Here is a 55,165-nt window from a genome sequence, read left to right as displayed (position 1 = left end):
GGTGGGGGGGGGGGCGCCCCCCGCGGGTCTTTTTTTCTGCCGCGGGCCGCGGGGGGGGGGGGGCCTCGGCCCCCCCCCCCCCCCCCCCCCGGGCGGGGGGGCCCCCCCCCGGGGCCCCCCCCCCACCACGGCGACCGCGCCGTCCAGCACGCGCAGGGACCGCTCGACCTCGTCGGCGAAGTCGACGTGGCCGGGGGTGTCGATCAGGTTGATCCGGTGGCCGTCCCAGGCGCAGCTGACGGCGGCGGCGAAGATGGTGATGCCGCGGTCGCGCTCCTGGGCGTCGCAGTCGGTGACGGTGGTGCCGTCGTGGACCTCGCCGCGCTTGTGGACGGCGCCGGCGGCGAACAGGATGCGCTCGGTCACCGTCGTCTTGCCGGCGTCGACGTGGGCGAGGATGCCGAGGTTGCGGACGGTGGTGAGGGCAGGGGCAGAGGTGGTGGTGGTCGTGGAGTGCCGGCTGGTGCGCATGGCCCGGGCCTTTCGGTGGTGAAGAGCGAGCGAGGAAAGGGCTGCGCGATTGCCGGACGCACGGAGGGAGCCACAGGTCTCCCGCAGCACGGCGCGCTCCGGACTCCCCGGTCGGGCCGTCTCCGGGCACGGCCGTGCACGCCGCGGCGCGGCCGCGGCGGCAAGGGCGGTCAGGAGGACGGGAGTCGGCCGGGACGGAGCAGGGCACGGATACCGGGAACTCCGGCCGGCCGGAGCTCAGGAGCTCAGGAGGCCGAGAAGCGCGCGGGCTCGCGAACCCGGAAGATTCGAGAGCCTCGGGAACCCGGAAGACCCCGGAACACATGAGCCCGGCAGCCCGGGGATCCGGCCGTCGAGGCCGACCCGGCGGGTGGCTCGGCGGACTCCGCCGGGTTCAGTGGACCCGGCGGATCCGCGCGTGCGTCACGGTCAGACGGTGCGGTGCCGGCCGCGCAGCGGGCACCGCACGACACGGGACACCGGGATCACGTCGTACCGGGAACGGGGAACGAAGGCGATGACGGTGCGCTGACGGCACATGACCTGTTCCCCTCTCTCTTCGCTGCTCGACGTCTGCCGCGCGGTGGTGGGCCGCACGGGAGCCGGCCGCCAACTCGATGGCGTGCGCGCCGCGTTGCCGGCCGTTCCGCGTTGCGGTGGTGGCGCGCGTTGCGAGTGTAGAGAACGCTGCGGGCACGGGTCACGCCATTTACGCGCGCGACGGGCTGCCCCCTGCACGCCCCGCGACTCCGGGCGACGCTCAGACGTCGATGGTGCGCATGAACTCCGGGGCGTAGCGGTCACCCGAGGCGACTCCGCGGGGTGCGACGGCCTCGATCGCGGCGAGGTCCTCGTCCGTGATCACGATGTCCGTGGCCGCGATGTTCTCCTCCAGGTAGCTGCGCCGCTTCGTGCCGGGGATCGGTACCGCGCCCTGCCGGAGCACCCACGCCAGGGCGAGCTGCGAGGGCGTGGCGGACTTGGTTTCGGCCAGGCGTCGCACGGCGTCGACGACGGCGAGGTTGCGGGCGAAGTTCTCGCCCTGGAAGCGCGGGTCGGTCCGGCGGAAGTCGTCCTGCGCGAAGTCCTCCGGGCTCTTGATCGCGCCCGACAGGAACCCGCGGCCCAGCGGGGAGTACGCGACCAGGCCGATGCCCAGCTCGTCGAGGGTGTCCCGCACGCCGTTGGCCTCCAGGCCGCGCTCGAAGAGCGAGTACTCGGTCTGGACGGCGGTGAGGGGGTGCACGGCGTGCGCGCGCCGGATCGTGGCCGCCGAGGCCTCGCTGACGCCGAGGTAGCGGACCTTGCCGGCGGTGACCAGCTCCGCCATGGCGCCGATGCTCTCCTCGATGGGCACGTTCGGGTCGACGCGGTGCAGGTAGTACAGGTCGATGTGGTCCGTGCCGAGGTGGCGCAGCGAGCGGTCGGCAGCGCGGTGGATGTAGTCGCGGTGCCCGTTGGGGCCGAACCGGTTGCCGTCGTCGTCGAACTCGATGCCGGTCTTGGTCGCGATGACGACCCGGTCCCGCCGGCGGCCCGACAGCGCCTTGGCGATCAGTTGCTCGTTGCGGAAGGGGCCGTAGCCCTCGGCGGTGTCGAGCATGGTGACCCCGAGCTCCAGGGCCCGGTGGATGGTGGCCAGCGATTCGACCTCGTCCGTGGCGCCGTAGAAGGCGCTCATGCCCATGCAGCCGAGGCCTTCGGCGCCGACCTGCAGGCCCTGGGAGCCGAGTGCGCGGGTTTCCATGGTGGTTCTCCGTTCTCGAAGCAGGTAACTAACCAGTTATCTACACCGTGCACGAGCCCGCCCCGTCTTGTCAATAACCAGATAGTTACTTGCTAGCCTGGGCCGCATGGCACGTGATTCCAGCGCAACGAAGGCCCGCATCCTCGCAGCGGCCTTCGACGAGTTCGCCGAGTACGGTATCGCCGGCGCCCGGGTCGACCGGATCGCCGACACGGCCGGGGCGAACAAGCGGATGATCTACGTCTACTACGGCAACAAGGAGCAGCTGTTCGACCAGGTCCTCCAGCAGGCCCTGGAGCAGGGCGCGGAGTCCGTCCCCTTCGACGCCGAGAACCTGCCCGGCTACGCAGGGGCGATCTTCGACCACCTCACCGCGGATCCGCGGCTCGTGCGGCTGATGATGTGGAAGCGGCTGGAGCGCCCGGAGGCCACGGCCGTAGAGTCCGAGTCGTACGCGCGCAAGCACGCCGCGCTCGCCGCGGCGCAGCAGGGGGGCCGCGTCGACCCGGTCCACGACCCGGCCGACGTCCTCACCCTGGTCCTGGCGCTGGCCCAGGCCTGGTTCACCACGGCCGACGGCTCCGCAGCCGCCGGGGAGCGCCGGACCGCCCACCGCGCGGCGGTGGTCGACGCCGTCTCCCGCCTGGTCGCGGTCCGCAGCCCCGGCCCCCCGGACCAGCGCGCATAGCCGAACGGGTGCGGTCCACGAGCCTCGACTGCCCCGGCCCGGGGTTCGGCGCCGGCACATGGACTCGGGCTGGGCCCCCGCCCGCCGAAGTCGGCGCGCGGGGCGCGTCAGCCGTGGGGCGGTCCGGGTTCCGGTGGGTGGTGGGCGGCCCGGCGGGCCGGGACCCAGCGCCACAGGGCCCAGCCGGCGGTGGCCACCAGGAGCGCGTTCAGCAGCACCGGGGCCCAGCCCCAGTACAGGGCGGGCCAGATGACGGAAGCCGCCACGGAGGACACCGCGAGGTTGGCCCCGGCGAACACCAGCCAGGCCCCGAGGGGCCCCCGCCGCGGTGCCAGGGCCCCGTTCACGGCGGCCAGTACCGAAGCCGTGACGAGGACGGGACCCACCGCCCAGTGGCCGCGCCAGCCGAGGAGGGCGTACCCCAGGTACGCATTGGCCCAGACCAGCACGGAGCAGGCCGCGCCGCGGAGTGGCCGCCACCGGCCGCGCCGGAGCGGACCGCGCCGCGGTCCCCCCGGCCCCTGCCGCCCCTGCCGCCCCTGCCGCCCCTGCCGCCCCTGCGGCCCCTGCGGCCCCTGCGGCCCCTGCGGCCCCTGCGGCCCCTGCGGCATCCTCGCCCCCGGCCACCGCCTCCAGCGCCTCCAGCGCCTGCTCCGCGGTGCTCCGCCGGTCCGGATCCTTCGTCAGCAGGCCCGTCAGTACGGGCGCCAGCGCGCCGGCCCGCTCCGACATCGGCGGCTCCTGCGTGACGATCGCGACGCACAGCGCGGAGAAGGCGTCCGCGGAGAACGGCGGCCGGCCCTCCACCGCGCCGTACAGCGTGGCACCCAGGGACCACAGGTCGGTGGCGGGCGTCGGGGCCTCGCCCTCCAGCTGTTCGGGGGCCATGTAGACGGGCGTCCCGATGACGGTGCCGGTGCCGGTGCGGGTAAGCGTCGTCGTGGCGTCGGAGACGTGGGCGATGCCGAAGTCCTTGATGACGACCCGGTCGTCCGTCAGCAGGACGTTGTCCGGCTTGAGATCGCGGTGGATGGTGCCGACGGCGTGCGCCCGTGCGAGCGCCCTCAGCATCAGGCCGCCGATCTCCGCGACCCGGCGCACCGGCAGCCCGCCCGCCCGCGCCACCGCGGCGGCGAGGGACGTCCCGGTGACGTATTCCATGACGATGGCGGGCGCCCCTTCGTCGACCGGATGATCTCCGCGGAGGAGGTCCCCCGGACCGGGAAGAGGCTCTGCGGACCGCCCCTGCGTCAGGGCTGTTGCCCGGTCCGCACCGGGTCGGTGCCTCCCGACCGCGGCGCTGCGAGGTGGTACACGGCGAAGGCGCGGCCGATGACCGGCATGGCCACGTTGCGGACCAGGACCCCGCCCTCCGTCATCCCGTGCTCCGTGCCGTGGTGGGCGTGCCCGTGCACGGCCAGGTCCGCGCCCGCCGCGTCGATCGCCTCGGCCAGCAGGTAGCTGCCGAGGAACGGGTAGATCTCCAGCGGCTCCCCGGCCAGCGTGTCCGGGACGGGGGCGAAGTGGGTGAGGGCGATCCGCACGGCGCAGCCCCCGTCCGCCAGGCCGTCGAGGGCGCGCCGCAGACCCTCCGCGGACTCCCGGGAGGCCCGGACGAGGGCCTTCATCTCGGGTTCGCCGAAGTCACCGGCACATCGCCCGGCGAAGCCCCCGCAGAAGCCCTTGCTGCCGGCGACGCCGACCGCGGTGCCGTCGCCGTCCGCGTCGAGGCGCACGGAGGTGCCTTCCAGGACCGACACCCCGGCTTCGCGGAGCACGTCCGCGACCTCGTCCTGGCGGTCGCTCTGGTAGTCGTGGTTGCCGAGCACGGCCACCACGGGCACGGGCAGCCCCCGCACCTCCCCGGCCACCACCGCGGCCTCCTCGGGGGTGCCGTGCCGGGTGAGGTCGCCCGCGAGGAGCAGCACGTCGGCGCAGCCCACGAGGGTGTCGAAGGCGGGCCGCAGCAGGCCCTCGCTCCCCGGAGCCAGGTGGATGTCCCCGACGGCGGCCACGCGGGTCATGACAGGTCCTCCTCCTGCTCCTGCGCCGGCGGCTGTGCGCTGACGAGACGAACGTCGTGCCGCCAGGGCAGCCCGGCCAGCTCCTCGGCGGCGATGCGCAGGACCGTCGCACGGCATGCCGGGGTGGTGACGGTGCCCGACAGGACGGGAACCCCTCCGTGCAGGTCGATCTGCACGCCGAGTTCGGCGACGTCGTCGTGGGCGAGGCGCTCGCGCAGGCGCTCGATGCGGTAGGTGACGGCGCCGGCCGCCGGCGCGGCCGCGGGGCGGTGGCCGGGGCCGGAAGGGGGAGCGGTCATCACTACGGCTCCTTCCCCGGCGCCGGCGTGCCGGGCAGGCCGTGTTCGCGCGGGCCGATGATGTCCAGCCGTTCGAGGAGGTACAGGAACGCGTCGGGAAGGGGGTCGGCCCGGTGGGCTCGGTCGAGCCGGTCCCAGTCGATCCGCTCGCGCAGCACCCGGGCCGTGGGCAGCAGGCCGCCGAAGTCGCAGTAGTGCTCGGTCAGAGCGGCGAGCAGGCCGTCCATGAGGTCGGTGGGGGCGAGGACCGGCATGTACACCGAGTCAACGGAGCGGACCTCGGCCCGGGCCAGCAGGTCGTTGCTGACCGGCCGGCGGGCAAGCTCGAAGATCAGGTCGATCTCCTCGCCCTCGGAGCGCCCCTTGACCAGCCAGTCCTCGGAGGACTCGCGGAGCCGGACGCCGCCCTCAGCGAGGGCGGCCATGACCTCCGGGGCGTCCTCGCGGCGCAGACAGAAGTCGGTGTCGTGCTGGAAGCGGGCCGGAACCCCGTGGGCGAACGCGGCCACGCTGCCGGCGAGGGCGAAGGGCCTGCCCGCGGCCTTGAGCAGGGCGGCGACGCGTTTGGTCGTCTCCAGGATGGCCTGTGTGTGGTCCTGCGGCAGGCCGGGGCCGGTGTCCGTGCCGGTGTCAGCGCCGTTGGGGACACCAGCGGCCCCCGGGTAGGGCATCGGGGCGTGGCTCATGGGTACGGCCTCCTGGTCGGCCGGTGGTCGCCAGCGCCTGCCCGGCCGGGAGCGGGTCAAACGGGGTCGTACCGGCCGTCCGGTCCCGGGCTCGCCGACCGCGGCGGGGGCCGTGCCGTTTCGTCACCGCAGCCGTGCCGTTTCGTCACGACACCGCCGTCGCCGCCGAGCATGCATCTCAACATTCAACACGTCCTGTCTCACATCCCGGCACGCTCATAGAGTGCCGGGGTGAACACGGAGCGAATACCGCGCAGTTGGCTGATGCTCGCCCTCGGCACCGGCGGCCAGACCGCCAGTACGACCGCGCTCTACGGCCTCGCCTACCTGATCCCCGCGTTCCGCACGGACTTCGGGGTGTCGCTGGCCGGGGCGGGGGCGCTCGTCTCGTGTCCGATCGTCGGGATCCTGCTCGGGCTGGTCGGGTGGGGTGTGGTCGCCGACCGGTACGGGGAGCGGCTGGCGCTGGGGGCCGGGCTGCTGGCCGCCGCCGCGGCGATGGCCGGCGCGGCCTTCGCGGACGGGATCCGGACACTGGGCGTCCTGCTGGTCCTGGCCGGGGCCTTCGGGTCCTCCGTCAACTCGGCCTCCGGTCGGCTGGTCATCGGCTGGTTCCCGCCGGACCGCCGGGGCGTCGCGATGGGGGTGCGGCAGGCCTCGCAGCCGCTGGGCACCGCCCTGGCGGCCGCCGCCCTGCCCCCGCTCGCCCAGCACGGCGGCCCGGCCGCCGCCTTCGGCCTGTGTGCCGTGCTGTGCGGCGTGACGGGGGCGGCGACGGCCCTGTTCGCGGTCGACCCGCCGCGCCCCGACCAGCCCGCGGGCGCCCGGTCCCCCGCCCCCTACCGGGACGGCGCCCACCTGTGGCGGCTGCACGGCGCAGCGGCCGCGCTGTGCGTGCCGCAGTTCGTGGTGACGGGCTTCGCGCTGCTGTTCCTGACCGGGTCGCGCGGCTGGTCCGCGGCGGCCGCCGGGGCCGTCCTGGCCGCCGTCAACCTGGCCGGTGCCGTCGTACGCCTCCTGGCCGGCTGGTGGTCGGACGCCGTGGGCAGCCGGATCCGGCCGATGCGGTGGCTGGCCGCGGCCACCGCCCTGGACCTGGTGCTGCTGGCCGCCGGGGCGGCCCGGGACTCCCCCGCCGGCACCGCCGCCCTGCTGCTGGCCTCGGCGCTGACCGTCAGCACCAACGGGCTGCACAACACCGCGGTCGCCGAGTACGCCGGCCCCGACTGGGCGGGCCGCGCCCTGGGCGTGCACGGGACGGGGCAGCACATCGCGATCGTCCTCGTCCCGCCGCTGACCGGTGCGCTCATCGCCGACCGGGGCTACCCGCCGGCCTTCGTGGTGGCGGCGGTGTGCGCGGTGCTGGCGGTGGCGCTGCTGCCCTCCGCCGACCGGGCCTCCCGTACGGCGTGGACCGGTCCGACCGCCGTCAGCCGCGCTTCGCGCGCAGGAAGCTCTGCAGACGCGCCCACGGCCAGGCGTTGACGACGTCGTCCTTCGTGAGCCAGCCGCGCTGGGCCGTGCCCACCCCGTACCGCAGGTAGGGCAGGTGCACGGTGGCGTGCGCGTCCGAGTCCACGGCGAACTTCACGCCGTGGCTCCTCGCCCGCAGGATGTCCTCGTCGCCCAGGTCGAGCCGCTCCGGATGGGCGTTGATCTCCAGTGCGGTGCCGGTGCGCGCGCAGGCTTCGAAGACCGCGTCGAAATCGGCGTCCACCCCGGGCCGCTTGCCGATCCGGCGGGTGGTGGGGTGCCCGATGACGGCGACGTACGGGTTCTCGCAGGCGCGGATCAGACGCCGGGTCATGGCCTGCCGGCTCTGCCCGAAGTGGGAGTGGACGGAGGCCACGCACAGGTCGAAGCCGGCGAGGAACTCGTCGGGCCAGTCCAGACTGCCGTCCGGGCCGATGTTGAGCTCCGTTCCGTGCAGCAGCCGCATCCTGCGCACGGTGCGGTCCAGGGCCCGGACCCGTGCACGCTGCTCGAGGATCTTCTCCTTCGTCATCCGCTGCATGGCGAGGTCCGGGGCGTGGTCGGTGACGGCGTAGTACGCGTACCCGCGCGCGGCGCCGGCGGCGACCATGTCCTCGAGGGAGGCGAGCCCGTCGGTGAGGTCGGTGTGGGTGTGCAGGTCGCCCTTGATGTCGGCCTCGGTCACCAGCTCGGGAAGGTCCCCGGCCAGCCCTGCCGCGATCTCCCCGCGGTCCTCGCGGAGCGTCGGCGGGATCCAGGGCAGGCCGAGCCGGGCGTAGATGTCCTCCTCCGTCTCGGAGGCGAGGTTCTCGCCGCTCTCGGCGTCGAAGAGCCCGTACTCGGACAGCTTGAGCCCGTGGCGTACGGCGAGTTCGCGCGTGCGGATGTTGTGCGCCTTGGAGCCGGTGAAGTACTGCAGCCCCGCCCCCCACGAGGCGGGCGGGAGGACGCGGAGGTCGACCTGGAGGCCGGCGGCCGTCCGGACGGAGGTCTTCTTCGCGCCGTGCGCGACGACCTCGGCCGTGACGGGAAGGCCGACGAGGGCGGTCATGAACGGCTCGGACCGGTCCGCCGCGACCAGGACGTCGAGGTCGCCGACCGTCTCCCGCATCCGCCGCAGCGAGCCGGCGTAGGTGCACCGCACGCAGCCGGGGATGCGGGTCAGCTGCGCGACGATCTCCTCGGCGATCTCCGTCGCCGCGTCCAGCAGGATGCGGTCGCCGGCCTGCCGGAGCAGGGAGATGCCGTGGAGGATGCTCTGCTCGGTCCGCTCGCCGAAGCCCTTCAGGTCGCGCAGCCGCTCCTCGTGCAGGGCGGCCTCCAACTCCGCCACCGACGAGATCCCGAGCTCCTGGTGGAGCACCAGGGCCTTGCGGGGGCCGAGCCCGGGGATGCGGGTCAGTTCGCGCACGCCGGGCGGGATGGCGGCCCGGGATGCGTCGACCTCGGGGATGCGACCGGTGCGCAGGTAGGCCTCGACCTTCTCGGCGATGGACCTGCCGACGTTGGGGATCTCCATGAGGCCCTTGGTGTCGAGCCCGGTGATGTCGGCCGGGTGGCCGCCGATGGCGCGGGCGGCCTTCTCGTACGCGCGCGCCTTGAAGGCGTCCGCCCCACTGATCGCGATCAGGTCGGCGTACTCCCGGAGCAGTGCCTCCACCTCTTCGTTGGCCCGGCCCATACCTCCAGGGTGCCCCCGCGGCGGCGCCGGGGCACGGCCGTACCGGCGTCGGGGCACAACCGTACCGCCGGCAGGCCCGGCCCGGCCGGCCCGCGGGGCCGGCACGCGCCTGCCGGCCGGGGCGCACGGGGCGTCAGCTCCCGGTGCCCTCCGCCGCCTTGGCCCGGAAGGTCTGGCGGTACGCAAGCGGCGCCACCCCGGTCGTCAGGGCCATGTGCCTGCGCAGGGACGCGCCGGTGCCCAGGCCCGCCTCCTCGGCGATCCGGTCCACCGGCAGGTCCGTGGCCTCCAGCAGGCGCCGGGCGTGTTCGATGCGCTGCCGGGTCAACCACTGGCCCGGAGTCATCCCGACCTCGTCGCGGAAGCGCCGCGAGAAGGTTCGCACGCTCATCCCCGCGTGCCGGGCCAGCTCCGCGAGTGCGAGGGGGCGGCCGAGCCGGCCCATGGCCCACTCGCGGGTGTCCGAGGTGCTCGTCCGCGCCGCTTCCGGCACGGGCCGCTCGATGAACTGGGCCTGGCCGCCCTCCCGCCACGGCGGGACGACGCACAGCCGGGCGACCCGGTTGGCGACGACGCTGCCGTGGTCGCGGCGCAGCAGGTGCAGGCACAGGTCCACGCCCGCGGCGACGCCGGCGGCGGTGAGGACCCGGCCCCCGTCCACGAACAGCACGTCCGCGTCCACCTCCACCCGGGGGAAGGCGCGCTGGAAGTGCTCGGCCTCGTTCCAGTGGGTGGTGGCGCGGCGGCCGTCGAGCAGGCCCGCGGTGGCCAGCACGTACGAGGCGGTGCACATCGAGACGATCCGCGCGCCGGCGGGCAGCCGGCCGAGGGCGGCGCCGAGTTCGGGGGGCAGCCAGTCGCGTTCCGCGGGGTCGCTGCCGTCGGCGCCGGGGCCGCAGACGAAGGGCGGGATGACGAGGGTGTCGGCGGTGGCGACCGCCTCGGCACCGTGTTCCACGGTGATGGCGAAGTCGGCGCTGGTGCGGACCGGACGGCCGTCGAGGCTGCAGGTCAGGACCTCGTACAAGGGCGTGCCGTCCGGGCTTTCGGCCGTCCCGAAGATCCGTACCGGGATGGTCATCTCGAACGGGTAGACCCCGTCGAGGGCCAGGACGACGACGCGGTGCATGCGCTCAGCAGTCATGGCCAGATGTTTGCAGATCATGGCAGTCCGGCCACTCGTTCCGCCGGATCCCGCCCGGCAACCTTGATCGCATGACGACGACGCCGAACACCGCGACCGCGACCCCGACCCCGATCTCGGCCCCGCAGATGCAGGCCGTGACCCAGGCCAGGTTCGGCGGCCCCGAAGTCCTCCGCCTGACCACGACCGACCGGCCCGTGCCCGGGCCCGCCGAGGTGCTCGTACGGATCCACGCCACGGCGGTCAATCCCACCGACGTGTGGCACCGCGCGACCGGCGGCCTCGCCGGCACCGGTGTGCCGCCCGTCCCGCTCGGCTGGGACCTGTCGGGCACCGTCGAGGCCGTCGGGATCGGCGTCACGCTCTTCCGGCCCGGCGACGAGGTGTTCGGCATGCCCCGACACCCCGCCCCCGCGGGCACGTACGCCGAGTACGCCACCTCCCCCGCCCGGCACCTCGTCCACAAGCCGGCCGCCCTCGACCACGTGGCCGCCGCCGCCCTCCCGCTGGCGGGACTGACCGCATGGCAGGCCCTCGTGGACACCGCCGACGTGCAGCCGGGACAGCGGGTCCTCGTCCACGCGGCGGCCGGCGGGGTCGGACACCTCGCCGTGCAGATCGCCAAGGCGCGCGGGGCGCACGTGATCGGCACCGCGAGCGCCGCCAAGCACGGCTTCGTCCGCTCCCTCGGCGCCGACGAGGCCGTGGACTACCGCACGACGGACTTCGCCGAGGCCGTCTCGGACGTGGACGTCGTCGTGGACACCATCGGCGGCGCGTACGGCCCGCGCTCGCTGCGCACCCTGCGCCCCGGCGGCCTCGTGGTCTCCCTCGCCTCCCCGGCCGAGGCGGCCCTGGCCGACGAGGCGCGCCGGCTCGGCGTCCGGGCCGTGTTCATGGCGGTGGAGGCCGACCGGGCGGGGATGCAGGCACTCGTGGACCTCGTCGAGCGGGGCGAACTCCGCCCGCATGTGGCGGAGGTGCTGCCGCTCGCGCAGGCGGCCGAGGCGCACGGGCGCTCCCAGTCCGGCCGCACCCAGGGCAAGATCGTCCTGACCACGGCGGCCTACACCCCCGCCGACGCCTGACCAGAGCCCCCTTCTCCCGTCCCTCCGTCCCCCCGACCTTCCGGAGTCCGTGATGACGACGTACGTACTCGTCCCCGGCGCCTGGCACGGCGCCTGGACCTTCGAACCCCTCGCCCGCGAGCTGCGCCGCGCCGGGCACGAGGCCTACCCGCTGACCCTGACCGGCCTCGGCAGCCGGAAACACCTGCTGACCGCCTCGGTCAACCTGGACACCCACATCGACGACGTGGTGAACCTGCTGGCCGACGAGAACGTGACCGACGCCGTCCTGGTCGGGCACAGCTACGGGGGAATGGTCGTCACCGGCGCCGCGGACCGGATGCCGGACCGCGTGAAGGGCCTGGTGTACGTGGACGCGATGGTGCCCGAGGACGGCCAGTCCACCTGGTCGCTGGTCTCGGAAAACGAACGCGCCTGGTATCTGGGCGGCACCGGCGAGAACGGCTACACCAGCGCCCCGCTGCCGTTCTTCGATCCGCGCACCACCCCGCACCCGCTGGCCTCGCTGCTCCAGGCGATACGGCTGGAGGGCGACCCGGGCCGCTTCGCCGCGAAGTCGTACGTCTACGCCACGCAGTGGCCGACGCCGTCGCCCTTCACGGACCTGTACGAGCGGCTCAGCAGGCTGCCGGAGTGGCGGACGCACGCCGTGGACAGCGGCCACAACGTGATGCGCGACGCGCCCGAGGAGCTGCTGAAGGTGCTCCTGGAGCACGGCTGACCCGGCCGGGGTCCGCGGCGGCCCGACGGCGCCCCGGCCGGGGGACACGTGCCGGCCCGGGGATACGCCCTAGCCTGGGGATGTGGGTGCCGACGCGGTCACGGTGTTCCTGTGCGGCGACGTCATGCTCGGTCGCGGCGTCGACCAGATCCTGCCCTGTCCCGGTGATCCGGAGCTGCGGGAGGGGTACGTCCGGGACGCCCGCGACTACGTGGGGCTGGCGGAGACCGTGAACGGGCCGCTGCCCGACCTGCCCGTCGGCTTCGACTGGCCGTGGGGGGACGCCCTCGGGGTGCTCGATGCGGCCGCGCCGGCCGCCCGCGTGATCAACCTGGAAACCTCCGTCACGCGCAGCGACGACTTCGCCCCCGGCAAGGCGGTCCACTACCGGATGCACCCGGACAACCTGCCCTGCCTGGCGGCCGCCCGCCCCGACGTGTGCGTGCTGGCCAACAACCACGTGCTGGACTTCGGCCGCCGCGGCCTGAGCGAGACGCTCCGTACGCTGTCCCGGGCCGGGCTGCGGACGGCCGGGGCGGGCGGCGACGCCACCGAGGCGGCCGCACCGGCCGCGGTCCCGCTCGGCGGCGGCCGCCGCCTGCTGGTGTTCTCGTTCGGGCTGCCCTCCAGCGGCATCCCGGCCGACTGGGCCGCGACCGAGAGCCGGTCCGGTGTGGCGTACGTCGCCGGGCCCGGCGCGGCGGCGGCGCGCGAACTCACCCGGCGGATACGGCAGGAGAAACGGCCGGGGGACCTCGCGGTGGCCTCGGTCCACTGGGGGTCCAACTGGGGTTACACGGTCCCCCGCGACCACACCGCCTTCGCCCGGGCGCTCGTCGACGGCGGCGCGGACCTCGTGCACGGCCACTCCTCGCACCACCCCCGCCCGCTGGAGCTGTACCGGGGCCGGCTGATCCTGCACGGCTGCGGCGACTTCATCGACGACTACGAGGGCATCAGCGGCTACGCGCAGTACCGCGACGACCTGCGCCTGCTCTACCTCGCCTCGCTGGACCCGGACACCGGCCGGCTCACCGGCCTCGGCATCACCGCCTTCCAGGCCCGCGCGCTGCGCCTGTGCCTCGCCACGGCGGAGGACTCCCGGTGGCTGCGGCAGCTCCTGGACCGGATCGGCACGGGCCTGCGCAGCCGGGACGACGCCTCCGGAGCACCGCACACCTGGACGCTCGTCCCGTCCTGAAGCGGCACACCGACCACCGTGCCGAAGTGACCGGCAGCCCGGTTGACGTGACGCGGCGGCAGGCACCGGCACCGCCCGGGCCTGCTGGTCCCGTCCGCACCGCGCGGGCACACTGATCACGCCGGGATCAGCGATCCGAGGAGACTCGATGCCCGAACCGTCCGCGCCGTCAGAGCCGTCCGCGCCGTCCGAGCCGCCCGAGCCGTCCGAGCCGCCCGCGTCTGCCGCGCCGTCCGCGTCTGCCGCACGTCCTGTACCGATCATCATCGACTGCGACCCCGGGCACGACGACGCCCTCGCGATCATGCTGGCGGCGGGCGACCCGGCCGTGGAGCTGCTCGCCATCACCACCGTCGCGGGCAACCAGACGCTCGCCAAGACCACCCTGAACGCGCGGCGGGTCTGCACGGTGGCCGGCATCACCGGGGTGCCCATCGCGGCGGGCTGTGACCGGCCGCTCGTCCAGCCGTTGGCGGTGGCCGACGACGTGCACGGCGCGTCCGGCATGGACGGTCCCGAGTTCCCGGAGCCGGCGGTGGACGTGGTGCCGGAGCACGCCGTGGACCTGATGCACCGGATCCTCAACGACCATCCGGAGCCGGTGACCCTCGTCCCGACCGCCCCGCTGACCAACATCGCCCTGCTGCTGACCCGTTACCCGCAGGACGCCGCCCGGATCCGCGAGATCGTCCTCATGGGCGGCTCGACGGAGCGCGGCAACCGGACCCCGGCCGCCGAGTTCAACGTCCAGACCGATCCGGAGGCCGCCGACATCGTCTTCCGCAGCGGCGTCCCCCTCACCGTGTGCGGCCTCAACGTCACCCACCAGGCGCTCGCCACCCCCGAGGTGGTGGCCCGGTTCGAGGCGCTGGGCACCGAGCTGGGCGGGATCTGCGCCGGACTGCTGACCTTCTTCGCGTCCGCCTACCGCGAGCTGTACGGGTTCCCGGACCCGCCGCTGCACGATCCGGTGGCAGTGGCCCGGGTGATCGACCCGGGGCTCGTGCACTGCGTGGACGCCAACGTCGTGGTGGAGCTCGCCGGCCGGTACACGCGGGGTGCGACCGTCGTCGACCTGCACGGCCGCACGGACCGGCCGGTGAACGCGCGGGTGGCGACGGCCCTGGAGGCGGACCGCTTCTGGGACCGGGTGCTCGCCGCGGTCTCCGTGCTCGGTTCCCCCGCCCCCTGACGGCCGCCGCGGGGCGGGAGGGGGTGGCGGCGGTACGGTCCCGGCCGCCGCCACCCCGCGGCCGTCACGCCCGGGCGCGGCCGCAGAACCCGCCTCCGTCAGGCGAGGGTGATGCTGTCGCCGGCCACGGTGATGCGGGCGGGCGCGAGCGGGCTGGTCGCGGGGCCGCCGGCCACCGAGCCGTCGGACACCTTGAACAGGCTCTGGTGGCAGGGGCAGACGATCTTCCCGTCCTTCACCGAGGCGACCGAGCAGCCCGCGTGCGTGCAGGTCGCCGAGAAGGCCTTGAACTGGCCCGCGGTCGGCTGGGTCACCACGACCTTCTGGTCCTTGAACACCTTGCCGCCGCCGACCGGTATGTCCGCGGTGCGCGCCAGGGCCTTCCCGCCGCCCGCGGGAGCCGGGGCCGCGGCCGAGCCGGCCGGCTGCGGGGCGCCCGCTTCGGAGCCGGCCGGTGCCGGGGCGTCCTGCGCGCCGGAGGCGTCGGAGCCGCCGTCGGCGCCGCAGCCGCTCAGGGCCGCTCCCGCCAGGGAGGCGGCGCCCGCCGCGAGGACCGTGCGCCGGCCTGTGGTGTTGCCCATACCGTGTCTCCTTCTTCGTCCCGGAAACGAACCGGGGCATCGTATGTCTCCCCGGCCTCAACAGGAACACGCCAATCCGCCGTGGCCGGTTCAACGCTCCCGCACATCGCATGCGTTCGAACCGCGCCGGGCCCCGCGCCGTGTGCAGCGTATGAACACCTCGACGAACGTCTCGACGAACACCTCGGCGAACACGTCGGCGAACACCGCGGCGCCCACGTTCACTTCCGCCGTGCGCGGGCACGCGGCCCGCCACGCCCTCCTGCCGCTGCGGCTCTTCCTCGGCCTCACCTTCGTCTACGCCGGCCTCGACAAGCTGACCGATCCGGTCTTCCTGTCCGCCGCCGGCGACGGCTCGATCGGGCAGCAGATGCAGTCCGTATGGGACGCGGCGGCCGTGCCCGGCTTGGTCGACCTGGCGCTGGGCGACCCGGTCGGCTTCGGCTTCGCCATGGCCATCGGGGAACTGGCCGTCGGGCTGGCGGTGCTCGCCGGCCTGCTGACCCGGGTCGCGGCGCTCGGCGGCGGCCTGATCTCGCTGAGCCTGTGGCTGACCGTCAGCTGGGCGGCGACCCCGTACTACTACGGCAACGACCTGGCCTACCTGATGGCGTGGACCCCGCTGGTGCTCGTCGGCGCACCCGCCCTGTCCCTGGACGCGGTCCTGCTGCGGCGCCGCCGACGGCTCGCCCCGGCGGCCGGGCCGGACGTGCAGAGCGGGCCCCGCATCTGGCGCCTCCCGGAGCAATCCGGGAGGCGGGACGTGTCGACCGCGGCGCGGGACCTGTCCGCCGCGGGGCGGAACCTGTCCGCCCGGGTGTGAAGCGGGGCACCGCCGGCCGTGCGCTCGCCCGTACGCGGCCCCGCTCCCGCGCCGTACGCGCGCCGCGTTGCACGGGTGTGCCCCAGGGGGCAGGGTCGAGGAGGCGGTCGCCGGCCGACAGGGAGGGCCGGGGCCGACGGCGACACGGACGAGGAGCCAGGATGCCGATTGCCACGGTCAACCCCGCGACGGGGGAGACGGTCCGCACCTTCGACACGCTGGGGCCCGACGGCATCGAGCGGTGCCTCGCCGATGCCGCGCGCGCCTTCGACGCGTACCGCAGGACGGGCTTCGCCGAGCGGGCGACGCTGCTCCAGCGCGCCGCCGACCTGGTGGAGGGGGACAACGAGGACATCGCGCGGACCATGACCACCGAGATGGGCAAGCCGCTGGCGGCGGCCCGCGCCGAGGCCGCGAAGTGCGTGAAGGCCATGCGGTGGTACGCGGAGCGCGCCGAAGGCCTGCTCGCCGACGAGGTGCCCGCGGACTCCGACGTCCGCGACAGCGGGGCCGCGGCCGTGCGCGCCCACTACCGGCCGCTCGGCGTGGTCCTCGCCGTCATGCCGTGGAACTTCCCCCTCTGGCAGGTCGTACGGTTCGCCGCCCCCGCCCTGATGGCGGGCAACGTCGGCCTGCTCAAGCACGCCTCGAACGTTCCCCAGACGGCCATCTACCTCGGCGACCTCTTCGAACGGGCCGGCTACCCGCACGGCTGCTTCCAGACCCTGCTGATCGGGTCCGACGCCGTCGAGGGAGTCCTGCGCGACCGCCGGGTCGCCGCGGCCACCCTGACCGGCAGCGAGCCGGCCGGCCGCGCGGTCGCCTCGGCGGCGGGCGACGAGGTCAAGAAGACGGTCCTGGAGCTGGGCGGCAGCGACCCGTACGTGGTGATGCCGTCGGCGGACATCGCGCGGGCCGTCCGGACGGCGATCACCGCGCGGGTGCAGAACAACGGGCAGTCGTGCATCGCCGCCAAGCGGTTCATCGTGCACGCCGACGTGTACGACGAGTTCGCGGAGCGCTTCACCGCCGGCATGGCGGCGCTGCGCGTCGGCGACCCGATGCTGGAGAGCACCGACGTCGGCCCGCTCGCCACCGAGAAGGGCCGCGCCGATCTCGAGGAGCTCGTCGACGACGCGGTGCGCGGCGGTGCGGAGATCCTGTGCGGCGGGCGCCGGCCGCCGGCGCTGGAGCAGGGCTGGTACTACGAGCCCACCGTGCTCGCCGGCATCACCCCGGACATGCGCATCGACCTGGAGGAGACCTTCGGGCCCGTCGCGACGCTCTACCGGGTGGCGGACCTCGACGAAGCGGTGGCGCGCGCCAACCACACGCCGTTCGGGCTCAGCTCGAACGTGTGGACGCGCAACGACGAGGACGTCGCGCGGTTCGTCCGCGACCTCCAGGCGGGCGGCATCTACGTCAACGGCATGACCGCCTCGCACCCCGCCCTCCCGTTCGGCGGCGTCAAGCGGTCGGGCTACGGCCGGGAGCTGTCCGGGCACGGGATCCGCGAGTTCTGCAACGTCACCACGGTCTGGCAGGCGGCCGGCTGACCCGGGCCCGCCCCATCCCCCCTCACCCGCCCGACCGCAGCCGTTCTGCTGAACCACGGCCCGCGCAGGCGTCGGGCGGGCGCCGAGGGGGCACGCAGCACGGGTGAGTCCTCTCGAACTGCGTCCGGCGATCGCCGACGCCCGCACCGCCCGGTCCCGGCGGGCGCTGCTCGCCGGCTGTGTCGGCAACCTCGTCGAGTGGTACGAGTTCGGTGTCTACGGCTGCCTCGTCACCGTCATCGCCGACAACTTCTTCGCCACCGGCGGCCCGGCCGGCGGCGCCGGGGCGCTCGTCGCGACGTACGCCTCCTTCGCGCTCGCGTTCTTCTTCCGGCCCGTCGGCGCCCTGCTGTTCGGGCGACTCGGCGACCGTGCCGGCCGCCGGCCCGCCCTCGTCGCGTCCGTCACCGTCATGACCCTCGCCACCACCGCGATCGGGCTGCTGCCGACCCGGGACGCGATCGGTGTGGCCGCCCCCGTCCTGCTGACCGTCCTGCGGGTGCTGCAGGGGCTTTCGGCGGGCGGCGAGTTCGGCGGTGCGGTCTCCCTCATGACGGAGCACGCTCCCCCGGGCCGCCGCGGCCTGCACGGCGCGTTCCAGTCCTTCACCGTCGCGCTCGGCCTGCTGGCCGGTGCCGGCACGGCGGCGCTCCTCGCGACCGTGCTGCCGACCGCGGCCCTGTACGGGTGGGGGTGGCGGATCCCGTTCCTGCTGGCCCTGCCGCTCGGGGTGGTGGCCCTGTGGCTGCGCACCAGCGTGACGGAGCCACCGGCCCCCGCCCCGGCCGCCCCGGTCGCCGGCGCCGGCCCGGATCCCGCGGGCTGGCTCCCGCCCGTCGGGGCGCCGGGCCGGGGACCGCTGGTGCACGCCGTCGTGCTCGGCATCGGCCGGGTCATGGGCTGGTCGGCGGCCGGCTACACCTTCCTCGTCGTCCTGCCGACCCACCTGCAGGCCGTCCTGGGCACGTCCGTCCGGGACGCCCTCCTCGCCACCGCCCTCGCCAACCTCGGCTTCGCGGCGGCCATCCTGCCCGCCGGGGCCCTCAGCGACCGGATCGGCCGCCGCCCGGTGATGGTCTTCGGGGCCCTGTCGGTGGTCCTGCTCGCCCTGCCGCTGCTCCGCCTGCTCCAGTCGCCCGCGGCGGCGCCGGGGGCCAAGGCCGGGGCGGTGCTGCTCGCCGGGGCCCTGGTGGGCCTGCTGGCCGGGCCGGGGCCGGCCATGCTCGCCGAGATGTTCCCGCGCCGGATCCGCTGCACGGGCCTGGGCGTGGCCTACGCCCTGGCCAACGCCCTGTTCTCCGGGTGTGCGGGCCTCGTCATCACGGCGCTGACCGCCCGGACCGGCAGCCCGGACGTGCCCGCCTTCTACGCGGCCGGGGCGTGCGCGGTGAGCGCCGCCGCGCTGCTGACGCTGGGCGGCGAGGACCACCGGGAGCCGCTGCGATGAGGGTGGTCGGGCTGATGTCGGGGACCTCGTACGACGCCATCGACGCCGCGGCCGCCGACCTGGAGCTGTCCGGCGGGCACAGGGACGGGGGCGACCACGGGGACGGGGACGGCGGCACCACCCTGCACCTGACCCCGCTGGGCATGGTCAGCGACCCGTATCCGGACGAGGTCCGCGGCGCCCTCGCCGCCGCCCTGCCGCCCGCCCGCACCACCCTGGCCGAGGTCTGCCGCCTGGACATGCGGATCGGGCAGACCTTCGCCACCGTGGCGGCCCGCGCCGACCGCGAGCTGTGCGCGGGTCGTGCCGAGCTGATCGCCTCGCACGGTCAGACGGTGTTCCACTGGGCCGACGCCGGCCGCGTGCACGGCACCCTCCAGTTGGGCGAGCCCGCCTGGATCGCCGAGACCAGCGGCTGCCCCGTCGTCTCCGGGTTCCGGCCGCGGGACGTGGCGGCGGGCGGGCAGGGCGCGCCGCTGGTGAGCCTCGTCGACCTGATGCTGCTGCGGGGGCGCCCGGGGGTGCCCGCCGCCCTGAACATCGGGGGCATCGCCAACCTCACGGTGCTGCCCTGCGGCGGTGAGCCGATGGCCTTCGACACCGGGCCGGGCAACGCGCTCGTCGACGCCGCCGTCCGCGACCTGACCGGCGGGCGGCTCGCGTACGACGAGGACGGCGCGCTCGCCGCTGCGGGACGGGTCCACGAGCCGCTGTTGGAGAGGCTGCTCGCGGAGCCGTACTACCGGCTGCCGCCGCCCCGGACCACCGGGAAGGAGCTCTTCCACGCGGGCTACCTGCGGGCCGTCCTGGCGGGGTGCGCGGGACCGGCGCCCTCGCCGCAGGACCTCGTGGCCACGCTGACGCGGCTGACCGCCCGCACGGTGGCGGCTGCGCTGCACCCGCTGCGGGCCACCGAGGTCTTCGCGTCGGGCGGAGGGGTCCGCAACCCGGTGCTGATGGGGATGCTCCGCGAGGAGCTGGCGGGACGCACGGCCGTGCGCGGTTCGGAGGAGCTGGGCCTGCCCGCGGCGGCGAAGGAGGCGTACGCGTTCGCCGTCCTCGGTTACCTCACGCTGCACGGGCTGCCGGGCAACGCCCCCGGGTGCACCGGGGCCGGCGGGCCGCGGGTGCTGGGCTCGATCACCCCGGGCCGGCGCCCGCTCCGGCTGCCCGCGCCCCCGGCCCGGGCGCCGCACGCGCTGGTGGTACGGGGGCCGTGAGCACGGGCCGGGCGTGGTTCAGGGCGCGGGGGCCGGTTCCAGGAGGTGGGGGCCGTTGTTGCGGACGCTGTTGACGGCGGTCGTGACCGGGCGGACCTCCAGCCGGCCGTCCGCCGGGGTATGGAGCAGGGCGCGCAGCGCGTCGACGTCCTGGTGCGCGGGGTCGAGCCAGGCCTCGTAGTCGCCGGGGTCCAGGGCGAGCGGCATGCGGGGATGGATCCGGCCGGCCGCGTCGACGGCCTCGGTGGTGATGATCGTGGTGGTGGCGAGCCAGGCGTCCGGGTCGTCCTCGGCGGTGACGGCAGGGTCGCGCCAGAACTCGTACAGTCCGGCCATGGCCATCACCGAGGCGTTCTCGGGGGCGATGAAGTACGGCTGCTTGTACGCCTTCGCCGTGGCGGTGGCGGGCACGGATTGCCATTCGTAGAAGCCGTCTGCGGGCAGCAGGCAGCGGCGGCGGGTGAAGGCGCGGCGGTACGCCGGCTTCTCGTGGACGGTCTCCATCCGTGCGTTGATCATCCGGGCGCCGCCGGAGGCGTCCTTCGCCCAGGAGGGGACCAGGCCCCAGCGGAGGGGGCGCAGTCGGCGCACGAGGGTGCCGCTTTCGCGGTCGGGGCGTTCCAGGACGGCCCAGACCGGGTCGGTGGGGGCGACGTTCCAGCTGGGTGCGAGCGTCTCCCGGGGGTCCCAGGCGGCCTCGAACAGGCCGGCGAGGTCCTCGGGGGCGCGGGAGGAGGCGTAGCGTCCGCACATGACGTCCACTGTGCCACCTCGGCCCGCGCAGTCGGCGCATGCGGGGCGCGTCCGGCGCCGCGGGCGCGGGGAACAAGGAGGGGTACGTGCCCGCAGCCGCCGGGGCGACCGCCCGGGCCGCTCACCGCAGGCGGCCGCCGTCTCCAGCGTAGGCCGAGCCGGCCCGGGCCGGTACCGGGCGGTGCGGTACGAAACCCGGCGGGCTGTCGACGGGCGCAGCGGTCGGGCCGTCCCGGAGGGTGCCGGAGCGTGCCGGACGGCTACGAGACGAACTCCGAGTCGCCGTAGCGGATCTTCGCGGTGGTCCAGTCGACGCCGAGCCGGTCCGCGAAGCGCCGGGCCAGCGGAAGGTCGGCGAGCGGGGTGACGAGGAGGAGCCGTCCGTCGAGGGCCACCGAGCCGCCGCCGAGCCGGTCGCGGGCCTCCGGGTCAGCGAGCAGCGCCTCGCGCAGCGCGGTCGCGGAGACCCCGGGCGCCTCGATCTCGGCGGCGTCGGTCCGGGGCGAGGTGCGCGGCAGGCAGCGGAAGGTGAGGACGGCCTCCTGCGCGTACTCCTTGCGCACGGTGTCGGCGAGGTGGCGCAGGCCTGCGGCGCCGACCCGGTCGACGTCGAACTTCCGCGAGCGCTCGTAGGTGGCCCGCTTCAGGTCGACGGACCAGAACACCCCGTCCAGCAGGGTCGACCCGGCGGGGCGCGCGCCGTGCGCACGGATGACGGCCCGCACTTCGCGGTCGAAGCGGTGCAGCCGGTCCTCCAGCCGGGGGTCGTCCGGGTCCGTGATGACCGCCGTGTTGTTCGTCGCGAAGAGCTCCCCCGCCGGGCAGTCCCGGGTCTCGGGGGCCGCCTGGGCCGGTCCGGCGCCCACCGCCCCCAGCACCAGCACCCCGACCGCCACCAGCACGCCCAGCCGCCGTCCCATGCCCGGACCCTCCGTTCCCCTCGGCGCCGTACGCCCGCCGCCCGCTCGGTGGCGGCGCGCCGGGCTCACCGTACGGGCGGGGAGGCCCCCGCGGGCGGCAGTGCGCCGCCGATGGCCGAGACCTGTCGCGATCCGCCCCCCTGTGGGTGACACGGGCGGCGGGTCGCGGCCCGTGTACCGGGTCAGCGGGTCATGGCCTGGCCCCCGATGTCCGCCGCGCCGGCGAGCTGGCCCTCCCACCACGCCTGCGCCGCGGCCCCGTCCATGTCCGACCAGGCGGGGGTCCGCTCCACCTGGGCCCGCCCCAGCCTGCGGGCCAGTGCCACCATCTCCCGGCCCGCCGCGCCGCGGGCGGCCCGGTAGCCGTCCAGCAGCCCGTCCCAGCTCCCGGCCCCGCGCCAGGCCGCCTCGAAGGCGCTGGCGTCCTGGAGGGCCTTGGCGGCGCCGCTGGTGTTGTGGGGGCGCACCACGCTGGCGGCGTCGCCGGCGAGGAGCAGCCTGCCGGACGCGATGCGGTCGGTGTGCAGGTCGTAGATGGGCTGGACGTGGGTGTTCTGGCGCTCCGTCAGTGCGAGGATCCGCGCCCAGTACGGCGGGAACCCGCTCTCCAGCAGCTCGGCCAGGTGGGCGGTGAGCTCGTCGGTGACCCGGCCCGGCGGGAAGCTGGTGGGGTCGTCGAACGGCAGGGGTCCGGTCCGCGGGGGCGTGGCGTACAGCACCCAGTTGACGCGCGGGCCGTCCGGGCCGGGGATGCGGTAGACGACGCAGCTGCCGCCGGGGAAGCAGACGGTGGTGACGGCGTCGCCGGGCCCGTGCTCCACGCCGGCGTCCGCGAGGCGGCGGACGTCGACGTTGCCGCGCCAGCACACGTACCCGGCGTACTGCGGGCGGGATCCGGGGCAGACGGCCTCGCGCACCACCGACCGGTATCCGTCGGCGCCGACCACCAGGTCGTACCGTTCGGTGCCGCCGTCCGCGAGGGCCACCTCGGCCTGCTGGCCGCCTCCGGCGGCCCCGTCGGCCACGGCGGTGACGGTGGCGCCCTGCCGGTAGGCCACCCGGTCCGGGGTCGCGTCGCGCAGCCCGCCCCACAGCAGGCCCCAGTGGTAGGAGTGGAAGGGGAAGGGCTGCTCCCAGAAGAGGCGGCCGCCCGGTCCGGCGTCCGGGTCCCGGACCACCCACCGCCGCCGGGTCAGCGGATGCGCCGCGATACCGGCGGGGAGGGCGCCGACGGCGGCCAGCTCGGCGGCGCGGTCGTCGTGGATGCACAGGCCGACGCCGCGGTCGGCGAGCAGGCCCCGGGTGCGTTCGAGGACCTGCACCTCGTCGGCGCCGGCCCGGACCGCCGCCGAGGCGAACGCACAGCCCGCGATGCTCCCGCCGACCACCGCGACCCTGCCACCCCGCATGGTTGCCCCTTTCGCGCCCGTCCCGGATCCGGGCCGCCACCCTAGGCGGGGGCGGCCCGGTGACGGTCGGTTTTCGGACGTCCCGGCGTGCTGGCGCGGTGGGTGGGGGGTCAGCCGGCCAGCGCGGCCGATACGACCGACCGGGCCTCCTGCTGGACGCGGCTGAGGTGGTCGGCGCCGAGGAAGGACTCGGCGTAGATCTTGTACACGTCCTCGGTGCCGGAGGGGCGGGCCGCGAACCAGGCGTGCTCGGTGGCCACCTTGATGCCGCCGATCGCGGCGCCGTTCCCGGGCGCGTGCGTCAGGACGGCGGTGACCTGCTCCCCCGCCAGGGTGTCGGCCGTGACCTGCTCGGGCGACAGGCGGGCGAGGACCGCCTTCTGCTCCCGGTCGGCGGGGGCGTCGATGCGGGCGTACGCGGGTTCGCCGAAGCGCTCGGTGAGGCGGGCGTACCGCTGGCTGGGGGTCTGCCCGGTGACGGCCAGCATCTCCGAGGCGAGCAGGGCCAGGATGATGCCGTCCTTGTCGGTGGTCCACACGGATCCGTCGCGGCGCAGGAAGGAGGCGCCGGCGGATTCCTCGCCGCCGAAGCCGAGGGTGCCGGCGGACAGCCCGCCGACGAACCACTTGAATCCGACGGGTACTTCCACCAGTTCGCGGCCGAGGTCGGCGGCGACCCGGTCGATCATCCCGGAGGAGACCAACGTCTTGCCGACCGCGGCCCGCTGCGGCCACTGCTCGCGGTGGCGGTAGAGGTAGTCGATGGCGGTGGCCAGGTAGTGGTTGGGGTTCATCAGGCCGCCGTCGGGAGTGACGATGCCGTGCCGGTCGGCGTCGGCGTCGTTGCCGGTGGCGATCTGGAACCGGTCGCGGCCCTCGATCAGGGAGGCCATGGCGTACGGGGAGGAGCAGTCCATGCGGATCTTGCCGTCCCAGTCGAGCGTCATGAACCGCCAGGTGGGGTCGGTGTGCGGGTTGACGACGGTGAGGTCGAGGCGGTGCTCCTCGGCGATGCGCTGCCAGTACGCCACGGAGGCGCCGCCCAGCGGGTCGGCGCCGATGCGCACGCCCGCGGCGCGGACGGCGTCCAGGTCGAGGACGGAGGGCAGGTCGCGGACGTACGCGCCGAGGTAGTCGTACGTACCGGTGGTCGCGGCGGCCCGGGCGCGGGCGTACGGCAGGCGGCGGACCTCCTTCAGGCCGCCGGTGATGATCTCGTTGGCGCGGTCCTGGATCCAGCCGGTGGCGTCGGAGCCGGCCGGTCCGCCGTGGGGCGGGTTGTACTTGAAGCCGCCGTCCGCGGGCGGGTTGTGCGAGGGGGTGACGACCACGCCGTCGGCCAGGCCGGAGGTGCGGCCCCGGTTGTGGGTGAGGATGGCGTGCGACACGGCCGGGGTGGGGGTGTAGCCGTCGGCGCTGTCGACGAGGACGGTGACCTCGTTGGCGGCGAACACCTCCAGGGCGGTCACCCGGGCGGGCTCGGACAGCGCGTGGGTGTCCGCGCCGAGGAACAACGGCCCGTCGATGCCCTGCTGCGCCCGGTACTCGCAGATGGCCTGGCTGGTCGCGGCGATGTGGTCCTCGTTGAACGCGGTCGCGAGGGAGGAGCCGCGGTGCCCGGACGTGCCGAAGGCGACGCGCTGGGCGGGGTCCGCCGGGTCGGGGTGCAGGGCGTAGTACGCGGTGACGAGCCGGGCGACATCGATCAGGTCGTCCGGGCCCGCCTGCTGCCCTGCTCGTTCGTTCGGCATGTGCCGGCTCCTCCGTACTGGTCCAAAGAGAACAACACCGGCCATTGTGTCGTCCCGGGACCCTGCCCGCACAGGCGGCCCCCGGCCGTGTTCCCGCCCCGCGGCGACCGTCGGCGCCCCGGCTCCCCCGCCCCCGGGGCGGTCCGGGACCGGCGGCCGCGGGTCAGCGGCCGGGGCTCAGCCCGGCGAGTTCGCGGTGCAGGACGGCCAGGCGGGCCTCGACGGCCGCGACCACGGCGTGCTCACGCTGCGTCAGCTCCCGCAGCGCTTCGCGGACTTCGGTGTCCGGAGCCCCGTCCGCCCACGGTGCGACGGTGCGGCGGCAGACGGTGCTGTCCTGGTGCTCGCCGAGCGCGTCGTGCAGCGCGCCGAGGACCCGCAGCGGGTTCCGGAGCAGCCCGGGGTACGCGCGGGCCACGCTGCGGCCGGTGTCCAGTACGGGTTTGGCGGCCTTGCGCACCTCGTGCAGCTCGTCCGCCCGGACCTCGGGGTCCGCGATGGCCGCGGCCGCGGCGAAGTCCTCGGCCAGCGCGGGCCAGGCCGCGCAGAACCAGTCGCCGAACCCCCCGGCGGCGCCCTGCGGGACCGGGGCGTCGGCCCTGGCGTCGAGCTCGGCGACGAGGGACCGGTAGCGGGGCCCGTCGAGTGCGGCGAGCAGCTCGCGGCGGGCCGGGCCGCGCGACTCCTCCAGGCGCAGCAGCGTCCAGCGGGCCGGGCGGCCGGCCATGGGGGCGTGTGCCGCGATCCGGTGGGCCGTCTCGTCGAAGTGCCGGACGCGGCCCAGGTGTTCGTTGAGCCAGGTGAACTCCTCCGGGAGCCCGCCGGGCCGTGCTCCGGGAGCTGCGCCGGACGCGGCGCCGGCGGGGGTCCCCGCGGCCGGTGCCGTGGCCGGCGGCACCGGTGTGCCCGACTGCTCCAGGGCGTGCCAGACGCTGCGCAGCCGGCGCGAGGCGGTCCGCATCACCTTCACCGCCCCCGGCCGGTCCCGGCGCACGAGCGGTTCGCGCGAGACCAGCCTGTCCCGTTCCCGCTGTACGTACGCGCCGACGGCCGCCGCGGCCTGCACCCTCATCAGCGTTCCTTCCCCCAGGTGGCGTGCGCGCCGGCCGGCCGGTCCGGGCCGGAGCCGCCCATGGTGGGCACGGTCTACCCGAGGGGAGCCGTGGCGAAAACCGGGCGCGGGCACTGCCCCCGATCGGGTCACGGCGGTGATGGCCGGGTGACGGTGGCGGCGGCCGCGGTGACGGGCCGCCGCCCGATCCCGTCCGTTACTCGATGACGAGCTCGACCGGGATGTTGCCGCGGGTCGCCTTGGAGTAGGGGCAGACCTCGTGCGCCTGCTTGACCAGCAGGGCGCCCGTCTCGCCGGCGAGGGACTCGGGGAGCTCGACGCGCAGGGTGACGGCCAGGCCGAAGCCGGTGCCGTCCTTGCCGATGGAGGTCTCGGCGGTGACGGACACCTCGCCGGTGTCGACCTTCGCCTGGCGGCCGACCAGGCCGAGGGCGCTGGCGAAGCACGCCGCGTAGCCGGCGGCGAAGAGCTGCTCGGGGTTGGTGCCCTGGCCGTTGCCGCCGAGCGCCGGGGGCATGGCGAGCGCGAGGTCGATCTGGCCGTCGGAGCTGACCGTGCGGCCCTCGCGGCCGTTGGCGGTGGCGACGGCGGTGTACAGCGCGTCCATCGGGGTTCCTCTCGCGGTGGTGGTTCCTCGTGCCGGCCGGTGTTCGTGTCCGGCCGACGTCCACTACTAGAGCACACAATTTAGTTGTGCACAACTGAATGACTCGCAAGGCGCGCCCGGTACACTGGCCGGCATGAGCGAGCAGCACACCGAAACCCTCCGCGACGAGGACTTCCTCCGCCTGGACGGCCAGATCTGCTTCGCCCTGAACGCGGCGAGCCGGGCCTTCGGCGGCGTCTACCGGGTGATCCTCAAGGACCTCGGCCTGACCTACCCCCAGTACCTGGTGATGCTGGTGCTCTGGGAGCACGGCACCACTCCGGTCAAGGAGCTCGGCAACCGCCTGCGCCTGGATTCGGGGACCCTCTCCCCCCTGCTCAAGCGGCTGGAGGCCGCCGGGCTGATCCGCCGCGAGCGCAGCACCGAGGACGAGCGCTCCGTCCACGCCGTCCTCACCGAGGCCGGTACGCAGCTGCGCGCCCGCGCGGTGGAGGTCCCGCGCCGCATCGCCGCCGCCACCGGGTTCGACCTCGCCGAGATGCGGGACCTCCAGACCCGCCTGCACCGCCTCACCGCCGCCCTGGACGCGGCCGCCCTGGAGGTGTGACCGAGGAGACCGGAGCCGCCGGAGCGGGCGGGGCGCGGGCAACCCGCGCAAACCGCTTCCCGGTGCGCCCGGCGCCTCCTACCCTCGTATCCGGAGGGGGGCAGCCATGGAGGACATCGTCACCGCCGCGGCAGCGTCACTGGTGCAGGCCATGGCAACGGACGCCTGGCAGCAGGCCCGGGAGGGGGTCGTCGCCCTGTGGCGCCGGGCCCGGCCCGGCCGACAGGACCCGGCGGGGCAACCGGAGGACGGCGCACGGACGGAGCGCGAGCTGGACGCCGAACTCGTCGTGCTGCGCTCCCGGTTGGCCGAGGCCCGGCACGCCGGGGACACGGCGGCCGAGGAAGCCCTGGCCGCCGACTGGCGCGACCGGTTCCGCGAGCTGCTGCTGCGCCACCCCGAACTGGTCGGGCCGATCAGGCAGTTGACCGAGGAGATCGCTCCAGCGCCGGGCGCGGCGGCAGGCCCCGAAGGCTCCGGGGCCGGCGACGGCTCGGGCAGCGCGCCCACCGTGACCAATCACGTGCGGGACCACGGCACCGTGTACGTGGCCGCCCGGGACATGACCGTCAACATCCGATGACCGCAGAGGACGATCGGCCACCGCGCGCACCGGAACAGCCGCCCGCGCCGGAGGCACGGCCCGCGCCGGAACAGCCGCCCGCGCCGGCGCCACGGCCCGCGCCTGAGCAGCCGCCCGCGGCGCCGCCCGGCCCGGAGGGGGGCCGCACCGTCCTGCACACCGAGGTGCGCGACAGCGGCACCGCGTTCATCGCGGGCGGCGACGTCGTCGTGGCCGTCGGGGACGGACCGTTCGTCCACCAGGCGGTCCTGCCCGGCCGTCCCGGACCGGACGGCGCCGGCACCGGACCCCCGTGCCCGTACCCCGGACTGCGCTCCTTCGCACCGGAGGAGCACCTCTGGTTCAAGGGGCGCGACCAGGCCGTCTCGGAGGTGCTCCAGCTGCTCGCCCAGCGGCTGGATCCGGGCGGACCGCTGATGGTCGTCGCCCCGTCCGGGGCGGGCAAGTCCTCGCTGCTGCGCGCGGGGGTGCTGCCGCTGGTCGCCCGCGGCGCGCTGCCCGGCTCGGCCCGCTGGCCCCAGACCCTCCTCACCCCCACGGCCCGGCCCGTCGCGGCCCTCGCCGACGCCCTCGCCGACGCCCTGGCCGGGCAGCTCGGCGACGCGGCGGCCGCGCGGATGCGGCAGGCGCTCGCGGCGGGGCCGGCGGCCGCCGAGGCCCTCGTCCGGGAGGCGCTGGGCGCCCCGGAACACCGGCCGGGCGAGGCCGCGCCGCGGATCGTGCTCGTCGTCGACCAGTTGGAGGAGCTCTTCACGGTCTGCACCGACCCGGCGGCACGCCGGGCCTTCCTCGCCACCCTGGCCCACCTGGCGGCGGGCACCGCGGCGACCCCCGCGGCCGCCCTCGTGGTCCTGAGCCTGCGGGCCGACTTCGTCGCGGCCGGCGCCGTCCACCCCGAGCTGCGCGATGCCGTACGCCACGGTCACATGCTGCTGGGGCCGATGAGCGAGCGGGAGCTGCGGGCCGCGGTGCTCCTGCCCGCCGGCCTGGTGGGACTGCGCGTCGAGCCCGAGCTCGTCGACCTGCTGCTGCAGGACCTGGGTGACCTCGGCGCCCCCGCCGGACGGGCACCCGCGCCGCCCGGCCCGAAGGGAGCCGCCGCACGCACCCCGGAGGCGGAGCCCGCGGAACCCTCCGAGGCGGGCCGGCTCCCGCTGCTCGCCCACGCCCTCCAGGCGACCTGGCAGGTCTGCCGCGGCGGCACCCTCACCGTCCGGGGCTACCGGCAGACCGGCGGCATCCGCGCGGCCGTCGCCACCACCGCCGACCGCGTCCACGCCGGCCTCGGCCCGGCGGCCCGGCGGGCCGCGCCCTGGGTCTTCGTCCAGCTCGTGAACGTCGGCGACCGTACGGCGGACACCCGCGCCCCGATGGCCCGCGCGAGCCTGCTCGACGCCGCACGGGGCACCCACGGCATCGAGCGCGAGGCGGTGGAGACCGTCCTGCGCGCGTTCACGCGCGCCCGGCTGCTCACCGAGCACCAGAACGCCGTGGTCATCACCCACGAGGCGCTGATCAACGCCTGGCCCGCGCTGCGGGACTGGGTCGACCGGGACCGGGCCGGCCACCGGCTGCGCCGGCGTCTGGCCCAGGACGCAGCCCAGTGGGCCGACGGCAGTCGCGACGCGAGCCTGCTGTACGGGGGCAGCCGGCTCGCCGAAGCGGAGGAGGCCGTCCGCGCCACCGCCGCGCCGGCCGGGGCCGACGCGTTCCTGGCCGCGTCACGGCGGCACGCCGCGCGCGGGGCCCGGCTACGCAAGGCCGTGATCGCCGCCCTGACGGCGTTGGCCGTACTGGCGACCGGCGGCGCCGTGGTCGCGGCCCGGCAGGCGGCGACGGCGGGCAGGGAACGCGACACGGCGGTACGCGGCCAGATCGCCGCCACCGCGGACCAGGTCCGCGCCGCCGACAGCGCGTTCGCCACGCAGCTCGACCTGGCCGCCTACCGGCTCGGGCCGACGGCCGACCTGCGCAGCCGCCTGATCTCGGACCAGAACGCACCGGTGTCCCCCGGCGCCGTCTCCCACGACGGGCCGGTGACCGCGATCGCCGTCAGCCCCGACGGAACCCTGCTCGCCGGGGCCTCCCCCAAGGGCCTGCGACTGTGGCACCTGCCCTCCGCCGACACGGCGGGCGCCCCCGGCGCGCCCCCGCCGGTGCCCCCGCCGGTGCCCGTGCCGCTGGCCGTCCCCGCGCCGGTCGGCGAACAGCTGGGCGGCACTCCACTGGCCCTGTCCTTCCGGCCCGACGGGCAGGTGCTGGCCGTCGGCGGGGTCGACGGCTCGCTCCGCCTGTACGACCTGCACGATCCGGCCCGGCCACGCCCGCTCGGGCAGCCCGTTCCCGCCCATACCAGTACCGCGAACGTCGTCTTCGGCCCCGACGGCCGGACCCTGGCCACCGCCGGGAGCCGCGGCGACCTGACCGTCCGGCTCTGGGACGTCGGCGATCCCGCCGCCCCGCGCCCCCGGGGCGCGCCGACGCCCGGCCTCGGGGTGGTGCCGGCCCTCGCGTTCAGCCCGGACGGCCGCACCCTCGCCACCACGCGGGCCGCCGCCCCGGGCGGCTCCGGGCACGAGTCCGTCCAGCTGTGGCAGGTCGCCGGCTCCGGGCCGCCCACCCCGCTCGGCGGCCCGCTGACCGGGAGCCTCGGCACCGTCAGCGCCGTGGACTTCAGCCCTGACGGGCGCATGCTGGCCGTCGGCGGCTACGACACCGCCGTACGGCTGTGGGACACCACGGACCCGGGCCGTGCGTCCCTCATCGGGAATCCGCTGTTCGGCAGCACCAACGCCCTGGCCACGCTGGACTTCAGCCCCGACGGGCGCACCCTGGCCGCGGGCGGGGCCGACAACGCCGTGGCCCTGTGGGTGATCGCCGACCCGCACCTCGCCCGCCGCACCTTCCGCTCCGCCCCGCTGACCGGGCAGACCGGCGGGGTCAACGGCCTCGCCTTCACGCCCGACGGGCGGACCCTGCTCAGCGGCGGCGCCGACGGGACGATCCGACCCTGGGCCCTGCCGCCGACGGTGCTCTCCGGCCACGGCACGGCCCGGCTCAGCGCCGACGGCCGGGTCCTGGCCGCCCTCGGCTTCGAGGGCCGCGTCCGGCTGTACGAGCTTCCGCCGCCCGCCGGACCCGCGGATGCCGTCGTGCCGCGTCCGGTGGGCGGGCCGCTGGACGCGGAGCGCCTCGACTGGGTGGCGTACGGCCCGACCGGGCGCCTGCTGGCCGCGTCCGGCGTGGACGGGACGCTGCACCTGTGGGACACGGCCGATCCCGCGCGCCCGAAACGCCTGGGCAGCCCGCTGCCGGGCAGCTTCAACGCGCTGGTCTTCAGCCCGGACGGCCGGACGCTCGCCACCACGGACAACCGGCAGGAGAACGCCGTCACCACCCTGTGGGACCTCTCGGACCCGGCCCGGCCCACGGCCCGGGGCGGCCCCCTGACCTGGTTCGGGCAGGCGGTGGACATCCGCATCGTCGCCTTCACCCCCGACGGCCGCTACCTCGCCGGCGCAACCTCCGGCAGCGGGAACACCGCCGTGGAGCGCAGCGTCCTGCTGTGGGACCTGACGAAGCCGGACCGGCCGCAGCCGCTCGCCGGGGCCCAGATCAGCGAGCGCGGCTTCGTGACGAGCCTCGCCTTCAGCCCCGACGGCCGGCTGATGGCCACCGGTACCGCCGACGGCGTCCTGCGGCTGTGGAATACCGCCGACCCGGCGCGCGGCATCACGCCGGCCGGCGAGCTGCACGGGCATCAGAGCGACGTGAAGGCGCTCTCCTTCAGCCCGGACGGCCGCGGCCTGGTCAGCGGCGGGGCCGACACCACGGTCCGGCTGTGGGACGTGGCGGGCCGCGCCCCCGCGGGCGGGCCGCTGACCGGGCACACGCTGCCCGTGGGCACCGTGGCCTTCGCCCCGGACGGCCACACCCTCGTCACGGGTGGCTGGGACAACACCGTGCGCGTCTGGGAGACCGACCCGACCCGCCTGCTGCCCCGCCTGTGCGCGGCCACGGCCGGCCCGCGCAACCGCGACCTGTGGCGCCGCCACCTGCCCGACGCGCCCTACACGTCGGGGTGCCGGCAGCCGTGACGACCGGGATGGCGGCCCGTCCCCGCGGCGGCCGTGGCGGAGCCCGGCCGAGCGGCCCGGCGGCGTAGATTCGCGCCATGGTGCACGTACTGGGCAGCAGGATCCTGTTGCGTCCCACGGACCCCGAGCGTTCGCGCGCCTTCTACGGCGACGTCCTGGGGCTCGCCGTCTACCGGGAGTTCGGCACCGGGCCGGAGCGCGGCACGGTGTACTTCCTCGGCGGGGGGTTCCTGGAACTGTCCGGCCGCTCCGACGCCCCGCCCGCGCCCGGCATGCGGTTGTGGCTCCAAGTGGCCGACGTGCAGGCGGCGTACGAGGAGCTGCGGGAGCGGGGGGCCGAGGTGCTGAGGCCGCCGCTGCGGGAGCCGTGGGGGCTGATCGAGATGTGGCTCGCCGACCCGGACGGGGTGCGGATCGCCGTGGTGGAGGTGCCGGCGGACCATCCGCTGCGGTTCCGCCCGTGATGCCGCCGGCGGGGCCGTGCGAAGCCGCCGGGGCCGCCGGAACCTCCGGGCCCCCGCCTGCGCGGGCCGGGGCGCGGCCGAGCGCGCGGGCGCGTGCCGTCCGCGCCGGTACCGGCGCCCGGCAATCCCGGTGCGCTCCGCCGCCGGAGTGAACGGGCCGTGCCACCTACAGGAGGGACATCCGGCCGATCCCGTAGACGGAGCGTCAACCCGCCCGGGCGGCGCGGGCCCGTCAGCACGGCGATCGGCGACAGCACGTAGCAGGTCCGAGATGGCCGTGGATGCCTTTTGTAAAGATCCACGCGGTGTGCTGGATTGATCACCGACAGTGCTCCCCGGCTGCGCGGAAGGATCCCCATGCGCACGGTTCGCGAATCAGTCCTGGACGTCCTACGGGCCCGTGGCATCACCACGGTCTTCGGCAACCCCGGCTCGACGGAACTGCCGATGTTGAAGCAGTTCCCGGACGACTTCCGGTACGTGCTCGGCCTCCAGGAGGCCGTCGTCGTCGGGATGGCCGACGGATTCGCCCTCGCCTCCGGCACCACCGCCCTGGCGAACCTGCACACCGGGCCCGGCACCGGCAACGCCATGGGAGCCATCCTCAACGCCCGCGCCAACCGCTCCCCCGTGGTCGTCACGGCCGGCCAGCAGCACCGCGCGATGCTCACCCTGGAAGCCCTGCTCACCAACCCGCAGCCGGCCCTCCTCCCCCAGCCCGCCGTCAAGTGGGCCTACGAGCCCCCGCGCCCGGCCGACGTCGCCCCCGCCCTCGCCCGCGCCGTCCAGCTCGCCGAAACCCCGCCCCACGGGCCGGTGTTCCTCTCCCTGCCCATGGACGACTTCGACGCGGAGCTGACCGAGGAGCAGGACCGGGCCGCCCGCGCGGCCGCCGCGCGCCGGATCACGCACGCCACCGCCCCGGACCCGGCCGCGGTCGCCGCCCTCGCGGACCGGATCTCCCGCGCCCGCTCCGCCGTCCTCGTCGTCGGCGACGACGTCGACGCCTCCGGCGCCTGGGACGCCGTGGTCGCGCTCGCCGAGCGCACCGCGCTGCCCGTCTGGGCGGCACCGATCTCCGCGCGCGTGTCCTTCCCCCGCAACCACCCGCAGTTCCGGGGGGAGTTGACCGGGGCGATCGGCCCCCTGTGCCGGCAGTTGGAGGGGCACGACCTGGTCGTCGTCCTCGGTGCCCAGGTGTTCCGCTACTACCCGTACGTCCCGGGGGCCCACCTGCCGGAGGGCACCGAGCTGGTCCTGCTGACCCGGGACGCCGAGGAGGCCGCCAAGGCCCCGGTCGGCGACGCGATCGTCGCGGACCTGGCACTGGCCGCGCGGGCGCTCGCGGACCGGCTCCCGGCCGCCGGGTCCGCGCCCGCGCCCGCGCCCGCGACACCCCACGAGCAAGTGCTCCCGGCCGAGGCCGGCGACGGGGTCCTGACCCCGCTCGCAGCCCTGCAGGCGGTCGCCAAGGGCGCCCCGGAGAACACCCTCTGGGTCAACGAATCCCCCTCCAACGTCCCGCAGTTCCACGCGGTGACCCGCATCGCCACCCCCGGCTCCTACCTGTTCTCCGCCGGCGGCGGGCTCGGCTTCGGTGCCGCGGCGGCCGTCGGGGCGCAACTCGGCGCCCCGGAGCGGCCCGTGGTGTGCGTCATCGGCGACGGGTCGATCCACTACGCCGTCCAGGCCCTGTGGACCGCCGCCGCCTACCGGGTGCCCGTCACCTTCGTCGTCCTCAGCAACGCCCGCTACGCGATCCTCCAGTGGTTCGCGCAGCTCGAACACGCCCAGGGCGCCCCCGGCCTCGACATCCCCGGCATCGACATCACGGCCGTCGCCACCGGCTACGGGGTGCGGGCCCACCGGGCCCAGGGCGCGGGCGAACTCACCAAGCTCGTACGGGACTCGGCGGCCCAGCAGGACGGGCCGGTCCTCATCGACGTGCCCGTCACCACCGAGTTCCCCTCCCTCTGATCCCGTCAGCGGCCACCCGCCCCGACCAACGGAAGGCCCGTATGTCACCCGAGACCCCCCTCCTGTCCCGTCTGCGCACCCTCCTGCCCGACCACGCGGACGTCCTGCACACCGATCCCGAGACCCTGGCGGCGCACGCCCGCGACGCGGCCCCCTTCTCCGAGGCCGGCCTGCCCGCCACCGTGGCCTTCCCGCGGACCGCCGAGCAGGTCCAGCACATCCTGCGCACCGCGTACGAGCTCGGCGTCCCCGTCGTCCCGCAGGGTGCCCGCACGGGCCTCGCGGGCGCCGCGAACGCCGTGGACGGCTGCGTCGTGCTGAACACGGGCCGGATGGACCGCATCCTGGAGGTCGACCCGGCCAACCGGCTGGTGCGCTGCGAGCCCGGCGTGGTCACCAAGCGGCTGAACGACGCCGTCGCCGAGCACGGGCTCAGCTATCCGCCGGACCCCGCCTCCTGGGAGCACTGCACCATCGGCGGGAACATCGCCACCGGCGCCGGCGGCATCTGCTGCGTGAAGTACGGGGTCACCGCGGACTACGTGCTCGGCCTGGACCTGGTCCTGCCCGACGGGCGGCGGATGCGGACCGGCCGGGACACGGTCAAGGGGGTCGCCGGATACGACCTGACCAGGCTCCTCGTCGGATCCGAGGGCACCCTCGCCGTCATCGTCGGCGCCACCCTGGCGCTGCGGCCGGTCCGGCCGCCGGCGCTCTCCCTGCTCGCCCAGTTCCCGAGCCTGGTGCAGGCCGGGGAGGCGGTCGCCGCGGTCACCGCCGCGGGCCACGTCCCGTCGGCGCTCGAACTCCTCGACCGGGCCACCTCGCAGGCGGTCGCGGACCACGGGCACCCGCTGCTGGAGGCCGGTGCCGCCGCCACGCTGATCATCGAGAGCGACAGCGCCGATCCCCTGCGCGACCTGACCGCGATGACGCTGCTGTGCAAGGGGGCCGGGGCGCAGAACGTGGTCACCGCGTCCACCGCCGAGGAGTCCCGGCGGATCATCGAGGCCCGGCGGCTGGTCAGCCCGGCGCTCGGGGCGTTCGCCGCGACGCTGGGCGGCAGGCCGACCGCCTTCATCGAGGACGTGGCCGTGCCGCGCTCCGAGCTGGCCAAGTTCATGGGCACCATCGAGGAGATCGCGGCCCGGCACCGGCTGCGGATCTTCACGCTCGGGCACGCCGGCGACGGCAACCTGCATCCCACCGTGGTGTTCGACGAGTCGGACGCCGACGAGTTCCGCCGCGCCCAGAGCGCGTACGACGACATCATGGCCGCCGGCCTGGCCCTCGGCGGCACCAGCACCGGCGAGCACGGCATCGGCACCCTCAAGCGGGAGTGGCTCACCCGCGAGCTCGACCCGGTCAGCCTGGAGCTGCAGCGCGGCCTCAAGCGCCTCTTCGACCCGAAGAACCTGCTCAACCCCGGCAAGGTCGTGGAGGCATGACAGAGGACTCCCCCGCAACCGGCGCCGCCCCGGCCGCCGCCACCGCGTCCGGGACCGCGGTCCCCGCGCCCTCCGCCCGTTCCGCCTCCACCCCGGCGCGCGCCGTGCCGCGGCCCGCCCGGGCCGGGCGCGCCGAGACCGTCCGGTTCGCGGCGACGCACACCCTGCCCGCCTTCATCCGCGGGGCCTTCCACGTCCGGCCCAAGGTGGTCTCGGCGTACGCGGCCCTCGGGCAGCAGGGCTGGTCGGCGGCGACGCTGCGGGCCATGCGCGCCCGGCACGGCGGGGCACCGGTCGAGGTGCGCGGGCTGTCCGGGACGCTGCTGGTCCTGCTCGACCAGGCCGACGTCCGGCAGTTCTACGAACTGCCGGTGCGCACCCTGGCCATGGACGCCCCCGACAAGTACAAGGGGCTGTCGCTGCTGGAGCCCACCGGGGTGATCTGCTCCCACGGCGACACCCGCGAGGACCGGCGCCGCATCAACGACGAGGTGCTCGCGGCGGACCGGCCGGTGCACCCCTCGTGCCGGGAGTTCCAGGGCCTGGTCGATGAGGAGGCGACCGCCCTGACCTGCGGCGGGGAGCTGGACTTCCCGCGGGTGCGCCGCACGGTGGCCCGGCTCGGGCGCCGCATGGTCCTCGGGGACGCGGCGGCCGGTGACGAGGAGCTCGCCCGGTGGCTGCTGGCCATCCGCGAGGAGGCCAACTGGATGCGGATGCGCAAGGGTCGGGCCGCGGCCGCCGAGGCGCTGTACGCGAAGGCCGCCGCCCGCGTCGAGGAGTACGCGACCCGGGCCGAGCCGTACACCCTCGCCGCGCTCGCCCACCGGCACCCGTCGGCCGCCGGACCGGACTCCGCCGTGCTGGACCCCGTCGGGCAGGCCCACCACTGGCTGCTCGCCCTCGACACCGTCGGACCGACCGTCGCCCGGACCCTGCTGCTGCTCTCCGCGCACCCGGCCGAACAGGACGCCGTCCGGGCCGAGATCGACCGCGGGGACCTGGAGCTGCCCCGGCTGCGGGCCTGCGTACGGGAGACGCTGCGGCTGTACCCGCTCGTGCCGGACCTGGTACGGGTCACCCGTGCCGAGACGGAGTGGCGCGGGCAGCGCTATCCGGCGGGGACGGCCGTGCTCGTGCCCGCGCTCTTTCACCAGCGGGACCCCGAACACGTCGCGGCCGCGCACCAGTTCGTCCCCGCCCGGTGGCTGCGCCCCGGGGCGGCGGACGACCCGGGGCTGGCCCCGTTCAGTCACGGCGACGGGCGTTGCCCGGGCGAGCACCTGGGGCTGCTGACGGCGGCGGCGCTGATCGCGGCCGTGCTGCGGGGCCACCGGGTCACCGGTGGCCGCCCCGTGCTGGACCCCTCCCTGGCGCTGCCCGGCCTGCTCGGCTCGGCGGGCATCCGGCTCGCCCTCGCCGCCCGCTGAGCCCCCGCCGGACGCCGAGGCCGGACGGACGGCGCGCACCGAGCCAGGACGGCGCGCACCGGGCAGGACGGCGCGCACCGAGCTCGGAGGGCGTGCACCGGGCCCGTGCGGCGCGCCACACCCCCCTTCCACCCCCCATGCCCCGGAGGGCCACCCGCATGACCGATGCCACGACCGCCGTCACCGGGCACGAACCGGACGTCGATTCCCTGCACCAGATGTGTCGCCTGCTCGCGGAGGCCGCCGAGGACGTGGGGGAAGCGTCCCGGTACGCGTCCGAACTCGCCCTGGGCACGCGGCTGCCGCGGGCCGTCCGCGGCGGCGCCGCCTGGCGCACCCTGCTGCGCACGATCACCGATCCCAAGGGCCTGGGCTGGGCTCCGCGCGGCCGCGGCCTGGCCGGGCTCGGCCGGCTCGTCGGCGTGTTCACCAGCCGGGAGAGCCTCGCGGTGACCCTGGCCGTGACGGGGCTGAAGGCCCGGATCCGGGCCGCTGCCGTGCACCACCCCGAGCTGCTCGGCGACCCCGACACGGCCCGCGTGCTCAGAGCCGTCGCGGAGGACCGGCAGCGGGAGGCGGTCCGGGTGTTCCGTGCCATCCTCGGCCGCAAGGGCGCCGAGCGGACCTTCGCGCTGCTCGCCCCCGCCTTCGCCGACATCCTCGCCTGGAGCGCCCTCACCGACGAGAACCCGCTGAACGACGCGGCCGGCTGGGAGGTCGCCACCGGCCGCACCCTCACCGGCGCCGAACCGGTCCTCGGCATCGGCGCCCGGGTCTGGGCGTTCCTCGACCGCGGCCCCGGCCGGGCCGAGCCCTTCGTCCCACCGGCCGGGTTCGCCGAGCGGCTCGACACCGGCGGCACCATCGCCGGGTACGTGCGGAACATCGACGCGGTGGGCACCGACGGCACCCTGCTGGTCCAGCAGGTCGCCGGGCCGGACGGCGTGCGGCGGTACGTCGTCCAACTCGCCGGCATGTCGGGGCTGAGCGGGGACAGCCCGCAGGACCTGCTGGGCGCGGTCCACGCGGTGGCGCGGCCCGCCACCCCGTACTCCAGGGCCGTGTGCAAGGCGCTGCGCGGGGCCGTCCCGTCGGGCTGCGAGATCGCGCTGGTGGGCCACAGCCTGGGCGGGATCACCGCGATGAACCTGGCCGCCGACCGTGACTTCTGTGCGGTGTACCGGGTCACCCACGTGGTGGCGATCGGCTCGCCCGTCGACGGCAAGCGGCCGGCCGACCCGCGCACCCGGGTGTGCTCGCTGGTGAACGAGCACGACGTGGTGCCCAGCCTGGAGGGCCGCTCCTCGGTGTCCCCGTACCGGCTGCCGGCGCAGTTCACCGAGTTCACCTGGACCGACGACACGCACGCCTTCCCGCTGTGCCACGCCGCCGAGCGGTACGCGCACAACCTGGAGCACGACGTGCCGGGGGCGCGGGCCCACGTGGACGCCGAACTCGCGCCCTACCGCGGCCGGGTGACCGAGACCCGCCTCTTCCGTCTCTACGACCGCTGACCACCGACCGCCGCCCACCGCCACCGACCGCCGCCGACCGTTGAGGACGAGGACCACCACCACATGACCGACACCGCCTCCACCGATCAGCCCGGGCCGGCCCGGGGGACGACCGCACCGGCTCCGGGTGGCTCCGGCACCACGGGGGTGCCCGGGCAGGCCCGCGCCACCCGCCCGTCCCCGGCCCCCGGCTACGGCCCGCCGGGCCTCCTCGAGCGCCTCGGGTCGGCCGCCTTCGCCCGGATCAACCGGACCCGCGAATGGCACGAACTCCCGCAGCCGCTCGCGCTGCTGAACCTGCGGGTGCTCCGCGACGACCTGCGCCGCCGGAACCTGTTCGACACCCACGGCGCCGGGGGCGAGCGCCGTCGCCGCCGCACCGCCGAACTCGCGCCGTTCCGCTCGTACGACGGCTCGGGCTACGACCCGTACGACGAGGACATGGGCCGGGTCGGCACCCGGCTCGACCGCAACGCCCCGCTCCACATGGTCTTCCCTGAGGGCGACGAGGGGCTGATGGCGCCGTCCCCGCGCGAGGTCAGCAGGCAGCTGCTGGCCCGCAAGGGCTTCGTTCCGGCGCCCACGTTGAACCTGCTGGCCGCCGCCTGGATCCAGTTCGAGAACCACGGTTGGGCCAACCACGGTGACAACGACGAGGCGGAGCCCTTCACCGTCCCGCTCGCCGAGGACGACGACTGGGCCGAGCGGGGCGGCGGCTGCCCGATGCGGATCAACCGCACCCGCCCCGACCCGGTCGCCCACACGGCCGCCGACGCCCCGCCCACGTACGAGAACACGGTCACCCACTGGTGGGACGGTTCGCAGATCTACGGCTCGGACGAGGCCCGGTGCCGCTCGCTGCGGACGGGCGAGCACGGCAAGCTGATCGTCGAGGACGGCCGGCTGCCCACCGACCCCCGCCCCGGCAAGGAGTGCCTGGACCGGACCGGCATGAACAGCGACTACTGGACGGGCCTGTCGCTGCTGCACACGCTCTTCGCGAAGGAGCACAACTCCCTCTGCGACTTCCTGCGCTCGCACTATCCGACGTGGAACGACGAGCGGCTCTTCCACACCGCCCGGCTGGTCAACACCGCCCTCATGGCGAAGATCCACACGGTGGAGTGGACGCCCGGCGTCCTCGACACGCCGGTCCTGAAGCGGGCGATGGACGCCAACTGGTACGGGGTGCTGCCGCGCTGGGTCCGCCGCACGTACGGGCGGGTCGGTGACGGCGAGATGCTCAGCGGCATCCTCGGATCGCCGACGGACCACCACGCGGCGCCGTTCTCGATGACGGAGGAGTTCGTCTCCGCGTACCGGCTGCACCCGCTGATCCCGGACGAGCTGGTGGTCCGCGACCACCGCTCGGGCGCCGTCCGCGCCACCATCGGCTTCGACGAGATGCAGGGCGCCGCCACCCGTACCGCGATCGACGCGTTCGGCATGAGCGACCTGTTCGCCTCCTTCGGCACCGCCCACCCCGGCGCCCTGGTGCTGCACAACCACCCGGACGGGCTGCGCAACCTGGTCCGGCTGACGGGCGAGCACGTCGACCTCGGCACCGTGGACATCCTCCGCGACCGCGAGCGCGGCATCCCCCGGTACAACGCCTACCGGCAGATGCTGCGCAAGCGGCCGGTGACGTCCTTCGAGGAGCTGACGGGCGGCCACCCGGGGGACACACCGCTGTTGAAGGAGCTGTACGAGGGCCGGCTCGACCGGGTCGACACGCTGGTCGGGAACCTCGCCGAGCCCCGGCCGGCCGGGTTCGGGTTCAGCGACTCCCTCTTCCGGATCTTCATCCTGATGGCCAGTCGCCGTCTGAAGAGCGACCGCTTCTTCACCACCGACTACCGGCCGGAGGTGTACACCGCCGAGGGCCTGGAGTGGGTGGACCGGAACACGATGGTCACGGTGCTGCTGCGGCACCACCCCGAACTGGCCCCCGCCCTGGACGGCGTCACCAACGCCTTCGCCCCCTGGAGGACCCTGTGACCGGCATTCCCGCACCGCGGTCGGCGTCCCAGCCGCGCCTGCCGGCCGCCGACGGGCTGCGCGCCCACTCCGCCGCCCTGCTCGACCACGCGCGACGGCTGCGGGCCGGGGCCGCCGCGCTCGACTGGAAGGGGCCGCAGGCCGAGGCCTTCCGGTGGCGGATCGAGGACCTGGCCGACCGGTGCACGGCGGCGGCGGGCGGCCTCGCCCGCTCCGCGGACCAGCTCGACGCGGCCGCGCGCGCCCGGCACTGAGGGCACTGAGAGCGCCGGGCGGCGCCGGGCGGGCGGGCGCCGCCCGGGGCGGGCGCTCAGGGGCGGCGGTCCGGCTCCGCCGGCACGGTCCACTCCTTGCCCGCCCAGTCCTGCAAGGTCGTCAACTGTGGGCGGGCGGCGCGCAGGGCGGGCACGTCGGCGAGGAAGCCGGTGGTGTCGAACCATTCGAACATGGCGGCCATCTCCTCGCTGTACGCGCGCACCTCCTCGACGGGCTGGGAGCGGAACCGTACGGGTCGCCCGGCGGCGCGGGCGAAGGCCGCTGCCATCTGCGGGCCGGTCAGTTGGTCGCCGGCGATCTCCAGGGTGCGGCCGAGGTACTCGGCGGGGGCGTCGAAGACGTCCGCGGCGAACGCACCGATGTCGTCGGGGTGGACCATCTGGAGCGCGGTGTGCGGGGCGAGCGCCATCGACAGGACGAGTTCGCCGCCCTCCCACCGGGGGCCCATGCCCGTGAAGTTGGTGAGGAAGAAGGCCGGGCGGAGCACGGTGGCCGGCAGACCGAGCTCGGCGACGTGCTGCTCGATCAGGCCCTTGCTCCGGAAGTGCGGCACCTCGCCGGGGCGGCCGGCGCCGTCGACGGACGTGTACACGAAGTGGGCGACGCCGGCCCGGGCGGCGGCCTCCGCGACCGCCTTCCCCCGGCGTACCTCGGACGCGAAGCCGGCGGGCCCGGGCTCGGGCATCGGCTGGACGCTGAAGACGCCGTACGCGCCGCGCACGGCCGCTTCGAGGGAGGCGGTGTCGTCGAGGTCGCCGGCGACCAGGGTCGCGCCGTGGGCCTGGAGGGCGCGTGCCTCGGGCCGGTCCGGGTCGCGCACCAGGACGTGGACCCGGTGGCCGCGGGCGATGAGGGCGCGTGCGGTGGCACCGCCCTGGCGGCCCGTTGCTCCGGTGACGAGGACGGTGCGGTGGTCTGACATGGCACGGCTCCTTGGCGATGCGGGCTCCCGGGCGGCCGTTCCGGCTGCCCTCCGGTGGTCAACATCCTGTCCCCTCAAGGGCGGTTGAGGTCCAGCCCCGGTGACCGTCGTCTTCATCCGGATACGGGTGCGGCGCGCCGTAAGGTTTTCGTCACCCGCAGAACCGTCCGCGCGCCTGACGGGGCATGTGACCATGGCTCCCACGGGGGCGGATCGATCGCACGACGGTAAAGGGAGCGGTAGTGGGCAAGGGAATGCGGCGCGGGCGGATATGGGGAGCGGTACTGGTCGTGGGCGCCCTGCTGGCGGGTGCCGGACTGTACTGGTTCGAGCCGTGGAAGCTCTGGCAGGACGACAAGGTGAACGAGGCGCTGCCGACCGCGTCGTCGGCTCCGACCTCCCCCGGCGCGGCGGCCGGCGCCGGGCCCCAGGTCCTCGCGCAGGGCACGCTGATCAGTCACGAGCACGCCACCACGGGCACGGTGAAGGTCCTGCGGCTCGCCGACGGGTCCCTGAACCTGCGGGTCGAGAACCTCGACACGAGCAACGGCCCGGACCTGCGCGTCTGGCTGACCGATGCCCCGGTGAAGGAGGGCGTGGCCGGCTGGCGGGTCTTCGACGACGGCAAGTACGTCAGCCTGGGCAAGCTGAAGGGCAACAAGGGCGACCAGAACTACGCGATCCCCGCGGACGTCAACCCGGCCGACTACACCAGTGTCACCATCTGGTGCGACCGCTTCGACGTCTCCTTCGGGGCGGCCCCCCTGACCCGCGCCTGACCATCGGGTGCCCGCGGCAGCCGGCACGCAGGACCGGGACGGGCGTGCAGGACCCGGGCGTGCAGGACCCGGGCGTGCAGGACCCGGGCGTGCAGGACCCGGTCAGCGCCGCGGGCCAGGTGGCCGTCACCGGGGGCCGAGTCAGCACTAGGTCAGCGCCGATGCCTTGAAGACCGCGCGGGCCGTCTCGCGGTCGATCAGGCTGCAGAACTGCCGCAGCGGCACCAGGCCTTCGCCCAGGGTCCCGCTGGACACGCTCGTGCCGATGTCCTCGCCGACCCGGTACCACAGCGGCGGATCGTCGGCGAAGACGCGCGGGTCGAGCTCGACGCTGCCGCCGTCCGTGTCCGTGAGGACGAGCCGCTGGGCGACGCCGTCGTGCCAGGCGACCGTCGCGAGCCGATCGGTACGGACCCGCCGGCTCCGGATCAGTCCGCGGGTGGTCAGCAGGCCGGGCGCGGCGCTGACCCGGGTCGGCCACAGGACCAGGAGCAGGAGCAGGCCCAACCAGATCCACACCACCGCGCGCCGCCAGCCGCTGTCGCCGGCCACCGCGTCGGCCGTCAGCAGCACCGCCGGCAGCAGCACCGCGAAGCCGACCGCGGCCCGTACCTCCCCGCCCCAGGCACGGTTCTGGAGCGCAGCCGGTTCAGACATGGGACGTCCCCTCCTCACTTCCTTGCTTCCTTCATTCGTCAACTAATTTCACACCCCACGCAACGGGGCGCGGAAGGGCAGATATGCCGTCTTGAGGCGTCCTGGCGGGGAAAGGACAAAGACTGACGCGTTTCTTACCGAACGGTTTGGCGAGCGTCAGAGGTGTGTATGAACACGGCCCGTCAGCGTCAAGGTCCCGTCAGGAGGAGGCGCGGACGACGCCCGGACGGGCATAGCTTCGATGCCGCGCCCGCCGCTTCGCATCGGCGTCCGGGCGCGTTCCGACCGTTCCACCACCGCGCCCCGGGGAGGGCCCCATGTGTCTGTTCCGCTATGAAGACGATCCCGAGCCCGAGGAACGGATCCCGGCCGGGCTGCTGTACGTGCCCGTCCGGCCGGGAAACTGCACGGAGGCGGTGATCCGGCTGTTCCGCACTCCGCTGGGCACGCGCACGGCCGTCGGCTTCACCAGCCCCGCCCGGCTGACCGACGTCCTCGGCGCGGGGCACCCGTACATCCGGCTGTCGGACGCCGCGCTGCGCCGGATGTGCGAGCCGCTCGGTGCCGGCCTGGTGACCGTCGACCCGGCCCTCTCGGCCCCGCCGGTCACCCCGGTCCCGGCCCGGGTTCCGGCCCGGGGCCCCGCCGGGGCACAGGACCCGGCCCAGGCGCCCGGTGCGGGCCGGCGCCCCGGCCCGCATCCCGTCCGGACCGTCTGAGCGGGGGCCGAACCATGACCACAGCCGTACTGTCCGACCCGACCGCCGGGGCCGACGAGCTGTCCGTGTGGCCCGCGTCCACGACACGCCTCCCGCACGGCGGCCTCGCCGTCGGCGGGGTCTCGCTGGCGGAGGTCGCCGACCGGTTCGACACGCCCGTCTACGTGCTGGACGAGGGCGAGGTGCGGGCCCGCTGCCGGACCTACCGCGACGCGTTCCCGGACGCCGATGTGCTGTACGCGGCCAAGGCGTTCCTTTCCCGGGCCATGGTGCACTGGGTCGCCGAGGAGGGCCTCGGACTCGACGTGTGCTCGGCGGGCGAGCTCGAACTCGCCGTCACCGCCGGGTTCCCCGCGGACCGCATCGTCCTGCACGGCAATGCCAAATCGCCGCGCGACATCGCGACGGCGCTCCGCCTCGGGGTGGGGCGGATCGTCATCGACAGCCCGTCGGAGATCGCACGGCTGGCCGCCGCCGTGGGCCCGGGCGGGCACCAGAAGGTGATGCTCCGCATCGTGCCCGGCATCTCGGCCGGCGCGCACGAGAAGATCCGTACGGGGACGGACGGGCAGAAGTTCGGGCTGTCGCTCACCGACGGCTCCGCGCAGCACGCCGTTCCCCGGATCCTCGGCCAGCCGCAGCTCGAACTGACCGGCCTGCACTGCCACATCGGCTCGCAGATCACCGACGTCAAGCCGTACGTGTCCGCCCTGCGCCGGATGGTGGGCCTGATGGCCCGGATCCGCGACGCGCACGGCATCGTCCTGCCCGAGCTCGACATGGGCGGCGGCCACGGCATCGCCTACCGCCCCGGGGAGCCCGCGCTCGACCTCACGGCCCTCGCCCGGCGGCTGCGCGCCGAGCTCACCACGAGCTGCGCGGCGGCCGGGTTGCCCGTCCCGCGGCTCGCCATCGAACCCGGCCGGGCGGTGGCCGGGCCGGCGGGGGTGGCGATGTACCGGGTCCTCGCGGTGAAGCGCACCGCCGGCCGGGTGTTCGTGGCCGTGGACGGCGGGATGAGCGACAACCCGCGGCCCGCCCTGTACGGGGTGCGCTACGCGCCCCGACTGATCGGCCGCCGCTCGGGCGCCGACCCGTGCACGGCGACCGTGGTCGGCCGGCACTGCGAGGCGGGCGACGTCCTCGCCGCGGAGGTGGAGCTGCCCGGCGACGTCCGCCCGGGCGACCTGCTCGCCGTTCCGGTGGCGGGGGCGTACCACCTGTCGATGGCCTCGGGCTACAACCTGGTCGGCCGGCCGCCGCTGGTCGCCGTCGACGGCGGTACGGCCCGCCTGCTGATCCGCCGCGAGACGCTGGACGACCTGCGCAGCAGGGAGCTCGGCGACTACCCCGGCCGCCGCCGCCCCCCGCTCGCCCGGGGCGGCTGACGGACGTGCGGGCCGGGCGCCGTCGGCGCGGTGCCCGCCCCGCACGGGCACGGGCACGGGCAGGGGCACGACCCGTGTCTAGTGGCCGAGCTCCAGGATCCGGCCCGTCTCCGCGCCCTCGATGCAGCGGACGTACGCCCGGGCCACCTCCTCCAGATCGACCGGCGCGAAGCCGGGGAAGTAGTCGCCGTACGCGTCGAGGGCTTCGGTGAACACGGTGGGGCTGACGGCGTTGACGCGCTGCGGGGCGATCTCCACCGCCGCCGCGCGGACGAAGGACTCGACGGCCCCGTTGGCCATGGAGGCGGCCGAGCCCGTCACGACGGGGCTGCGCGCCAGGACGCCGGTGATCAGGGTGAAGGAGCCGCGCGGCGCGATCCGGCCGATGCCCTGGCGGACCAGCTCCAGCTGGCTCTGCACCTTGCCGCGGAAGGCCGCGGTCCAGTCGTCCGGGGTCATGTCGGTGATCGGCTTGAACGGGACCGAGCCGGCGGCGCTCGCCACCGCGTCGAGCTGCCCGCCCGCGCCGGCCGCCTCGTACAGGGCGGTGATCTGCCCCGGCTCGGTGACGTCGAAGCGGAGGTCGCCGCTGGAGCGTCCCGCGGTCACCACCTCGTGGCCGCGGGCGGTCAGGGCCTGGTGCACTGCGGCGCCGAGCGTGCCGCCCGCGCCGATGAGAAGGATTCGCATGCCCTCGACGCTAGGCGAACCCACCGTGACCGGAGAAATACCTTCTGTGCGGCATTTATGCTTGCCGGTTGTGAATGTGGACGTGCGGCACCTGCGGACCTTGGCGGCGATCGGCGACGAGGGCACCATCACGGGCGCCGCGGCCGTCCTGCACGTCAGCCAGCCGGCCGTGTCCCGCACCCTCGACCAGTTGGAGCAGCGCCTGGGCACCCGCCTGGTCGAGCGCACGACGCGCAGCCTCTCCCTCACCCCGGCGGGCCGGCGCCTGTGGGAGCACGCCCACCGCATCCTCACGCAGCTCGACGACGCCCTCGCCGAGGCCGCCGCCGGCCCGGAGCCGCGCCCGCTGCGCATCGGCTTCGCCTGGGCCGCCCTCGGGGCGCACACCGTGGCGCTGCTGCGCGACTGGCGCCGCGACCACCCGGGCGCGCCGGTCCAGGTGCACCGGCTGCCCGACCCGGTGGCGGCCCTGCACCGGGGGGACGTCGACGCCGCGTTCGTCCGCACCCTGCCCGAGGGGGACGGGGCCGGCGGGCTGTCCGCGCTCGCGCTGTACAGCGAGCCGCGCGTGGCGGCCCTGTGCGAGGACGATCCACTGGCCGGCCGCGACCGGGTGGCCCTGGCCGAGCTGGTGGACCGGACCGTGGTCCTGTGCGCGACGGCCGCCACGACCAGCACCGCGCTGTGGCCGGAAGGCCGCCGGCCCGCGGCCACCCTGGAGGTCTCCAACGTCGACGAATGGCTCACCGCCATCGCGACGGGGGAAGCCGTCGGCGTCACCGCGGAGGCCACCCGGCACAGCCACCCGTTCCCGGGCGTCCGCTACCTGCCGCTCACCGGGATCGGCCCGGTGACCGTCCACTTCCTCGCCCCGACGGTACCGGCCCATCCGGCGACGGCGGCGTTCCGCCGTCACGCCCGGCGTGCACTGTCCCCCGCAGCGGTGGCCGCCGGCTCCGCGGCGTCCGCTGCCGCGGCCTGATCGCGTACGCTCGGCAGATGGCGAAGTACTTCGACGTACACCCGGACAACCCGCAGCACCGCACCATCAGCGGCGTCGCCGACAGCCTCCGCTCCGGCGCGCTCGTCGCGTATCCCACCGACTCCTGCTACGCCCTCGGCTGCCAGATGGGCAACCGCGACGGCCTCGCCCGGATCCGGTCCATCCGCCACCTCGACGACCGGCACCACTTCACGCTGGTGTGCCAGAACTTCGCGCAGTTGGGCCAGCTCGTCACCATCGGCAACGACGTGTTCCGCGCCATCAAGGCGGCCACGCCCGGTAGTTACACCTTCATCCTGCCGGCGACGCGGGAGGTGCCGCGCCAGCTCCTGCACCCCCGCAAGAAGACGGTCGGCGTCCGGATCCCCGACCACACCGTCACCCAGGCCCTCCTCGCCGAACTCGGCGAACCGCTCGTGTCGAGCACCCTGCTCCTGCCCGACGAGGGCGAACCCCTGACCCAGGGGTGGGAGATCAAGGAACGGCTCGACCACGTGGTGGACATCGTGGTCGACTCCGGCGACTGCGGCACCGAGCCGACGACGGTCGTCGACTTCTCCGGCGGAGCGGCCGAGATCGTCCGCGTGGGCGCGGGCGACACCACCCGGTTCGCATGACGTCCCCGCGCGCCTCCGCCGCCCCAGCTCAAGGGCCGCCCCCACCGTCCGGGCCGCGCCGGCAAGCCCGGCAAGCCCGGCAAGCCCGGCAAGCCCGGCAAGCCCGGCAAGCCCGGCCGGGCATGATCGACTTCCCGGCCGAGGTGCGATGCACACGGCGGGGGCTGCGCGCATCATGGAGGGTAAGGACGCTCCGCTCGCTCGGCGAAGGAGGGCGCGGATGAGTTCCCAGCGGTATGAGCTGGTGTTTTCCGAGGGCCCGGGCTCGGGGGAGGACACCGTGGTCGTGACGCCGACCGGCCTCGCGGGGCCGGGCGGGCACCCGGTCTACGAGGACGCGACCGGCATCGTACGGGCCGAGATCAGCGACCGGGGCGAGGTACGCGTGCTGGCCACGGGCGGCGGCCAGAACCCGGTCCGCGTGGTCCGGGTCCGGGCACTGCCCTGAGCTCCCGGGCGCCAGCGCCCTGATTCGGTCAACCTTCCTTTCCCATAGGGCACTTGAAAACCGTCCACGCCGGGTACGCTCTGGCCCGTGGGACGGTCGGGGGGACGCGGGCACGGACACCGAGGGGCGCTGCGCGCCGGCTGCTGCCTGGCCGCGGGCCTGCTCGTCCTCGCCGGATGCACCTCGGGCGGGGCGCCGCGCGGCAGCGCGGGCGGTTCGGCCCGCCCCTCCCCCACGGACACGCCCTCCTCGCCGTCCACCGCGGGCACCGGTACCACCGGCGCGGGCGGGAGCCCGGCCCCGCTCGTCCCCGAGCTGGACGAGCAGCAGCAGCCGCGGGACCGGGCCGAGGCGCGGGCGCTCCTGGACCGCATCGTCATCGACCGGGACGTCTTCGGGCCGGACGTGCGGCGCAGCACCCCCTTCGAGAGCGATCCCGGCAGCTGGCCGGTGCTCGGCCAGGACTGCGTGTGGCGGACCGCAGGCCTGCCGCCCGACGTCCTGGCCACCAGCACCCGCCAGTTCCACATCCCGGCCGCCGACGGCCACGGCCGGGTCAGGATCCACGCCACCGTGACCGTCCACCGCACCCGCGAGGAGTCCGGCTGGGAGACCGCCCACGCCATGGAGGAGGTCCTGCGCTGCCCGAACCAGGTACTGCGCGCAGGTGAGCAGCTGACGGGCCTGTGGGGCGCCTCCCTCTACCTGGGCGAGCAGCTGAACGGCTGGTCCGAGGACGCCTTCAGCGAGTCCGGCCAATGGGTCGGCAACGACAGCGGAGGCCCCCAGCCGTACCGCTGGTCCCAGGGGCAGTTCGGGCCCGTCACGGTGGCCGTCGCCGGCAGGGGCGCCACCGGATTCACCGAGGAGGCCCTCGTCGCGCTCATCGTGCAGGGCACCGGCCGGATGATGTACCGGGCCGGGGAGGCCCTCGGGAAGGTGGCCCGCTGATGGAGCGGCTGCACCCCTCGGACCCGTCCCGGATCGCCGGCCACCGTCTCCTCGGGCGGCTCGGCGCGGGCGGCATGGGGGTCGTCTACCTCGGCCGCACCGCCGACGGGGCGCTCGCCGCGGTCAAGGTGATCCGCGCCGAGTACGCCGACGAGGCGGACTTCCGGGCCCGGTTCCGCCGCGAGGCCGCCATCGCCGCCCGGGTGGACAGCCCCTGGGCGGTGCGCGTCACCGGAGCCGACCCGGACGCGGCCGAGCCCTGGCTGGCCACCTCCTTCGTGCCCGGTCCCTCGCTCGCCGAGGCCGTCACCGCCCACGGCCCGCTGCCGCTGCGCGCCGTACGGATCCTCGGCAAGGCCCTGGCCAGGGCGCTCGACGTGATGCACGGGCAGGGCCTGGTGCACCGGGACGTCAAGCCCGCGAACGTGCTCCTCGGCATGGACGGACCCCGGCTCATCGACTTCGGCATCGCGCGCGGCGGCGAGCACACCGCGTTGACCTCCACCGACGTCGTCCTCGGCACCCCCGGCTTCCTCTCCCCCGAGCAGGCGCGCGGCCGGGCCGCCGAGCCGGCGGGCGACGTGTTCTCCCTCGGCTGCCTGCTGGCGTACGCGGCCACGGGCCGGCTGCCGTTCGGTACGGGGGCCGTGGACGCGGTGCTGTACCGGACGGTGCACGACGAGCCGGAGCTCGGGCCGGAGGTCCTCGCGGACCCCGAGCTCACCGGGCTGCTGCGCACCGCCCTCGCCAAGCACCCCGACCTCCGCCCCACCGCCCGGGAGCTGGACGAGGCGCTGACCGAGGACGATCCGGGCGCGGGCACCGGCTGGCTGCCCGACCCGGTCGTCGCCGCGATCGCCGAGCGGGCCGCCGGGCTGCTCGCCCTGCCCGGGATCGAGGAGACGGTCGCCGACCCGGCCGCCGAGCCCACGGTCACCGCCACGACGGGGGCCGGGAGCGGGTCCGGGGGCCGCGCGGTGTCGCGGCGGCGGATGCTCCGCCTCGCCTCCGCCGGGGCGGTGGTCGCGGCGGGCGGCGGCGTGGTGGCCGCCCTCGCGTCGCGCTGGGGGAAGGGGACCCCGGCGGCGCCGGCCGGGCGGAAGTGGGCGATCGGGGTGCACGCGGACCTCACCGGGCCGCAGCGCGTCATCGGCAAGGCCCAGCTGCACGGGGTGGAGTTGGCCGTCGCTGCGTTCAACTCCCGCTCGGACAGGCCCTTCACGGTCACCGTCCGGTCCGTCGACGACGCGGGGGACCCCGCTCGCTCCCCCCGCGCGGCCGCCGAACTCGTCGGCGACCCCGATGTGTTCGCCGTGGTCGGCCCCACCGGGAACGCCTCCGTCGCCCCCTGCCTGGAGGTGTACGGGGAAGCCGCGCTCCCCCTGCTGACCGTGTCCGCGCTCGGGACCACCTTCGGGGTCGCCGACCGGCGCAGTTTCTTCCAGACCTCCGCGCTCTCCCTCGGCCAGGGCCATGCCGTCGCCCTCCAGCTGGCACACGCCCAGGGTGCCCGGCGGATCGGGCTGGTGTGCGACCGCGCCGGTGACGCGGAGGGCTGGCAGGCGGTGCTCCAGGTGAGCCGGGCCCTGCCCTTCATCGCTGCGCAGGCCGTGCCGTACGCGCGCGTCCTCCCCCGGGAGTCCGGGCACGACCTACCGGTGGTGCTGGCCGACCTGCTCGCCCAAGGGGTCGACGCGGTGTTCTGCACCGGCACCCCGGCCCGTACCGCGCAGGCCGCCCAGTGGCTGGACACCGCCGGGTTCAAGGGGCCGCGCATCGCCGACTACACGGTCGTGGGCGAGGAGTTCCTGTCCGCGGCCGGGCCCGCCGCCGAGGGCTGGCAGGTCCTCGCCCCGTACACCGGACCGGATGCGCCCCCGGTCCTGGAGCACATCCGGTCGAAGCACCGGGACGGGACCTCCTTCGAGCCCTGGACGGCCGAGGCCTACGACACGGCGGGGCTGGTCCTGGACCGGCTGGTGACGGCCGCCCGGTCGGGCGGCGGCCGGCCCACCCGCGCCGGACTGCTGAGCGCACTCGGCCGGGGGACCTACCGCGGCGTGGTGAAGGAGTACGCCTTCGACGAACGGCAGCAGGTGAAGGGCAACCCGTACTTCCACCACCTGGTCCAGCGGCGCGGTCTCCGCTACCAGGGGCCCGCCCCGCAGCTCCCCGCGGGGTAGCGGCCGGTGCGCCCCCTCACCCCCGCCGATCCGGCCTCGGTCGGCGGGCACCGGCTGCTGGGACGACTCGGTTCGGGCGGCATGGGCACCGTGTACCTGGGCCGGTCCCCGGCGGGCACGCTGCTCGCGGTGAAGGTGATCCGCGCCGACCATGCCGCGGACCCGGCGTTCCGGGCCCGGTTCCGCCGCGAGGCGGAGGCGGCCGCGCGGCTGTCGGGGCGGTGGGTGGTGCCGGTGGTGGCCGCCGACCCGGAGGCCCGCGAGCCGTGGCTGGCCACCCCGTTCGTGCCCGGCCCGTCGCTGTCGGAGGCGGTCGCGGGGTACGGGTCGCTGCCGGCCGGCAGCGTGCGGACGCTGGGGGTGCGGCTGGCGGAGGCGCTGGAGCAGGTGCACGGGGCGGGGCTGGTCCACCGCGACGTCAAACCGGGGAACATCCTCCTCGCGCCGGACGGGCCGCGGCTGATCGACTTCGGGATCGCGCGGGCGGCCGGGGCGACCACCCTGACGGCGGCCGGCTCCGTCGTCGGCACCCCCGGCTACCTGCCCCCGGAACAGGCCCGTACGGGCGGGCCGGCGCCGGGTCCGGCGGGTGACGTGTTCTCCCTCGGCTGCGTGCTCGTGTACGCGGCGACCGGCCACGGCCCGTTCGGCGGCGGTCACCCGGCCGCGGTGGTGTTCCGCACGGTGCACGACCCGCCCGACCTGGCCGGGGTGCCGGCGGAGCTGCTGGAGCCGCTGTCCGCCTGCCTGGCCAAGGAGCCCGCGGACCGGCCCTCCACGGCGCGGCTGCGGACCCTGCTCGGGGGCGGCCCGGACGACCGCGGCCCGGACGGCGGGGCGGACTGGCTGCCCGCGCCGCTGCCGCGGCTGATCGCCGAACGCTCCACGCGGGCCCTGGAGCTGCCCGTCCCGGAGCCCACCCGGCTCGACGGCCCCGGAGGGAACGGCCCCGGAGAGAACGGCTCCGCGGCGGACCCGGCGGACGGGCGCGCCGGCCCGGCCCGCGGGTTCCTCACCCGGCGGCGGCTGCTCGCGGCCGGCGGGGCCCTGGTGGCGGTCGGTACGCCGCTGGCCTGGCTGGCCGCCCGCGACCCGGGCGGGCGCGGCGCACCGCCCGCGACGTCCGGCAGCGCAGCGGCCGTCTTCACCATCGGCCTGCAGGCCGACCTGACCGGGCCGGGCAAGGCGGTGGGGCAGGCGTACGAGCGGGGGGTGCGGCTGGCGGTGGAGGCGCACAACGCGCGCGCGGGCAGCCCGTTCCGGCTGGCGGTGCGCACCGCCGACGACGGCGGTGACCCCGCGCGTGCCGCCCAGGGCGCCGGGCAGCTGATCGCCGACGCGTCCGTGGTCGCGTTGATCGGGCCCGCCACGGAAGCGGCCGTGCCCGAGGTGGCCGCCGCCTGCGCCACCGCGGACCTCGCCCTGCTGCTGGTGTCCGTCCACAGCGGGCAGGCCGACCCGACGCGGTGGCGGACGCTGTGCGACACACGCGCCGACGCCGACGGCATCGGCCTGCCGGTGCTGCACTACCTGTCCCGGCTCCGGCCGGTCACCCGCACCGGCGTGGTGGAGGACGGCGCAGCCGACGGCGGCAGCGGAAGCGGAAGCCGAAGCGGGGACTGGCAGCTGACCCGCGTCCTGCGGCAGACCCCGCCGTCCAAGGGGTCGGCCAGCGTCCACCGCATCCCCGCGGGCAGCGCCGACTTCGCGGGGGCGGTGAGCGCCCTGGTCGGGGCCGACGCCCAGGCGGCCGTGTTCACCGGCTCCTCGCCCGAGCGTGCGGGGCGGTTCGCCCGGGCCCTGGCCGACGCCGGGTTCCCGGGGCCGCGGCTGGCCACCGGGGAGGTGATGGAGCCGGCGTTCCTGGCGGCGGCCGGCGCGGCCGCGGAGGGCTGGCTGTTCAGCACCTATTTCGCCGACCCGGCCGAGGTGCCCGCGGCCGCCGGGTTCGTCTCCGCGCACCGGGCCGCCCACGGGGGTCCGCCGGCGCGGTGGGCCACCGAGGCGTACGACGCGGTGGGGCTGGTGGCCGCCGCGCTGGGCGCCCTGGAGGGCGAGGGGCGGGACCGGCCGGGGCTGTCCCGCCGGATCTTCCGCACCGCCCACCAGGGGCTGGCCAAGCCGCTGGCCTTCGACGCCACCACGCACCGGCTGTCCGGGCAGCGCGTCGCCCACCTCCACCAGGTCCGGTCGGGCGCCTTCCGGTACCTCGGGCTGTACCAGGACGTGACCTCGGTGCCATGACCTCGGTGCCGTGACCTCGGTGCCGTGAGCGCAGTGCCGTGAGCACGCCGACCGCGGGCAGCGGATGCGGCACGTGCACGGCCCCGGCCGCTGGACGTTGCTCCGCGCGAGTGCTCTTGAGCACCCGTTCGGCCGCACGAACCGAGTGCATGATCATCATTTCGGCCCGCACTCGATTTCATGCTGCCATCCGGTCATGGGCGATCTGGGAGGCCGCGTCCCGATGTCATCGACGCACCGCGCACCGCGCACACCACAGGCAACACGTAAACCACGTCCACCGGACGCGCAACAGCTGCGGCAGGGGCGGCACCCCTGGCGGAACGCTTCGTGGAGCGTGGTGGCCGCGGTGACCGGCAGCGCGTTCCTCGTCGCCATGGTGCCCGGCAGCGTGCCCCGTGCGGACGGCAAGGGGCAGGGCCCCGGCAGCACGGACGCCTCGGTGACGCTGCTGGTCGGACGGGCCCTCCAAGTCGGCGGCCGCGCCGCGCGCTGCGGCGCCGGGTCGGCCGGCGACCGGCCGTGCACCGGCTGGCGGCAGGAACGGGTCCGGGCCACCGCCCACGGGGCCGCAGCGGTGCTGCGGAACGCCGCCGACCGGGACGCGGACGCCGAGGCGCGGAGGGCCGTCCCGCTCACGGACGCGCGCGGCCCGCTGAAGATCGGGCTGGCCGGCCCGGGGCGGATCGTCGACGTCACCGTGCAGGACGGGCACGGGCGCCACGTGGGCGGGGGCCTCGACCCGAAGGGCCGGCACTGGGCCAACACCGGGTCGCTACGGGCGGGCGAGCAGTACACGGTCCGTGTGGGGGCCCAGGACGGGGCGGGGACCCCGGTCGGGGTGACCATGGCGTTCCGGACCGCGCCGCCCTCGGACGGGGACCGGATCACGGCGGAGTTGGGGCCGGATCCGGGGACGTACGGGGCGGGGCAGATCGTGACGGCCGCGCTGAGCCACCCGGTTCCCGGCACCGACCGGGGGGCCCGCATCCGGGTCGAGCGCGCGCTCGAGGTGACCTCGGAGCCGGCGGTCGAGGGCTCCTGGTACTGGGTGGACGAATCGACCCTCCACTACCGGCCGCGTACGTACTGGCCGGCGCACGCCACGGTGCGCGTGCGCAGCGGGCTCGACGGGGTCGAGGTCGCGGACCACGGCATCGGCGGCCCTTCGGAGTCCGTGGAGTTCACCGTCGGGGACCGGATCGAGGCCGTGACCGACGCCGCCGCCCACGAGATGACCGTACGGCGCAACGGACGGGTCCTGCGGACGATCCCGGTCACCACGGGGAAGGCGGGGTTCCTGACCCGCAGCGGCATCAAGGTCGTCCTGGGCAAGGAGGAGAAGGTCCGCATGCGGGGGGACACGGTCGGCATCCAGCGCGGCACGAAGGAGTTCTACGACCTGCCCGTCTTCTGGGCGACGCGGGTGACGTGGAGCGGGGAGTACGTACACGCGGCGCCCTGGTCGGTGGACGCCCACGGCGAGGAGAACGTCAGCCACGGCTGTACGGGCATGAGCACCGCCAACGCGGCGTGGTTCTTCAAGACCGTCCGGGTGGGGGACGTCGTCGAGGTGGTGAACAGCGGCGGGGAGCCGATGGCCCCGTTCGCCAACG

General features: G+C 75.5%; 47 protein-coding genes and 2 pseudogenes (1 of these 49 cut by a window edge). 30 read left to right on the top strand and 19 right to left on the bottom strand.

Annotated features, from left to right (window positions below):
• Both ACFVGY_RS07780 and ACFVGY_RS07775 read right to left on the bottom strand, forming a co-directional pair.
• A partial coding sequence (locus tag ACFVGY_RS07780) for a GTP-binding protein (RefSeq protein ID WP_385672646.1) occupies positions 1-471 on the bottom strand: 471 nt, incomplete at its 3' end.
• 760 nt (positions 472-1,231) lie between these two features.
• A complete protein-coding gene (locus ACFVGY_RS07775) occupies positions 1,232-2,218 on the bottom strand; it encodes an aldo/keto reductase (RefSeq protein ID WP_385672643.1) in 987 nt (328 codons plus the stop codon).
• Positions 2,219-2,324: 106 nt separating this feature from the next.
• On the opposite strand from ACFVGY_RS07775, the gene ACFVGY_RS07770 reads away from it, so the two are divergent.
• On the top strand, positions 2,325-2,906 hold the full coding sequence (locus ACFVGY_RS07770; RefSeq protein WP_385672641.1) for a TetR family transcriptional regulator: 582 nt from the start codon (positions 2,325-2,327) through the stop codon (positions 2,904-2,906).
• A 107-nt stretch (positions 2,907-3,013) separates the two neighbouring features.
• Here ACFVGY_RS07770 and ACFVGY_RS07765 read toward each other — a convergent pair whose 3' ends face one another.
• The 5 genes and pseudogenes from ACFVGY_RS07765 to ACFVGY_RS07745 all read right to left on the bottom strand — a co-directional run bounded on the left by ACFVGY_RS07765 (position 3,014) and on the right by ACFVGY_RS07745 (position 5,915).
• The gene (locus tag ACFVGY_RS07765; RefSeq protein WP_385672638.1) at positions 3,014-3,355 is read right to left on the bottom strand and encodes a hypothetical protein; all 342 of its coding nucleotides are present in this window, start codon (positions 3,353-3,355) and stop codon (positions 3,014-3,016) included.
• Between the two features lie 202 nt (positions 3,356-3,557).
• Positions 3,558-4,160 (bottom strand): annotated as a pseudogene (locus ACFVGY_RS07760) (serine/threonine-protein kinase); the annotation flags it as partial.
• A complete protein-coding gene (locus tag ACFVGY_RS07755) occupies positions 4,157-4,930 on the bottom strand; it encodes a metallophosphoesterase (protein WP_385672635.1) in 774 nt (257 codons plus the stop codon). The gene ACFVGY_RS07755 and the pseudogene ACFVGY_RS07760, both read right to left, overlap by 4 nt.
• Positions 4,927-5,229, bottom strand: coding sequence for a BON domain-containing protein (locus ACFVGY_RS07750; RefSeq protein WP_385672633.1), 303 nt, complete (start codon positions 5,227-5,229; stop codon positions 4,927-4,929). The genes ACFVGY_RS07755 and ACFVGY_RS07750 overlap by 4 nt, the downstream gene beginning before the upstream one ends.
• A gap of 2 nt (positions 5,230-5,231) precedes the next feature.
• The gene (locus ACFVGY_RS07745; protein ID WP_385672630.1) at positions 5,232-5,915 is read right to left on the bottom strand and encodes a nucleotidyltransferase family protein; all 684 of its coding nucleotides are present in this window, start codon (positions 5,913-5,915) and stop codon (positions 5,232-5,234) included.
• A 231-nt stretch (positions 5,916-6,146) separates the two neighbouring features.
• Here ACFVGY_RS07745 and ACFVGY_RS07740 point away from each other — a divergent pair, with 231 nt between their 5' ends.
• A complete protein-coding gene (locus ACFVGY_RS07740; RefSeq protein WP_385672627.1) occupies positions 6,147-7,400 on the top strand; it encodes an MFS transporter in 1,254 nt (417 codons plus the stop codon).
• Here the strand turns inward: ACFVGY_RS07740 and polX are convergent.
• Together polX and ACFVGY_RS07730 are read right to left on the bottom strand one after the other, a co-directional pair.
• On the bottom strand, positions 7,345-9,069 hold the full coding sequence (polX, locus tag ACFVGY_RS07735) for a DNA polymerase/3'-5' exonuclease PolX (RefSeq protein ID WP_385672624.1): 1,725 nt from the start codon (positions 9,067-9,069) through the stop codon (positions 7,345-7,347). The genes ACFVGY_RS07740 and polX overlap by 56 nt on opposite strands.
• Before the next feature lie 133 nt (positions 9,070-9,202).
• The gene (locus ACFVGY_RS07730) at positions 9,203-10,213 is read right to left on the bottom strand and encodes a GlxA family transcriptional regulator (RefSeq protein WP_385672621.1); all 1,011 of its coding nucleotides are present in this window, start codon (positions 10,211-10,213) and stop codon (positions 9,203-9,205) included.
• Between the two features lie 71 nt (positions 10,214-10,284).
• On the opposite strand from ACFVGY_RS07730, the gene ACFVGY_RS07725 reads away from it, so the two are divergent.
• From ACFVGY_RS07725 to ACFVGY_RS07710, 4 genes are all read left to right on the top strand, one after another.
• Complete coding sequence (locus ACFVGY_RS07725) at positions 10,285-11,301, top strand: NADP-dependent oxidoreductase (RefSeq protein WP_385672619.1); 1,017 nt, start codon at positions 10,285-10,287, stop codon at positions 11,299-11,301.
• A 52-nt stretch (positions 11,302-11,353) separates the two neighbouring features.
• On the top strand, positions 11,354-12,022 hold the full coding sequence (locus tag ACFVGY_RS07720) for an alpha/beta fold hydrolase (protein ID WP_385672616.1): 669 nt from the start codon (positions 11,354-11,356) through the stop codon (positions 12,020-12,022).
• Positions 12,023-12,104: 82 nt separating this feature from the next.
• A complete protein-coding gene (locus ACFVGY_RS07715) occupies positions 12,105-13,223 on the top strand; it encodes a CapA family protein (RefSeq protein WP_385672613.1) in 1,119 nt (372 codons plus the stop codon).
• A gap of 304 nt (positions 13,224-13,527) precedes the next feature.
• The gene (locus ACFVGY_RS07710) at positions 13,528-14,415 is read left to right on the top strand and encodes a nucleoside hydrolase (protein WP_385672861.1); all 888 of its coding nucleotides are present in this window, start codon (positions 13,528-13,530) and stop codon (positions 14,413-14,415) included.
• A 98-nt stretch (positions 14,416-14,513) separates the two neighbouring features.
• Here the strand turns inward: ACFVGY_RS07710 and ACFVGY_RS07705 are convergent, their stop codons facing one another.
• Positions 14,514-14,996 (bottom strand): Rieske (2Fe-2S) protein, encoded by a 483-nt coding sequence (locus ACFVGY_RS07705; protein ID WP_385672610.1) that lies wholly within the window; start codon positions 14,994-14,996, stop codon positions 14,514-14,516.
• A gap of 151 nt (positions 14,997-15,147) precedes the next feature.
• Here ACFVGY_RS07705 and ACFVGY_RS07700 point away from each other — a divergent pair.
• The 4 genes and pseudogenes from ACFVGY_RS07700 to ACFVGY_RS07685 form a co-directional block, all read left to right on the top strand.
• Positions 15,148-15,681 (top strand): annotated as a pseudogene (locus ACFVGY_RS07700) (DoxX family protein); the annotation flags it as partial.
• Between the two features lie 299 nt (positions 15,682-15,980).
• The gene (locus ACFVGY_RS07695; protein ID WP_385672607.1) at positions 15,981-17,375 is read left to right on the top strand and encodes an NADP-dependent succinic semialdehyde dehydrogenase; all 1,395 of its coding nucleotides are present in this window, start codon (positions 15,981-15,983) and stop codon (positions 17,373-17,375) included.
• Positions 17,376-17,478: 103 nt separating this feature from the next.
• Positions 17,479-18,822, top strand: coding sequence for an MFS transporter (locus tag ACFVGY_RS07690; RefSeq protein ID WP_385672604.1), 1,344 nt, complete (start codon positions 17,479-17,481; stop codon positions 18,820-18,822).
• Positions 18,819-20,042: an anhydro-N-acetylmuramic acid kinase gene (locus ACFVGY_RS07685; protein WP_385672601.1), complete on the top strand. Its 1,224-nt coding sequence runs from the start codon at positions 18,819-18,821 to the stop codon at positions 20,040-20,042. Before ACFVGY_RS07690 ends, ACFVGY_RS07685 begins: the two co-directional genes overlap by 4 nt.
• Positions 20,043-20,060: 18 nt before the next feature.
• On the opposite strand, the gene ACFVGY_RS07680 is transcribed toward ACFVGY_RS07685, so the two are convergent.
• The 6 genes from ACFVGY_RS07680 to ACFVGY_RS07655 form a co-directional block, all read right to left on the bottom strand.
• Entirely contained in the window at positions 20,061-20,795 is a 735-nt protein-coding gene (locus ACFVGY_RS07680) for an SOS response-associated peptidase (RefSeq protein WP_385672598.1), read from the bottom strand.
• Positions 20,796-21,055: 260 nt separating this feature from the next.
• Positions 21,056-21,715 carry a hypothetical protein gene (locus ACFVGY_RS07675; RefSeq protein ID WP_385672595.1) on the bottom strand — a complete coding sequence of 220 codons (660 nt, stop codon included), beginning with the start codon at positions 21,713-21,715 and terminating at the stop codon, positions 21,056-21,058.
• A 182-nt stretch (positions 21,716-21,897) separates the two neighbouring features.
• Positions 21,898-23,124 carry an FAD-dependent monooxygenase gene (locus ACFVGY_RS07670; RefSeq protein ID WP_385672592.1) on the bottom strand — a complete coding sequence of 409 codons (1,227 nt, stop codon included), beginning with the start codon at positions 23,122-23,124 and terminating at the stop codon, positions 21,898-21,900.
• A gap of 110 nt (positions 23,125-23,234) precedes the next feature.
• Positions 23,235-24,875 (bottom strand): phosphoglucomutase (alpha-D-glucose-1,6-bisphosphate-dependent), encoded by a 1,641-nt coding sequence (gene pgm / locus ACFVGY_RS07665; protein WP_385672590.1) that lies wholly within the window; start codon positions 24,873-24,875, stop codon positions 23,235-23,237.
• 163 nt (positions 24,876-25,038) lie between these two features.
• On the bottom strand, positions 25,039-25,947 hold the full coding sequence (locus ACFVGY_RS07660; RefSeq protein WP_385672587.1) for a CHAD domain-containing protein: 909 nt from the start codon (positions 25,945-25,947) through the stop codon (positions 25,039-25,041).
• A gap of 196 nt (positions 25,948-26,143) precedes the next feature.
• Positions 26,144-26,554, bottom strand: coding sequence for an organic hydroperoxide resistance protein (locus tag ACFVGY_RS07655; protein WP_179173396.1), 411 nt, complete (start codon positions 26,552-26,554; stop codon positions 26,144-26,146).
• 133 nt (positions 26,555-26,687) lie between these two features.
• Here ACFVGY_RS07655 and ACFVGY_RS07650 point away from each other — a divergent pair, with 133 nt between their 5' ends.
• The 10 genes from ACFVGY_RS07650 to ACFVGY_RS07605 all read left to right on the top strand — a co-directional run bounded on the left by ACFVGY_RS07650 (position 26,688) and on the right by ACFVGY_RS07605 (position 40,926).
• On the top strand, positions 26,688-27,161 hold the full coding sequence (locus tag ACFVGY_RS07650) for a MarR family winged helix-turn-helix transcriptional regulator (protein ID WP_385672584.1): 474 nt from the start codon (positions 26,688-26,690) through the stop codon (positions 27,159-27,161).
• A gap of 106 nt (positions 27,162-27,267) precedes the next feature.
• A complete protein-coding gene (locus ACFVGY_RS07645) occupies positions 27,268-27,744 on the top strand; it encodes a hypothetical protein (RefSeq protein WP_385672581.1) in 477 nt (158 codons plus the stop codon).
• Positions 27,741-31,841, top strand: coding sequence for an AAA family ATPase (locus tag ACFVGY_RS07640; protein WP_385672578.1), 4,101 nt, complete (start codon positions 27,741-27,743; stop codon positions 31,839-31,841). The genes ACFVGY_RS07645 and ACFVGY_RS07640 overlap by 4 nt, the downstream gene beginning before the upstream one ends.
• A gap of 77 nt (positions 31,842-31,918) precedes the next feature.
• Positions 31,919-32,305, top strand: coding sequence for a VOC family protein (locus ACFVGY_RS07635; RefSeq protein WP_385672575.1), 387 nt, complete (start codon positions 31,919-31,921; stop codon positions 32,303-32,305).
• A 357-nt stretch (positions 32,306-32,662) separates the two neighbouring features.
• Positions 32,663-34,282 (top strand): benzoylformate decarboxylase, encoded by a 1,620-nt coding sequence (gene mdlC, locus ACFVGY_RS07630; RefSeq protein WP_385672573.1) that lies wholly within the window; start codon positions 32,663-32,665, stop codon positions 34,280-34,282.
• Positions 34,283-34,323: 41 nt separating this feature from the next.
• On the top strand, positions 34,324-35,730 hold the full coding sequence (locus ACFVGY_RS07625) for an FAD-binding oxidoreductase (RefSeq protein ID WP_385672570.1): 1,407 nt from the start codon (positions 34,324-34,326) through the stop codon (positions 35,728-35,730).
• On the top strand, positions 35,727-37,160 hold the full coding sequence (locus ACFVGY_RS07620; protein WP_385672567.1) for a cytochrome P450: 1,434 nt from the start codon (positions 35,727-35,729) through the stop codon (positions 37,158-37,160). Before ACFVGY_RS07625 ends, ACFVGY_RS07620 begins: the two co-directional genes overlap by 4 nt.
• 158 nt (positions 37,161-37,318) lie before the next feature.
• Positions 37,319-38,674 carry an alpha/beta hydrolase gene (locus ACFVGY_RS07615; RefSeq protein WP_385672565.1) on the top strand — a complete coding sequence of 452 codons (1,356 nt, stop codon included), beginning with the start codon at positions 37,319-37,321 and terminating at the stop codon, positions 38,672-38,674.
• Between the two features lie 63 nt (positions 38,675-38,737).
• A complete protein-coding gene (locus ACFVGY_RS07610; protein WP_385672562.1) occupies positions 38,738-40,672 on the top strand; it encodes a peroxidase family protein in 1,935 nt (644 codons plus the stop codon).
• Positions 40,669-40,926 carry a hypothetical protein gene (locus tag ACFVGY_RS07605; RefSeq protein ID WP_385672560.1) on the top strand — a complete coding sequence of 86 codons (258 nt, stop codon included), beginning with the start codon at positions 40,669-40,671 and terminating at the stop codon, positions 40,924-40,926. Before ACFVGY_RS07610 ends, ACFVGY_RS07605 begins: the two co-directional genes overlap by 4 nt.
• A gap of 56 nt (positions 40,927-40,982) precedes the next feature.
• Here the strand turns inward: ACFVGY_RS07605 and ACFVGY_RS07600 are convergent, their stop codons facing one another.
• Positions 40,983-41,870, bottom strand: coding sequence for an NmrA/HSCARG family protein (locus tag ACFVGY_RS07600; RefSeq protein ID WP_385672557.1), 888 nt, complete (start codon positions 41,868-41,870; stop codon positions 40,983-40,985).
• Positions 41,871-42,124: 254 nt separating this feature from the next.
• On the opposite strand from ACFVGY_RS07600, the gene ACFVGY_RS07595 reads away from it, so the two are divergent.
• On the top strand, positions 42,125-42,649 hold the full coding sequence (locus tag ACFVGY_RS07595; RefSeq protein WP_385672858.1) for a DM13 domain-containing protein: 525 nt from the start codon (positions 42,125-42,127) through the stop codon (positions 42,647-42,649).
• A gap of 147 nt (positions 42,650-42,796) precedes the next feature.
• On the opposite strand, the gene ACFVGY_RS07590 is transcribed toward ACFVGY_RS07595, so the two are convergent.
• Entirely contained in the window at positions 42,797-43,306 is a 510-nt protein-coding gene (locus ACFVGY_RS07590) for a hypothetical protein (RefSeq protein WP_385672554.1), read from the bottom strand.
• A gap of 317 nt (positions 43,307-43,623) precedes the next feature.
• On the opposite strand from ACFVGY_RS07590, the gene ACFVGY_RS07585 reads away from it, so the two are divergent.
• Complete coding sequence (locus ACFVGY_RS07585; protein WP_385672552.1) at positions 43,624-44,025, top strand: SAV_915 family protein; 402 nt, start codon at positions 43,624-43,626, stop codon at positions 44,023-44,025.
• A 14-nt stretch (positions 44,026-44,039) separates the two neighbouring features.
• Positions 44,040-45,413, top strand: a complete 1,374-nt coding sequence (lysA, locus tag ACFVGY_RS07580) for a diaminopimelate decarboxylase (protein WP_385672549.1) — start codon at positions 44,040-44,042, stop codon at positions 45,411-45,413.
• A 78-nt stretch (positions 45,414-45,491) separates the two neighbouring features.
• Here lysA and ACFVGY_RS07575 read toward each other — a convergent pair whose 3' ends face one another.
• Positions 45,492-46,103 carry a short chain dehydrogenase gene (locus ACFVGY_RS07575; RefSeq protein WP_385672546.1) on the bottom strand — a complete coding sequence of 204 codons (612 nt, stop codon included), beginning with the start codon at positions 46,101-46,103 and terminating at the stop codon, positions 45,492-45,494.
• A 70-nt stretch (positions 46,104-46,173) separates the two neighbouring features.
• Here ACFVGY_RS07575 and ACFVGY_RS07570 point away from each other — a divergent pair, with 70 nt between their 5' ends.
• The 7 genes from ACFVGY_RS07570 to ACFVGY_RS07540 all read left to right on the top strand — a co-directional run.
• Positions 46,174-47,085, top strand: coding sequence for a LysR family transcriptional regulator (locus ACFVGY_RS07570; protein WP_385672543.1), 912 nt, complete (start codon positions 46,174-46,176; stop codon positions 47,083-47,085).
• Between the two features lie 17 nt (positions 47,086-47,102).
• Complete coding sequence (locus tag ACFVGY_RS07565; protein WP_385672540.1) at positions 47,103-47,723, top strand: L-threonylcarbamoyladenylate synthase; 621 nt, start codon at positions 47,103-47,105, stop codon at positions 47,721-47,723.
• A gap of 220 nt (positions 47,724-47,943) precedes the next feature.
• Entirely contained in the window at positions 47,944-48,171 is a 228-nt protein-coding gene (locus tag ACFVGY_RS07560) for a DUF6296 family protein (protein WP_385672537.1), read from the top strand.
• Between the two features lie 87 nt (positions 48,172-48,258).
• Positions 48,259-49,122 (top strand): hypothetical protein, encoded by an 864-nt coding sequence (locus ACFVGY_RS07555; protein WP_385672534.1) that lies wholly within the window; start codon positions 48,259-48,261, stop codon positions 49,120-49,122.
• Entirely contained in the window at positions 49,122-51,305 is a 2,184-nt protein-coding gene (locus ACFVGY_RS07550) for a bifunctional serine/threonine-protein kinase/ABC transporter substrate-binding protein (protein WP_385672531.1), read from the top strand. The genes ACFVGY_RS07555 and ACFVGY_RS07550 overlap by 1 nt, the downstream gene beginning before the upstream one ends.
• A 6-nt stretch (positions 51,306-51,311) precedes the next feature.
• Positions 51,312-53,549 carry a bifunctional serine/threonine-protein kinase/ABC transporter substrate-binding protein gene (locus tag ACFVGY_RS07545; protein WP_385672528.1) on the top strand — a complete coding sequence of 746 codons (2,238 nt, stop codon included), beginning with the start codon at positions 51,312-51,314 and terminating at the stop codon, positions 53,547-53,549.
• 349 nt (positions 53,550-53,898) lie between these two features.
• Positions 53,899-55,165, top strand: the 5' portion of a protein-coding gene (locus ACFVGY_RS07540) for an Ig-like domain-containing protein (protein ID WP_385672526.1). 149 nt of this gene lie beyond the right edge of the window; only the first 1,267 of its 1,416 coding nucleotides appear in the window; the start codon lies at positions 53,899-53,901; its stop codon lies beyond the right edge, outside the window.

Source organism: Streptomyces sp. NPDC127106 (genome assembly GCF_042677605.1).
Taxonomy (GTDB): Bacteria; Actinomycetota; Actinomycetes; order Streptomycetales; family Streptomycetaceae; genus Streptomyces.
Note: the sequence above shows the minus strand (reverse complement) of the source record. Positions and strands in the feature narration are given on the sequence as shown.

What these genes read in the sequence shown, in the direction of transcription:
- ACFVGY_RS07695 (WP_385672607.1), top strand. Translation starts at nt 15,981, where the DNA reads ATGCCGATTGCCACGGTCAACCCCGCGACGGGGGAGACGGTCCGCACC.
- ACFVGY_RS07625 (WP_385672570.1), top strand. Translation starts at nt 34,324, where the DNA reads ATGTCACCCGAGACCCCCCTCCTGTCCCGTCTGCGCACCCTCCTGCCC.
- ACFVGY_RS07590 (WP_385672554.1), bottom strand. Translation starts at nt 43,306, where the DNA reads ATGTCTGAACCGGCTGCGCTCCAGAACCGTGCCTGGGGCGGGGAGGTA.
- ACFVGY_RS07675 (WP_385672595.1), bottom strand. Translation starts at nt 21,715, where the DNA reads ATGGGACGGCGGCTGGGCGTGCTGGTGGCGGTCGGGGTGCTGGTGCTG.
- ACFVGY_RS07650 (WP_385672584.1), top strand. Translation starts at nt 26,688, where the DNA reads ATGAGCGAGCAGCACACCGAAACCCTCCGCGACGAGGACTTCCTCCGC.
- polX (WP_385672624.1), bottom strand. Translation starts at nt 9,069, where the DNA reads ATGGGCCGGGCCAACGAAGAGGTGGAGGCACTGCTCCGGGAGTACGCC.
- ACFVGY_RS07705 (WP_385672610.1), bottom strand. Translation starts at nt 14,996, where the DNA reads ATGGGCAACACCACAGGCCGGCGCACGGTCCTCGCGGCGGGCGCCGCC.
- ACFVGY_RS07725 (WP_385672619.1), top strand. Translation starts at nt 10,285, where the DNA reads ATGACGACGACGCCGAACACCGCGACCGCGACCCCGACCCCGATCTCG.
- mdlC (WP_385672573.1), top strand. Translation starts at nt 32,663, where the DNA reads ATGCGCACGGTTCGCGAATCAGTCCTGGACGTCCTACGGGCCCGTGGC.
- ACFVGY_RS07685 (WP_385672601.1), top strand. Translation starts at nt 18,819, where the DNA reads ATGAGGGTGGTCGGGCTGATGTCGGGGACCTCGTACGACGCCATCGAC.
- ACFVGY_RS07680 (WP_385672598.1), bottom strand. Translation starts at nt 20,795, where the DNA reads ATGTGCGGACGCTACGCCTCCTCCCGCGCCCCCGAGGACCTCGCCGGC.
- lysA (WP_385672549.1), top strand. Translation starts at nt 44,040, where the DNA reads ATGACCACAGCCGTACTGTCCGACCCGACCGCCGGGGCCGACGAGCTG.
- ACFVGY_RS07750 (WP_385672633.1), bottom strand. Translation starts at nt 5,229, where the DNA reads ATGACCGCTCCCCCTTCCGGCCCCGGCCACCGCCCCGCGGCCGCGCCG.
- ACFVGY_RS07770 (WP_385672641.1), top strand. Translation starts at nt 2,325, where the DNA reads ATGGCACGTGATTCCAGCGCAACGAAGGCCCGCATCCTCGCAGCGGCC.
- ACFVGY_RS07670 (WP_385672592.1), bottom strand. Translation starts at nt 23,124, where the DNA reads ATGCGGGGTGGCAGGGTCGCGGTGGTCGGCGGGAGCATCGCGGGCTGT.
- ACFVGY_RS07730 (WP_385672621.1), bottom strand. Translation starts at nt 10,213, where the DNA reads ATGACTGCTGAGCGCATGCACCGCGTCGTCGTCCTGGCCCTCGACGGG.
- ACFVGY_RS07575 (WP_385672546.1), bottom strand. Translation starts at nt 46,103, where the DNA reads ATGCGAATCCTTCTCATCGGCGCGGGCGGCACGCTCGGCGCCGCAGTG.
- ACFVGY_RS07635 (WP_385672575.1), top strand. Translation starts at nt 31,919, where the DNA reads ATGGTGCACGTACTGGGCAGCAGGATCCTGTTGCGTCCCACGGACCCC.
- ACFVGY_RS07550 (WP_385672531.1), top strand. Translation starts at nt 49,122, where the DNA reads ATGGAGCGGCTGCACCCCTCGGACCCGTCCCGGATCGCCGGCCACCGT.
- ACFVGY_RS07655 (WP_179173396.1), bottom strand. Translation starts at nt 26,554, where the DNA reads ATGGACGCGCTGTACACCGCCGTCGCCACCGCCAACGGCCGCGAGGGC.
- ACFVGY_RS07565 (WP_385672540.1), top strand. Translation starts at nt 47,103, where the DNA reads ATGGCGAAGTACTTCGACGTACACCCGGACAACCCGCAGCACCGCACC.
- ACFVGY_RS07745 (WP_385672630.1), bottom strand. Translation starts at nt 5,915, where the DNA reads ATGAGCCACGCCCCGATGCCCTACCCGGGGGCCGCTGGTGTCCCCAAC.
- ACFVGY_RS07615 (WP_385672565.1), top strand. Translation starts at nt 37,319, where the DNA reads ATGACCGATGCCACGACCGCCGTCACCGGGCACGAACCGGACGTCGAT.
- ACFVGY_RS07755 (WP_385672635.1), bottom strand. Translation starts at nt 4,930, where the DNA reads ATGACCCGCGTGGCCGCCGTCGGGGACATCCACCTGGCTCCGGGGAGC.
- ACFVGY_RS07775 (WP_385672643.1), bottom strand. Translation starts at nt 2,218, where the DNA reads ATGGAAACCCGCGCACTCGGCTCCCAGGGCCTGCAGGTCGGCGCCGAA.
- ACFVGY_RS07610 (WP_385672562.1), top strand. Translation starts at nt 38,738, where the DNA reads ATGACCGACACCGCCTCCACCGATCAGCCCGGGCCGGCCCGGGGGACG.
- ACFVGY_RS07710 (WP_385672861.1), top strand. Translation starts at nt 13,528, where the DNA reads ATGCTGGCGGCGGGCGACCCGGCCGTGGAGCTGCTCGCCATCACCACC.
- ACFVGY_RS07720 (WP_385672616.1), top strand. Translation starts at nt 11,354, where the DNA reads ATGACGACGTACGTACTCGTCCCCGGCGCCTGGCACGGCGCCTGGACC.
- ACFVGY_RS07620 (WP_385672567.1), top strand. Translation starts at nt 35,727, where the DNA reads ATGACAGAGGACTCCCCCGCAACCGGCGCCGCCCCGGCCGCCGCCACC.
- ACFVGY_RS07595 (WP_385672858.1), top strand. Translation starts at nt 42,125, where the DNA reads ATGCGGCGCGGGCGGATATGGGGAGCGGTACTGGTCGTGGGCGCCCTG.
- ACFVGY_RS07585 (WP_385672552.1), top strand. Translation starts at nt 43,624, where the DNA reads ATGTGTCTGTTCCGCTATGAAGACGATCCCGAGCCCGAGGAACGGATC.
- ACFVGY_RS07560 (WP_385672537.1), top strand. Translation starts at nt 47,944, where the DNA reads ATGAGTTCCCAGCGGTATGAGCTGGTGTTTTCCGAGGGCCCGGGCTCG.
- ACFVGY_RS07640 (WP_385672578.1), top strand. Translation starts at nt 27,741, where the DNA reads ATGACCGCAGAGGACGATCGGCCACCGCGCGCACCGGAACAGCCGCCC.
- ACFVGY_RS07645 (WP_385672581.1), top strand. Translation starts at nt 27,268, where the DNA reads ATGGAGGACATCGTCACCGCCGCGGCAGCGTCACTGGTGCAGGCCATG.
- pgm (WP_385672590.1), bottom strand. Translation starts at nt 24,875, where the DNA reads ATGCCGAACGAACGAGCAGGGCAGCAGGCGGGCCCGGACGACCTGATC.
- ACFVGY_RS07600 (WP_385672557.1), bottom strand. Translation starts at nt 41,870, where the DNA reads ATGTCAGACCACCGCACCGTCCTCGTCACCGGAGCAACGGGCCGCCAG.
- ACFVGY_RS07660 (WP_385672587.1), bottom strand. Translation starts at nt 25,947, where the DNA reads ATGAGGGTGCAGGCCGCGGCGGCCGTCGGCGCGTACGTACAGCGGGAA.